General features: G+C 74.0%; 57 protein-coding genes and 1 pseudogene (1 of these 58 cut by a window edge). 27 read left to right on the top strand and 31 right to left on the bottom strand.

The window, feature by feature from the left end; genetic code table 11:
• On the bottom strand, window positions 1–458 hold the 5' portion of the coding sequence (locus ABTY15_RS29895) for a hypothetical protein (protein WP_350602133.1). The gene continues 1660 nt to the left of window position 1, outside the view; 458 of the gene's 2118 nt are visible here — the first part of the coding sequence; it begins with the start codon at window positions 456–458; the stop codon falls past the left edge of the window.
• 417 nt (window positions 459–875) lie between these two features.
• Window positions 876–1466, bottom strand: a complete 591-nt coding sequence (locus ABTY15_RS29890; RefSeq protein WP_350602132.1) for a DinB family protein — start codon at window positions 1464–1466, stop codon at window positions 876–878.
• Between the two features lie 141 nt (window positions 1467–1607).
• Here ABTY15_RS29890 and ABTY15_RS29885 point away from each other — a divergent pair, with 141 nt between their 5' ends.
• The 4 genes from ABTY15_RS29885 to ABTY15_RS29870 all read left to right on the top strand — a co-directional run bounded on the left by ABTY15_RS29885 (window position 1608) and on the right by ABTY15_RS29870 (window position 8540).
• Window positions 1608–2384, top strand: a complete 777-nt coding sequence (locus ABTY15_RS29885; RefSeq protein ID WP_350602130.1) for an alpha/beta fold hydrolase — start codon at window positions 1608–1610, stop codon at window positions 2382–2384.
• A 151-nt stretch (window positions 2385–2535) separates the two neighbouring features.
• Window positions 2536–3330 carry a DnaE2-dependent mutagenesis accessory factor ImuA' gene (gene imuA' / locus ABTY15_RS29880; RefSeq protein WP_350602128.1) on the top strand — a complete coding sequence of 265 codons (795 nt, stop codon included), beginning with the start codon at window positions 2536–2538 and terminating at the stop codon, window positions 3328–3330.
• A 28-nt stretch (window positions 3331–3358) separates the two neighbouring features.
• Window positions 3359–5077, top strand: a complete 1719-nt coding sequence (locus ABTY15_RS29875) for a Y-family DNA polymerase (RefSeq protein ID WP_350602127.1) — start codon at window positions 3359–3361, stop codon at window positions 5075–5077.
• A gap of 109 nt (window positions 5078–5186) precedes the next feature.
• Window positions 5187–8540 carry an error-prone DNA polymerase gene (locus ABTY15_RS29870; RefSeq protein ID WP_350602126.1) on the top strand — a complete coding sequence of 1118 codons (3354 nt, stop codon included), beginning with the start codon at window positions 5187–5189 and terminating at the stop codon, window positions 8538–8540.
• Between the two features lie 18 nt (window positions 8541–8558).
• Here the strand turns inward: ABTY15_RS29870 and ABTY15_RS29865 are convergent, their stop codons facing one another.
• Window positions 8559–9359: a TIGR03084 family metal-binding protein gene (locus ABTY15_RS29865; RefSeq protein ID WP_350602124.1), complete on the bottom strand. Its 801-nt coding sequence runs from the start codon at window positions 9357–9359 to the stop codon at window positions 8559–8561.
• Between the two features lie 146 nt (window positions 9360–9505).
• Here ABTY15_RS29865 and ABTY15_RS29860 point away from each other — a divergent pair, with 146 nt between their 5' ends.
• Window positions 9506–10450 carry a helix-turn-helix transcriptional regulator gene (locus ABTY15_RS29860; RefSeq protein ID WP_350602123.1) on the top strand — a complete coding sequence of 315 codons (945 nt, stop codon included), beginning with the start codon at window positions 9506–9508 and terminating at the stop codon, window positions 10448–10450.
• On the opposite strand, the gene ABTY15_RS29855 is transcribed toward ABTY15_RS29860, so the two are convergent.
• Entirely contained in the window at window positions 10443–11978 is a 1536-nt protein-coding gene (locus ABTY15_RS29855) for an AMP-binding protein (RefSeq protein WP_350602120.1), read from the bottom strand. The two genes, ABTY15_RS29860 and ABTY15_RS29855, sit on opposite strands and share 8 nt — an antisense overlap.
• Window positions 11979–12174: 196 nt before the next feature.
• On the opposite strand from ABTY15_RS29855, the gene ABTY15_RS29850 reads away from it, so the two are divergent.
• The 3 genes from ABTY15_RS29850 to ABTY15_RS29840 are packed head-to-tail and all read left to right on the top strand — an operon-like array spanning window position 12175 to window position 13672.
• The gene (locus ABTY15_RS29850; protein WP_350602118.1) at window positions 12175–12687 is read left to right on the top strand and encodes a group II truncated hemoglobin; all 513 of its coding nucleotides are present in this window, start codon (window positions 12175–12177) and stop codon (window positions 12685–12687) included.
• Window positions 12684–13259: a GNAT family N-acetyltransferase gene (locus ABTY15_RS29845; protein WP_350602116.1), complete on the top strand. Its 576-nt coding sequence runs from the start codon at window positions 12684–12686 to the stop codon at window positions 13257–13259. Before ABTY15_RS29850 ends, ABTY15_RS29845 begins: the two co-directional genes overlap by 4 nt.
• A gap of 20 nt (window positions 13260–13279) precedes the next feature.
• Complete coding sequence (locus ABTY15_RS29840) at window positions 13280–13672, top strand: VOC family protein (protein WP_350602115.1); 393 nt, start codon at window positions 13280–13282, stop codon at window positions 13670–13672.
• A 114-nt stretch (window positions 13673–13786) separates the two neighbouring features.
• Here the strand turns inward: ABTY15_RS29840 and ABTY15_RS29835 are convergent, their stop codons facing one another.
• Window positions 13787–14179, bottom strand: a complete 393-nt coding sequence (locus tag ABTY15_RS29835) for a peptidoglycan-binding domain-containing protein (RefSeq protein ID WP_350602113.1) — start codon at window positions 14177–14179, stop codon at window positions 13787–13789.
• 480 nt (window positions 14180–14659) lie between these two features.
• Between ABTY15_RS29835 and ABTY15_RS29830 the strand changes: the two genes are divergently transcribed.
• Complete coding sequence (locus tag ABTY15_RS29830) at window positions 14660–15307, top strand: NAD(P)-dependent oxidoreductase (protein ID WP_350602112.1); 648 nt, start codon at window positions 14660–14662, stop codon at window positions 15305–15307.
• Window positions 15308–15356: 49 nt separating this feature from the next.
• On the opposite strand, the gene ABTY15_RS29825 is transcribed toward ABTY15_RS29830, so the two are convergent.
• On the bottom strand, window positions 15357–16139 hold the full coding sequence (locus tag ABTY15_RS29825) for a dioxygenase family protein (RefSeq protein ID WP_350602111.1): 783 nt from the start codon (window positions 16137–16139) through the stop codon (window positions 15357–15359).
• A 142-nt stretch (window positions 16140–16281) separates the two neighbouring features.
• On the opposite strand from ABTY15_RS29825, the gene ABTY15_RS29820 reads away from it, so the two are divergent.
• Entirely contained in the window at window positions 16282–16749 is a 468-nt protein-coding gene (locus ABTY15_RS29820; protein ID WP_350602144.1) for a MarR family winged helix-turn-helix transcriptional regulator, read from the top strand.
• A 20-nt stretch (window positions 16750–16769) separates the two neighbouring features.
• Here ABTY15_RS29820 and ABTY15_RS29815 read toward each other — a convergent pair whose 3' ends face one another.
• The 3 genes from ABTY15_RS29815 to ABTY15_RS29805 form a co-directional block, all read right to left on the bottom strand.
• Window positions 16770–18011 (bottom strand): RNA polymerase sigma factor, encoded by a 1242-nt coding sequence (locus tag ABTY15_RS29815; RefSeq protein ID WP_350602110.1) that lies wholly within the window; start codon window positions 18009–18011, stop codon window positions 16770–16772.
• Between the two features lie 55 nt (window positions 18012–18066).
• Window positions 18067–18432, bottom strand: coding sequence for a YciI family protein (locus tag ABTY15_RS29810; RefSeq protein WP_350602107.1), 366 nt, complete (start codon window positions 18430–18432; stop codon window positions 18067–18069).
• A 109-nt stretch (window positions 18433–18541) separates the two neighbouring features.
• A complete protein-coding gene (locus ABTY15_RS29805; RefSeq protein ID WP_350602106.1) occupies window positions 18542–20050 on the bottom strand; it encodes a PucR family transcriptional regulator in 1509 nt (502 codons plus the stop codon).
• Window positions 20051–20373: 323 nt separating this feature from the next.
• Here ABTY15_RS29805 and ABTY15_RS29800 point away from each other — a divergent pair, with 323 nt between their 5' ends.
• Window positions 20374–20826 (top strand): molybdopterin-dependent oxidoreductase, encoded by a 453-nt coding sequence (locus tag ABTY15_RS29800; RefSeq protein ID WP_350602104.1) that lies wholly within the window; start codon window positions 20374–20376, stop codon window positions 20824–20826.
• A 25-nt stretch (window positions 20827–20851) separates the two neighbouring features.
• Here ABTY15_RS29800 and ABTY15_RS29795 read toward each other — a convergent pair whose 3' ends face one another.
• The gene (locus ABTY15_RS29795; protein WP_350602102.1) at window positions 20852–21271 is read right to left on the bottom strand and encodes a TOBE domain-containing protein; all 420 of its coding nucleotides are present in this window, start codon (window positions 21269–21271) and stop codon (window positions 20852–20854) included.
• A gap of 245 nt (window positions 21272–21516) precedes the next feature.
• Between ABTY15_RS29795 and ABTY15_RS29790 the strand changes: the two genes are divergently transcribed.
• The gene (locus tag ABTY15_RS29790; protein WP_350602101.1) at window positions 21517–21882 is read left to right on the top strand and encodes a nuclear transport factor 2 family protein; all 366 of its coding nucleotides are present in this window, start codon (window positions 21517–21519) and stop codon (window positions 21880–21882) included.
• A gap of 57 nt (window positions 21883–21939) precedes the next feature.
• Here ABTY15_RS29790 and ABTY15_RS29785 read toward each other — a convergent pair whose 3' ends face one another.
• The gene (locus tag ABTY15_RS29785; protein ID WP_350602099.1) at window positions 21940–23061 is read right to left on the bottom strand and encodes a hypothetical protein; all 1122 of its coding nucleotides are present in this window, start codon (window positions 23059–23061) and stop codon (window positions 21940–21942) included.
• 88 nt (window positions 23062–23149) lie between these two features.
• Here ABTY15_RS29785 and ABTY15_RS29780 point away from each other — a divergent pair, with 88 nt between their 5' ends.
• Entirely contained in the window at window positions 23150–23668 is a 519-nt protein-coding gene (locus ABTY15_RS29780; RefSeq protein WP_350602098.1) for a GNAT family N-acetyltransferase, read from the top strand.
• A gap of 237 nt (window positions 23669–23905) precedes the next feature.
• Window positions 23906–24946 (top strand): sphingomyelin phosphodiesterase, encoded by a 1041-nt coding sequence (locus tag ABTY15_RS29775; protein WP_350602097.1) that lies wholly within the window; start codon window positions 23906–23908, stop codon window positions 24944–24946.
• Between the two features lie 34 nt (window positions 24947–24980).
• Here the strand turns inward: ABTY15_RS29775 and ABTY15_RS29770 are convergent, their stop codons facing one another.
• Together ABTY15_RS29770 and ABTY15_RS29765 are read right to left on the bottom strand one after the other, a co-directional pair.
• Window positions 24981–26039, bottom strand: a complete 1059-nt coding sequence (locus tag ABTY15_RS29770) for a LacI family DNA-binding transcriptional regulator (protein ID WP_350602096.1) — start codon at window positions 26037–26039, stop codon at window positions 24981–24983.
• Between the two features lie 126 nt (window positions 26040–26165).
• Entirely contained in the window at window positions 26166–27029 is an 864-nt protein-coding gene (locus ABTY15_RS29765; RefSeq protein WP_350602094.1) for a MurR/RpiR family transcriptional regulator, read from the bottom strand.
• Window positions 27030–27126: 97 nt separating this feature from the next.
• Here ABTY15_RS29765 and ABTY15_RS29760 point away from each other — a divergent pair, with 97 nt between their 5' ends.
• Window positions 27127–27984 carry an EamA family transporter gene (locus ABTY15_RS29760; protein WP_350602092.1) on the top strand — a complete coding sequence of 286 codons (858 nt, stop codon included), beginning with the start codon at window positions 27127–27129 and terminating at the stop codon, window positions 27982–27984.
• A 31-nt stretch (window positions 27985–28015) separates the two neighbouring features.
• On the opposite strand, the gene ABTY15_RS29755 is transcribed toward ABTY15_RS29760, so the two are convergent.
• From ABTY15_RS29755 to ABTY15_RS29730, 6 genes are all read right to left on the bottom strand, one after another.
• The gene (locus ABTY15_RS29755) at window positions 28016–28801 is read right to left on the bottom strand and encodes a GNAT family N-acetyltransferase (RefSeq protein ID WP_350602090.1); all 786 of its coding nucleotides are present in this window, start codon (window positions 28799–28801) and stop codon (window positions 28016–28018) included.
• Between the two features lie 117 nt (window positions 28802–28918).
• Window positions 28919–30013: a WD40/YVTN/BNR-like repeat-containing protein gene (locus tag ABTY15_RS29750; RefSeq protein ID WP_350602088.1), complete on the bottom strand. Its 1095-nt coding sequence runs from the start codon at window positions 30011–30013 to the stop codon at window positions 28919–28921.
• Window positions 30014–30149: 136 nt separating this feature from the next.
• On the bottom strand, window positions 30150–31595 hold the full coding sequence (locus ABTY15_RS29745) for a dihydrolipoyl dehydrogenase family protein (RefSeq protein ID WP_350602086.1): 1446 nt from the start codon (window positions 31593–31595) through the stop codon (window positions 30150–30152).
• Entirely contained in the window at window positions 31592–31804 is a 213-nt protein-coding gene (locus ABTY15_RS29740) for a hypothetical protein (protein ID WP_350602085.1), read from the bottom strand. The genes ABTY15_RS29745 and ABTY15_RS29740 overlap by 4 nt, the downstream gene beginning before the upstream one ends.
• A gap of 185 nt (window positions 31805–31989) precedes the next feature.
• Window positions 31990–32721 (bottom strand): alpha/beta fold hydrolase, encoded by a 732-nt coding sequence (locus tag ABTY15_RS29735; protein WP_350602084.1) that lies wholly within the window; start codon window positions 32719–32721, stop codon window positions 31990–31992.
• Window positions 32722–32788: 67 nt separating this feature from the next.
• On the bottom strand, window positions 32789–33178 hold the full coding sequence (locus ABTY15_RS29730) for a thioredoxin family protein (RefSeq protein ID WP_350602081.1): 390 nt from the start codon (window positions 33176–33178) through the stop codon (window positions 32789–32791).
• Window positions 33179–33349: 171 nt separating this feature from the next.
• On the opposite strand from ABTY15_RS29730, the gene ABTY15_RS29725 reads away from it, so the two are divergent.
• The 3 genes from ABTY15_RS29725 to ABTY15_RS29715 all read left to right on the top strand — a co-directional run bounded on the left by ABTY15_RS29725 (window position 33350) and on the right by ABTY15_RS29715 (window position 35406).
• A complete protein-coding gene (locus ABTY15_RS29725; RefSeq protein ID WP_350602080.1) occupies window positions 33350–33964 on the top strand; it encodes a hypothetical protein in 615 nt (204 codons plus the stop codon).
• Window positions 33965–34042: 78 nt separating this feature from the next.
• Window positions 34043–34615, top strand: a complete 573-nt coding sequence (locus ABTY15_RS29720) for a sigma-70 family RNA polymerase sigma factor (RefSeq protein ID WP_502893626.1) — start codon at window positions 34043–34045, stop codon at window positions 34613–34615.
• Window positions 34616–34695: 80 nt separating this feature from the next.
• Window positions 34696–35406: a zf-HC2 domain-containing protein gene (locus ABTY15_RS29715; RefSeq protein WP_350602079.1), complete on the top strand. Its 711-nt coding sequence runs from the start codon at window positions 34696–34698 to the stop codon at window positions 35404–35406.
• A gap of 55 nt (window positions 35407–35461) precedes the next feature.
• Here ABTY15_RS29715 and ABTY15_RS29710 read toward each other — a convergent pair whose 3' ends face one another.
• From ABTY15_RS29710 to ABTY15_RS29695, 4 genes are all read right to left on the bottom strand, one after another.
• Window positions 35462–36175, bottom strand: coding sequence for a hypothetical protein (locus ABTY15_RS29710; RefSeq protein WP_350602078.1), 714 nt, complete (start codon window positions 36173–36175; stop codon window positions 35462–35464).
• Window positions 36172–36828: a hypothetical protein gene (locus ABTY15_RS29705; protein WP_350602142.1), complete on the bottom strand. Its 657-nt coding sequence runs from the start codon at window positions 36826–36828 to the stop codon at window positions 36172–36174. The genes ABTY15_RS29710 and ABTY15_RS29705 overlap by 4 nt, the downstream gene beginning before the upstream one ends.
• 123 nt (window positions 36829–36951) lie before the next feature.
• Window positions 36952–37464, bottom strand: a complete 513-nt coding sequence (locus tag ABTY15_RS29700) for a DUF1990 domain-containing protein (RefSeq protein ID WP_350602077.1) — start codon at window positions 37462–37464, stop codon at window positions 36952–36954.
• Window positions 37461–38336 (bottom strand): YndJ family protein, encoded by an 876-nt coding sequence (locus ABTY15_RS29695; protein WP_350602076.1) that lies wholly within the window; start codon window positions 38334–38336, stop codon window positions 37461–37463. Before ABTY15_RS29695 ends, ABTY15_RS29700 begins: the two co-directional genes overlap by 4 nt.
• A gap of 158 nt (window positions 38337–38494) precedes the next feature.
• Here ABTY15_RS29695 and ABTY15_RS29690 point away from each other — a divergent pair, with 158 nt between their 5' ends.
• Complete coding sequence (locus ABTY15_RS29690) at window positions 38495–38764, top strand: DUF1876 domain-containing protein (RefSeq protein WP_350602075.1); 270 nt, start codon at window positions 38495–38497, stop codon at window positions 38762–38764.
• 372 nt (window positions 38765–39136) lie between these two features.
• Here the strand turns inward: ABTY15_RS29690 and ABTY15_RS29685 are convergent, their stop codons facing one another.
• The 5 genes from ABTY15_RS29685 to ABTY15_RS29665 form a co-directional block, all read right to left on the bottom strand.
• Window positions 39137–39577, bottom strand: a complete 441-nt coding sequence (locus ABTY15_RS29685; protein ID WP_350602073.1) for a PPOX class F420-dependent oxidoreductase — start codon at window positions 39575–39577, stop codon at window positions 39137–39139.
• A gap of 55 nt (window positions 39578–39632) precedes the next feature.
• Window positions 39633–41243 carry a cytochrome bc1 complex cytochrome b subunit gene (qcrB, locus tag ABTY15_RS29680; protein WP_350602072.1) on the bottom strand — a complete coding sequence of 537 codons (1611 nt, stop codon included), beginning with the start codon at window positions 41241–41243 and terminating at the stop codon, window positions 39633–39635.
• A 214-nt stretch (window positions 41244–41457) separates the two neighbouring features.
• Window positions 41458–43023, bottom strand: coding sequence for an MFS transporter (locus ABTY15_RS29675; protein ID WP_350602071.1), 1566 nt, complete (start codon window positions 43021–43023; stop codon window positions 41458–41460).
• 188 nt (window positions 43024–43211) lie between these two features.
• Window positions 43212–43895: a TetR/AcrR family transcriptional regulator gene (locus tag ABTY15_RS29670; protein ID WP_350602070.1), complete on the bottom strand. Its 684-nt coding sequence runs from the start codon at window positions 43893–43895 to the stop codon at window positions 43212–43214.
• 106 nt (window positions 43896–44001) lie between these two features.
• On the bottom strand, window positions 44002–44466 hold the full coding sequence (locus ABTY15_RS29665) for a MarR family winged helix-turn-helix transcriptional regulator (protein ID WP_350602069.1): 465 nt from the start codon (window positions 44464–44466) through the stop codon (window positions 44002–44004).
• 145 nt (window positions 44467–44611) lie between these two features.
• On the opposite strand from ABTY15_RS29665, the gene ABTY15_RS29660 reads away from it, so the two are divergent.
• The 3 genes from ABTY15_RS29660 (at window position 44612) to ABTY15_RS29650 (ending at window position 46631) form a co-directional block, all read left to right on the top strand.
• Entirely contained in the window at window positions 44612–45061 is a 450-nt protein-coding gene (locus tag ABTY15_RS29660; RefSeq protein ID WP_350602068.1) for an SRPBCC family protein, read from the top strand.
• Between the two features lie 77 nt (window positions 45062–45138).
• A complete protein-coding gene (locus ABTY15_RS29655; RefSeq protein ID WP_350602066.1) occupies window positions 45139–45723 on the top strand; it encodes a Uma2 family endonuclease in 585 nt (194 codons plus the stop codon).
• A gap of 119 nt (window positions 45724–45842) precedes the next feature.
• Complete coding sequence (locus ABTY15_RS29650) at window positions 45843–46631, top strand: VOC family protein (protein ID WP_350602065.1); 789 nt, start codon at window positions 45843–45845, stop codon at window positions 46629–46631.
• Between the two features lie 36 nt (window positions 46632–46667).
• On the opposite strand, the gene ABTY15_RS29645 is transcribed toward ABTY15_RS29650, so the two are convergent.
• Entirely contained in the window at window positions 46668–47114 is a 447-nt protein-coding gene (locus tag ABTY15_RS29645; protein ID WP_350602064.1) for a hemerythrin domain-containing protein, read from the bottom strand.
• 122 nt (window positions 47115–47236) lie between these two features.
• Window positions 47237–47827: a TIGR03086 family metal-binding protein gene (locus ABTY15_RS29640; protein WP_350602063.1), complete on the bottom strand. Its 591-nt coding sequence runs from the start codon at window positions 47825–47827 to the stop codon at window positions 47237–47239.
• Window positions 47828–48000: 173 nt separating this feature from the next.
• Here ABTY15_RS29640 and ABTY15_RS29635 point away from each other — a divergent pair, with 173 nt between their 5' ends.
• The gene (locus ABTY15_RS29635; protein WP_350602062.1) at window positions 48001–48576 is read left to right on the top strand and encodes a DoxX family protein; all 576 of its coding nucleotides are present in this window, start codon (window positions 48001–48003) and stop codon (window positions 48574–48576) included.
• Window positions 48577–48820: 244 nt separating this feature from the next.
• Window positions 48821–51136, top strand: a complete 2316-nt coding sequence (locus tag ABTY15_RS29630) for a M9 family metallopeptidase (RefSeq protein ID WP_350602061.1) — start codon at window positions 48821–48823, stop codon at window positions 51134–51136.
• A 112-nt stretch (window positions 51137–51248) separates the two neighbouring features.
• On the opposite strand, the gene ABTY15_RS29625 is transcribed toward ABTY15_RS29630, so the two are convergent.
• Window positions 51249–52010 (bottom strand): PP2C family protein-serine/threonine phosphatase, encoded by a 762-nt coding sequence (locus ABTY15_RS29625; protein ID WP_350602059.1) that lies wholly within the window; start codon window positions 52008–52010, stop codon window positions 51249–51251.
• Between the two features lie 220 nt (window positions 52011–52230).
• Here ABTY15_RS29625 and ABTY15_RS29620 point away from each other — a divergent pair, with 220 nt between their 5' ends.
• The 3 genes and pseudogenes from ABTY15_RS29620 to ABTY15_RS29610 all read left to right on the top strand — a co-directional run.
• Window positions 52231–53253: a Dyp-type peroxidase gene (locus ABTY15_RS29620; protein WP_350602058.1), complete on the top strand. Its 1023-nt coding sequence runs from the start codon at window positions 52231–52233 to the stop codon at window positions 53251–53253.
• A gap of 65 nt (window positions 53254–53318) precedes the next feature.
• Window positions 53319–54125: a family 1 encapsulin nanocompartment shell protein gene (locus ABTY15_RS29615; protein ID WP_350602057.1), complete on the top strand. Its 807-nt coding sequence runs from the start codon at window positions 53319–53321 to the stop codon at window positions 54123–54125.
• A 237-nt stretch (window positions 54126–54362) separates the two neighbouring features.
• Window positions 54363–54493 (top strand): annotated as a pseudogene (locus tag ABTY15_RS29610) (electron transfer flavoprotein subunit beta); the annotation flags it as partial.

The raw sequence follows: 54493 nt of genomic DNA, 5'->3' as shown, positions 1-54493 counted from the left end.
TCCGCGAGGCGCACCACGAAGAGCGCCTGCGGCTGCCCGGTCTCCCGGTCGGTCAGCGTCTCGTAGGTGACCGGCGCGGTCGTCGACGGCGCGACGTCCATGGCGGTGTGCACCTTGTGCGCCCACCGCTGGTTGACGAAGTCGGGCAGCACGTCCAGGGAGAGGAAGCGGCGGTGCGGCGGGACCGCGTACAGGGTTCCGCCCACGACCGGCTTGGTCATCAGGAGGCCGGCTTCGGCGGTCTCGCCCTGCGCTTCCACCAGCTTCCGCAGCAGCGTCGGGTCGACCGCGCCGGCGGTGACGACGCTGGCCGCGTCCTCGTCCAGGGAGTTCGCGGGATTGTCCAGCAGTGCCTTGCGCGGGCCGCGCAGCTGCGGGACGGGCACCGGGTCGGCTATCGGGTCGGGCCGACGCAGCAGCGGGGGGAGGTTGTTGTCCTCGAAGTCGTCGAGATTCATCGGAGAACGCCCTTTCGTGAACCGACGCGCCGCAGGCTGAGCTGCCGTCCCGGCTCATACCGAGGACTCCACTGCGCGCCGTCACAAGGGCGGCGAGCGCCGTCACGGTCTCCCACCGGCTCATGTCCGGTGTTGTTCCGTGCCGACCGGCATTCCACGGAACCAGGCGGGCTGCTGGTCGGCCGGGCCGTCGGACCCGGGCTCCCGTCGACGACGGGCGCCAGCCACCCTTCACGCTGCAGGTCCAACCCTGCGACGTGCAGTTCCGTATAACCGGAGCGGTGCGCGACTGGTGCAGGACTTCCGCACCAGCGGCCTCGAGCATAACGCATAGTCAACGATGGCTCAGCAGACGCATTCTGAGACCGGACCAGGGCGGGTGGTCGAGGTCATTGCCGACCACCCGGCCCGCCCCGGCTACTCCAAGCCGGCGGCCTCACGGGCGGCCTGTTCGACGCGGGCGTGGTGGGTCTTCCACCAGTCGGCGTCGCCGGGGGCCGTGTTGATGCCGTCGGGGCGCTGGCCGGTGGTGCCGTCGACGAGTTCGCGGACGAGGTCGGCGTGGCCGGCGTGGCGGTGGGTCTCGGCGATCAGGTGGACGAGGACGCGGTGGAGGGTCTGTTCGGGGCGGTCGCCGAACGGCAGGCGGCCGGTGGCGTCGAGCGGGAGGGCGTCGATGGTGGCGTCCGAATGGGCCCAGACCCGGCGGTAGCGTCCGACGATGTCGTCCTGGCTCTCGTCCGCGCGGGCCCACAGGTCGGCGTTGGGTTCGGCCTGGCCGAGGATCCAGAGCGGCGTGGGCTCGGGGAAGGGCCGTTCGAAGGTCTCGCCGAGGTACAGCGCCTCGGCGCCGGTGACGTGTTTGACCAGGCCCAGCAGGTTGGTGCCGGTGGGGGTGAGGGGGCGGCGGAGGTCGTACTCCGAGAGGCCTTCGAGCTTCCACAGCAGGACGTCGCGGGCGTCCTGGAGGTAGATCCGGAGGTCGTGTTTGGGGTCGGTGACGGTCATGGCTGTCAGTCTGTTGATCTGCTCGGCCCCGTCCACCGGTTTTCGATCCCCATGGATCCCTGCGCTCACTCCGGCGCCGACATGGCCGAGATCTCGCTGGCGAGCCAGCTGATGCCGACTCAGACTGATCGCATGGAAACCATGGTGACTGTCAGTAAGGGTGAAGTCTGGGCGGCGGACTCGGGCGGGGACGGGCTGCCGCTGGTGCTGGTCCACCCGGGTGTCGGCGACTCCACGATCTGGGACCCGGTGCTTCCGCCGCTCACGACGCGGCATCGGGTGGTCCGCTACGACGCCCGCGGTTTCGGGCGCTCGCCCGCGCCGACGGCCGGGTTCTCCCCGGTCGAGGACCTCGTCGCGGTCCTCGACCACTTCGGGCTGGAGCGTGCGGTGCTGGTGGGTTCCAGCATGGGCGGCGCCACCTCGATCGGCCTGGCGCTGGACGCCCCGGAGCGGGTGGCGGGTCTCGCGCTGTTCGTCCCGGGGGTCACCGGGTACGAGGGGCTGGACCAGCCGGAGCTGTTCCAGGAGGTGGCGCGGCTGGCCGAGGCCGGTGACACGGAGGCGGTCGTCCGGCTCGGGCTGGGCAGTTGGGGGATGGCCGGGGGCGGCACCTCCGAGACGGACCCGGTCGCGGCCGCGCACCTGCGGGCGGTGCTGCCCGCCTGGTTCGGCAGCATCGGGTACCTGGAGGAGGGTGAGCCCTCCTTCGGCAGGCTCGGGGAGATCGCGGCGCCCACCCTGCTGGCGCTGGGCGAGCTGGACCGCCCGGAGGTGGTGCGCTGCAACGAGGAGATGGCCGACCGGATCCCCGGCTGCCGCCTGGTCCGGCTGGCGGCCTCCGACCACTACCCGACCCTGCGCGAGCCGTCCTCCGTCGTCCGCCTGATCGAGGAGCTGTACGCCACCGCCCGCTGAGCCCCGTCGTACCAACGTCCCGCCGCACCGGAGGCCGGGCGCCCGCCCTTGGGCGCCCGGCCTTTGTCCAGGTGGGGCGGCACGGAGAGTGACGGATGGGGGCGATGGAGCGGACTTGAATCTTTGCGAACGAATGTTCGATCCTGGGGCTGTGTCCGTTTTCGAATCTGTTTTCGAATCCATCGCCGAGCGTCCGCCGCTCCGGCCGGTGGTGTCGGCCGCTGCGCCCGGGGAGGGGGCGCAGGCGGTCGGGCGGGGGCTGGTGCCGGTGGTGCCGGCGCTGCGGGAGGTGCTGCCGGACGGCGGGCTGCGGCGGGGGACGGCGGTGTCGGTGGCGGGCGGGGACGCCGGGCTGCTGCTGGCGCTCGCGGCCGGGGTGCGGGAGACCGAGGGCGGCTGGGCGGCGGCCGTCGGACTGCCGGACCTGGGGCTGGCTGCGGCCGAGGGGTACGGGCTGGACCTGCGGCGGCTGCTGGTCGCGGACGACCCGGGGCCGCACTGGGCCGAGGTGGTGTCGGTGCTGGCCGGGGCGGTCGAACTGATCATGCTGCGCCCGGACGGGCCGGTGCCGCCCAAGCTGGCCGCCCGGCTGGCGGCGGTGCTGCGGCGCAGCGGCTGCGTGCTGCTGGTGGCCGGGCCGTGGCCGGGGGCGGTGCTGCGGCTGGGGGTGCGGTCCGGGCGCTGGTTCGGGCTCGGGGACGGGCACGGACAGCTCGCCGGGCGGCAGGTGGAGGTGGTGGCCGAGGGGCGCGGCTCGGCGGTGCGCGGTCGGACCGCCCGGCTCTGGCTGCCGGACGAGCACGGCGCGGTGCGGCCGGTGCAGGAGCGCCCGGCTCAGGAACGGCCGGTGCAGGAGCGCCCGGCTCTGGAGCGCCCGGTTCTGGTGGAAGCCCTGGAGGCGTTCGAGGTGGCGGAAGCCCCGCTCGACCGCATGGCGGTGGTCTGAGATGGCCGAGCCGACGACGACCGAACCGGTGACGACCGAAGCGACGACGACCGAACCGGGGACGACCGGTCCGACGGACGGCAGGACGCCGCGGGTGCTGGTGGTCTGGTGCCCGGACTGGCCGGTGGTGGCCGTCACCGGCGACGACCCGGTGGCGGTGACCGAGGGTGGGCGGATCCTGGCCTGTTCGGCGGGTGCCCGGGCGGCCGGGGTGCGGCAGGGGCAGCGGCTCAAGCTGGCCCAGCGGCTCTGCCCGGCGTTGGAGCTGCGCGACCGCGACCCGGAGGCGGAGACCCGCCGCTTCGAGCCGGTGGTCGCGGCGGTGGAGGCGTTCACGCCCCGGGTGGAGGTGATCCGCCCGGGCCTGTGCGCGATCCCGGTGAAGGGGCCGGGCCGCTACTTCGGCGGCGAGGAGGCGCTGGCCTCGAAGGTCCGGACGGCGGTGGCGAACGCCCTCGCACGGCAGCCGGTACCGGACGCCGTGCCCGGGGACGTCACGCCCGGCGAGGTCGCACCCGGGGACGTCACGCCCGGCGAGGCCGCATCTGGGGACGCCGTGTCCGGCCCGCAGACGACCCCCCGGATCACCCCGCACGCCCAGGTCGGCGTCGCCGACGGCCTGTTCGCCGCCGTGCTGGCCGCCCGCGCCGGGGTGCTGGTGCCGGCCGGGCGGACGGCGGAGTTCCTCGCGCCCTACCCGGTGGTGGCGCTCGGCGACGAGGCGCTGGCAGAGCTGTTGGGGCGGCTCGGCCTGCCGACCGTCGGGGCGTTCGCCGCGCTGCCGCCCGAGGCGGTCGCGGACCGCTTCGGCCCGGCCGGGACGGTCGCGCACCGGCTGGCCCGGGGGCTGCAACCGCGTCCGCTGGTGCCGCGCGGGGAGGGGCCGGACCTCGCCGTCGAGCAGCGCTTCGACCCGCCCGAGCCGCTGGCGGAGCCGTTGGTGTTCGTGGCCCGCACGCTGGCCGAGCGGCTGCACCAGCGGCTGGCGGAGGCCGGGCTGACCTGTCGGCGGGTGGCGGTGGAGGTGGCGTGCGCGGACGGCCGGACGGCCTCGCGGCTGTGGCGGCACGAGGGCCGGCTGTCGGCGACGGCGCTGGCCGAACGGGTCCGCTGGCAGCTCCAGGCCTGGCAGAGCGCGGGCACGTTCACGTCCAGCATCTCCGACGCCTCCCATACCCCCGACACCGGCTTCACCCTGCTCCGGCTGGCCCCCGACGGCCTCTCCCCGGACCAGGGCCGCCAGCTGGCGCTGTGGGGCCAGGCGGTCGCCGACGACCGGGTGGAGCGCGCGGTGGCCCGGGTGCAGGCGGTGCTCGGGCACGCCGGGCTGCGCCGGATCGAACCGGCCGGCGGGCGCGGCCCGGGCGAGCAGGCGGTCCGGGTGCCGTGGGGCGAGCCGTACGAGGCCACGGCGCCGGCCGACGCGCCGTGGCCGGGGCGGCTGCCGGACGTGTGGCCGGCCGTGGTGCTGCGGGAGCCGGCGCCGGTGGCGGTGCTGGACGCGGCCGGGCGGCCGGTCACGGTGGACGGCCGGGCGGGGGTGTCGGCCCGGCCGGCCCTGGTGGTGGTCCGCGGCCGGGAGGAGCGGGTGGACGGCTGGACCGGGCCCTGGCCGGCGGTCGAGTGCTGGTGGGACCAGTCGCTCGCCCGCCGCCGGGCGCGGTTCCAGGTCGTGGTGGGGGACGGCCGGGCGCTGCTGCTCACCGTGGAGGGAGGTGCGTGGTACCTGGAGGCCGGTTACGACTGACGGCCGCCGACCTGACGGCCGCCAACCCGGCGCCCGAGGCCCTGCGTCCGAGGCCCCGCGCCCGAGGGGGGAGAGGCAACGAACGGCACGAACGAAGGCAACACCCCCGATGGGCTTCACCAGTCACCCCACCCTCCCCTGGAGCGAGCTGCACCGCCGCCTGACCGGCGCGGGACCCGCGGCCGACCGTACGGTCGTCCCGCTGCGCCGCCCCGCCCGGGAGAACCCCGTCGCGCCGGACGGGCGCGGCGACGCCGTGCCCTGGGCCGAACTGCACGTCCACTCCGCCTTCAGCTTCCTGGACGGCGCCAGCGACCCGGAGGACCTGGTCGCCGAGGCGGCCCGGCTGGAGGTCGAGACGCTCGCGATCACCGACCACGACGGCCTGTACGGCGCCGTCCGGCTGGCCGAGGCGGCCCGGGGGACGGGCGTGGCCACCGCGTTCGGCGCCGAACTGACGCTCCGTCGCCCAGCCTCCGCGAAAGGGACGAAAGGCGCGAGAGGCGGAAGCGACGAGATCGAACACCTGCTGGTCCTGGCCCGCGACCCGGTCGGCTACCGCCGCCTGTCCGCCACGATCGCCGCCGCCCAGCTGGCCGGTGGCGCGAAGGGCCGCCCGGTGTACGACTTCGCGACGCTGGCCGAGGCGCACGGCGGCCACTGGGCGGTGCTCACCGGCTGCCGTCTCGGCCGCGTCCCGGCGAGCCTGGAAGGCGGCAGTGGCAGTGGCAGCGACCGGAGCGGCGGCCGGGCCGACAGGACGGGCGCAGCCGACAGGACAGCCGCGCCCGACGGCCCACCTGAGCAGAGTCGCGCCCGGCACCAACTCCACACCCTGGTCGAGGCGTTCGGCCGCGACAACGTCCACGTCGAGCTGATCGACCAGTGGCTGCCCGGTGACGACCGGCGCAACGACGCCCTGGCCGCCCTCGCCGCCGACCTGCGCCTGACCGCCGTCGCCTCGACCAACGCGCACCACGCCGGCCCGGCCCAGGGCCGGCTGGCGCAGAGCCTGGCCGCGCTGCACGACCGCCGCACCCTCCAGGAGGCGGCCGGCTGGACCCGTGCGGCCGGCACCGCGCACCTGCGCTCGGGCCGCGAGATGGCCGCCCGGCTGGCCCGCTTCCCGGGGGTGCGGCAGGCCACCGTCGAGCTCGGCCGGGCCTGCGCCTTCGACTTCACCACCCTGGACCCGGAGCTGCCGGGCTTCCCCGTTCCCGAGGGCGAGACCGAGATCAGCCATCTGCGCGCCCTGGTCGCCGCCGGCGGCCCGGCCCGCTTCGGCTCCGGCAACGCCGCCGCCCGCCGCCAGCTGGCCAAGGAGCTGGACGTGATCGAGGACCTCGACCTGGCCGGCTACTTCCTGATCGTCCACGACATCGTCGACTTCTGCCGGAGCCAGGACATCTGGTGCCAGGGCCGCGGCTCGGCGGCCAATTCGGCGGTCTGCTACGCACTGGGGATCACCGCCGTCGACCCGGTCCACTACCGGCTGCTCTTCGAGCGCTTCCTCTCCACCGCCCGGGACGGGCCGCCGGACATCGACCTGGACATCGAGAACCGCCGCCGCGAGGAGGTCATCCAGTACGTCTACCGCCGGTACGGCCGCGAGCACGCCGCGCAGGTCGCCAACGTGATCACCTACCGGCCCCGGCTGGCGATCCGCGACGCCGCCCGGGTGCTCGGCTACCCGCAGGGGCAGGTGGACGCGTTCAGCCGGCAGACCGACTTCCGCTCCGCGCCCGGCGCGGACGCCGTCATCCCCGCCGACGTGCTCTCGCTCGCCTCCCAACTCCACGGCCTGCCACGCCACCTGGGCATCCACTCGGGCGGCATGGTGCTCACCCGGGAGCCGATCGGCGAGATCTGCCCGACCGAGTGGGCCCGGATGCCGGGGCGTTCGGTCCTCCAGTGGGACAAGGAGTCCATCGCCGGCGCCGGACTGGTCAAGATCGACCTGCTCGGCCTCGGCATGCTCGCCGCGCTGCACGACACCTGCGCGCTGGTCGCGGAGCACCACGGCCTGCGCTACGACCTGGCGACCATCCCGGACGACGACCCGGGCGTGTACGCGATGCTGCGGCGGGCGGACACCGTCGGCGTGTTCCAGGTCGAGTCGCGGGCGCAGATGGCGACGCTGCCCCGGCTCAAGCCGGACCACTTCTACGACCTGGTGGTCGAGGTCGCGCTGATCCGGCCGGGGCCGATCCAGGGCGGTTCCGTCCACCCGTACCTGCGCCGCCGGGCCGGGGTGGAACCGCCCGGCTGCCCGCACCCGCTGATGGAGAACGCGCTCGGCAAGACCCTCGGGGTGCCGCTGTTCCAGGAACAGATGATGCAACTCGCCATCGACTGCGCCGGGTTCACGCCCGAAGAGGCGGACCGGCTGCGGCAGGCGATGGGCGCCAAGCGCTCGCACGAGCGGGTCGCCCGGCTGCGCGAGCGGCTGCTCACCGGCATGGCCGAGCGGGGCATCCCGGCGGAGGTCGCCGAGGACGTCTACGGCAAGATCGAGGCGTTCTCCAACTACGGCTTCCCGGAGAGCCACGCGATCAGCTTCGCCTACCTGGTGTACGCCAGCGCCTGGCTCAAGTACCACTTCCCGGCGGCCTTCACGTGCGCCCTGCTGGCCAACCAGCCGATGGGCTTCTACTCGCCGCTCAGCCTGGTCTCGGACGCCCGGCGGCACGGCGTGCGGGTGCGCGGGGTGGACGTCAACGCCAGCGGGCCGCGGCCCACCCTGGAGCCGTACCGGGGGCCGACGCCGAAACCGCCGCTGACCGCGGGCCGTCCGCAGCCGGCGATCCGGCTCGGCCTGGAGACCGTCCGCGGCATCGGCAGCCCGCAGGCCGAGGCGATCGCCGCCGGGCGGCCGTACACCGACCTGGAGGACTTCGCCCGCCGCACCGCCCTGCCCGCGCCGGTGCTGGAGGCGCTGGCGACGGCGGGCGCGTTCGACTGCTTCGGCCTGACGCGCCGTCAGGCACTGTGGGCGGCCGGGGCGTTCGCCGGGATCTCGGCCGAGCTGATCCCGGGCACCACCCCCGGCGCCGAGGCGCCGGAGCTGCCCGGGATGAGCCCGGTGGAGGAGACCATCGCCGACCTGTGGGCCACCGGCACCTCCGCCACCAGCCACCCGCTCCAGCACCTGCGCGCCCACCTGGACCGCGGCGGCGCCCTGTCCGCCGCCCAACTCCCGGACGTGCCACCGGGAACGGCGGTGGTGGTCGGCGGCCTGGTCACCCACCGGCAGCGGCCGCCGACGGCCGGCGGGGTGCTGTTCCTCAGCCTGGAGGACGAGACCGGCCTGATCAACGTGATCTGCAACCGCCCGGTCTGGGAGTCCCAGCGCCGCACCGCCCTGGACCGGGCCGGCCTGCTCGTCCACGGTCACGTCGAACGCGACCGCGGCGCCACCAACCTGATCGCCACCCGGCTCACCCCGCTGCGGATCGGCCTCTGAACGGGGTGTCCAGCCGGATCAGAGACCGGCCTCCCGCCCCTTGCCGGGGGCGCCGGCGAAGGCCTGGGCGATCGGGAGCCAGTCGGTGGCGACCGGGCCGGTCGCGGTGAGGGCGAGGTCGTCGCGGTGGCGGCGCTGGGTCACCAGGAGGCAGAAGTCCAGCGCCGGGCCGGTCACCACGTCGGTGGCGTCGGCCGGCCCGAAGGTCCACAACTCCCCGTCAGGGGCGGTCAGTTCGAGCCGGACCGGGGCCTCCGGCGCGGTCCGGCCGTGCACGGCGAAGGCGAAGCCGAGGGTCCGCAGCCCCAGGTGGGCGATGTGCCGCAGCCGGGCGGTCGGCTCCCGGGTGACGCCGAGCGCGTCCGCGACGTCCTGGCCGTGCGCCCAGGTCTCCATCAGCCGGGCGGTCGCCATCGACGCAGGCTTCATCGGCGGGCCGAACCAGGGCAGCCGGGTGTCGGCCGGAACGGCGGCCAGCGCGGTCCGCACCTGCGCCCGACCGGTCCGCCAGCGGGCGAGCAGGGCGGCGGGCTGCTCGGTCGCGCCGGCGGTCGCGCCCTCGTCCACGGGGTTGACGCCGGCGGACAGCAGCGCGCCGAAGCGGGTGTCGAGCGCCGCGCCGAAGCCCTCCGGGTCGCGTGCGGCGAGCAGGGTCCAGTCGTCGGTCCAGGCGAGGTGGGCGATCTGGTGGGCGACGGTCCAGCCCTCGGCGGGCGTCGGGCGGGCCCAGTCGGGTGCCGGCAGGGCGTCCACCAGGTCGTCGAGCACCGCGCTCTCGGCTGCCAGGTCCGCCAGCAGTCCGGCCAGTACGTTCGTCATGGGCGTCCCCTCACCTCGGTCGACTTCCTTACTCATCGGTACGCACGGCCGCACCCTACCCCGGCCCGGCGGCCGCGCCCGGCACTCCACGGAACGTGCACGTCAGGAGTCTCGCCACCGGCCGTACCGCGTGTGACAATCGCGCGATGACAAGGGCCGCGGACCCCGTTTCCCCTGCGCACACCAACGTTCCAGCCAACGTTCCAGCCAACGTTCCGGACAACGTTCCCGACGACCCCGACGGCGACACCGACCTCGCCGCACGTGCCGCCGCGCTGGTCCGGGACGCCGTGCTCGGCGACCTCGCCCGCCGGGTGGTGGCCGAGTGCGGCGCCGACGTCGGCCTGGTCGGCGTGCCGGAGCGGCTGCCCGGCCGCAGCGGCGGCGGCGAGGGCATGGTGCTGCGGCACTGGGCGGGCACCCGGGCCGATCTGCTGCACGACCTCGCCGTCCCGGCCGGCACCGGCCTCGGCGGCCGCGCGTTGGCCGAACGCGCACCCAGCTGGGTGCCCGACTACCGCGCCGCCACGACCATTTCGCACCACTACGACGCCGCCGTCACCGCCGAGGACCTGTACGCGATGCTCACGGTGCCGCTGCTGCACGGCGGCACCGTGTACGGCGTGGTGTACGCCTCGCTGCGCGCCGTCGTCCCGTTCGGGGACGTCCGGATCGCCGCCGTCGGGAAGCTGGCCGCGACCGCCACCCGGGCGCTCGCCGGGGCGGCCGCCTGGACCGCCCCGGCGCCCCGGAAGGTCGCGGCGTCCCCCCGGAGGGCCGCCCCCGCACCGCCGTTGACCCGGCGCGAGCACGAGGTGCTGCGCTGGGCGGCGACCGGCCGGACCAACCCGGAGATCGCCGCCCGGCTGGGCCTCACCTGCAACACCGTGACGGGCTACCTGAAGGCCGCGATGCACAAGCTCGGCGTCCGCAACCGGACCGAACTCGCCTTGGCGGCACGCGAGTCGGGCCTGCTGGACCCGGCCGTCCAGGAGCACGCCGTCCAGGAGCACGCCGTTCAGAGGCGCGCAGTCCAGGGGCGCGCCGTTCAGGAAGGGCGCGCCGGCCGCCCAGCCCCGGAGGTCAGTTGACCTGCCGCTCCCGCCCGGCCCAGTACGGCTCGCGCAGCCGGAACTTCTGCAACTTCCCGGTGGCGGTGCGCGGCAGGACGTCCCGGAACTCCACCGAGGTGGGCGACTTGTAGCCGGCCAGCCGCTGCTTGCAGTGCGCGATCAGCTCGGCCTCGGTGACGCCGCCGTTGCCCTCCCGGAGCACCACCAGCGCCTTGACCGTCTCGCCCCACTTCTCGTCCGGCACCCCGATCACCGCCGCCTCGGCGACCGCCGGGTGGCCGTACAGGCAGTCCTCCACCTCGATCGAGGAGACGTTCTCCCCGCCGCTGATGATGACGTCCTTCTTCCGGTCCGAGATGGTCAGGTAGCCGTCGGTGAGGGTGCCGCCGTCGCCGGTGTGGAACCAGTCGTTCCGAATCGCCTCGGCGGTCGCCTCGGGCTGGCGCCAGTAGCCGTCCAGCACGGTGTTGGAGCGCACCAGCACCTCGCCCTGCCCGTCGACCCGCAGCTGGGTGCCGATCGCCGGGGCGCCGGCCTGCACCAGCCGCTCGGCCCGTTCGGTGGCGGGCAGGGCGTCCCACTCGGCGCGCGAGCGGTTGACGGTGACCACCGGGGAGGTCTCGGTCAGGCCGTAGATCTGCATGAACTCCCAGCCCAGCTCCTCCTCGACCCGCTGCACCACGGAGGTCGGCGGCGGGGCGCCGGCCACGATCATCCGCACCCGGTCGCGGCCCGGCACCGGGCCGTCCCAGTCGGCGGCCGCGTCCAGCACCATCTGGACCACGGCGGGCGCCCCGCACAGGAAGGTCACGCCGTGCCGCTCGACCCGGCGCAGGATCTCCGCGCCGTCCACCTTCCGCAGCACCACGTGCTGTGCGCCCAGCCCGGTGAGCGAGAACGGCAGGCCCCAGCCGTTGGCGTGGAACATCGGCAGGGTGTGCAGGTAGACGTCCCGGTCGCTCGCGCCGAAGTGCAGGCCCATCAGCAGCGCGTTCAGCCAGACGTTGCGGTGGGTGAGCTGAACGCCCTTGGGGCGGGCGGTGGTTCCGCTGGTGTAGTTGATCGTGGCGGTGTCGTTCTCGGAGATCCCGTACCGCCGTGGGGAGTTGTCGAAGTCGTAGAGCAGTGCGTCGCTGTCGGCGCCGATGACGAACTTGTGCTTGGCCACCACCCCGGCCAGCGGGTCGGCGAGTTCGGGGTCGACCAGCAGGACGGAGGCGCCGCTCTGCTCGACGATGTACGACACCTCCTCGGCCTTCAGCCGGAAGTTCACCGGAACCAGCACGCGCCCGTAACCGCTCACCCCGAACAGCGAGGTCATCAGCCGGGCCGAGTTGTGCGACACGACCGCGACCCGCTCGCCCGGCCCCACGCCGAGCCGGTCCAGCCCGGCTGCCTGGGCCCGCGCCAGCTCGGCGATCCGGCGGTACGTCAGTTCGCCCCAGGACTCGGCCGGTTGTTCCGGCTCGTCGATGATGCCGACCCGGTCGCCATAGACCAGCTCGGCCCGGTCGAGGAAGTCCAGCACGGAGAGTGGAATCTGCATGCGCCCACTGTCCTCCCCCCGCCGCCCGCTGCACACCCCCGATCGGGGGTGTCACCCGTCCGAACGCACCGGCGGGAACCGGTTCCTCCGCTTGCTGAGCCGGGCGCGAACAGACGGCCGGCCGGCACGACGGACCGGCCGTCGACCTGCTAGGACTGTCGCAAGCACCAGGCCGCACCCACCCACGGGGGAGACCATGAGCACGGGGGAGACCATGAGCACGGGGGAGAGCATGAACACGGGGGAGACCATGAGCGAGGAACGGCCCGACACCCTCTACGAGGCCGTCGGCGGGATCGACACCCTGCGCCGCCTCAGCAACACCTTCTACGAGGGCGTCCTCGCCGACCCCCTCCTCGCGCCCGTCTTCGCGAACTTCACCACCACCCACATCGAGCACGTCGCCGTCTGGCTGGCCGAGGTCTTCGGCGGCCCGGCCCGCTTCACCGCCGACCTCGGCGGCCACCAGTCGCTGCTGCGCGCCCACCTCGGCCTGGCGATCACCGAGGAGCAGCGGCTGCGCTGGATGGAGCTGATGGCCGCCGCCGTGGCGAAGGAGCTGCCCGAGGACGAGCTGCTGCGCCGCCGGGTGCTGGAGTACTTCGACTGGGGCACGAGGATCGCCGAGGACGTCTCCGGGATGCAGCCCGACGCCGACCTCGGGGACCCGGGCCCGACCCCGCGCTGGGGCTGGGAGGGCCTCCGGTGACCGCGGGGTCCGTACTCGCCGGCGCCGCCCACCCGGTCGCCGAAGGCCTGCTGCTGCGCCCGTTCCGCGACGAGGACGCACCGGCGCTGATCGAGGCCTACCGGGACGAGACGCTGCGCCACTTCACCCTGAACCCGGTGGACGACGCCGAGCAGGCCGCGCACTGGCTGGGCCTCCAGTACCGGGGCTGGGAGCAGGGCAGCCGGTACAGCTTCGCGGTGCTGGAGCCGGACACCGGCGCGCTGGTCGCCAACGTGGCGCTCAAGCGCGCCACCCCGGGCGGGCCGGCGGCCGAGGTGGGGTACTGGACGGCGGCGCCGGCCCGGGGTCGGGGGGTGGCCCCGCGCGCGGTGGAGGCGCTGACCGCCTGGGCGTTCGACACCTTCGCCGCCGAGGGCCTGGTCCGGATCGACCTGCTGCACCAGGTGGACAACCTGGCCTCCTGCCGGGTGGCGGAGAAGAGCGGCTACGCCTTCCGGGAGCTGCTGACGGCCCTGCCGCCGGAGTTCCCGCTGGACGGCCACCGGCACTCCCGACACCGGCCGGCGAAACCGGCTGGACGGCACTGTTGAGGGCCGGTCAGAGTAGGCGCATGGCTTCTCTGGTACGACATGTGACGATCGACTGCGCCGACCCGTACGGCCTCGCCGGCTTCTGGGTCGAGGTGCTGGACGGCGCCCTGGGCAAGGACGACAACCCGGGCGACGATGAGGTGCTGGTGGAGTCCGCCGGTGTCTCGCTGCTGTTCATCCGGGTGCCCGAGGGCAAGGCGGTGAAGAACCGGATCCACCTGGACCTCCAGCCGCAGGACCGCTCCCGCGACGAGGAGGTCGAGCGGCTGGTCGCCGCGGGCGCCACGGTGCTCGCGGACCGCCGTACCCCGGACGGCAAGGGGTGGGTCACCATGGCCGACCCCGCGGGCAACGAGTTCTGCGTCGAGCGCAGCCAGGCCGAGCGGATCGCCACCGACAGCGCCGGCGCCTGACCGCTCGTTCGGCGGATCCCCGCCCGACAGGCGACGAGGGTGGTTTCGTGTCGTGCGCACGACGCGAAACCACCCTCGGAGTCAGTCACTCACGGCTGCGGACGGGGCAGCGGGTCAGCCCGGGATCTGCCAGTTGCAGTTGCTCATCCACTTGCTCATGAGGCCCGCGTCGTAGTTGTCGCCGGAGTGCAGGAAGGCGTAGTAGGAGTTGCGGACGTCGGTCTTCAGGGCGCCGCCGGTCTGCGGGCCGACCTGACCGTCCTTGTCCAGGCCGTGCCGGGCCTGGAAGTTGACCACGGCGGTGTAGGTGAGCTGGCCGAACTGGCTGTCCACGTTCAGGCCGGCGCTGTTCACGTAGTCCAGGCCCTGCTGGAGGCAGGCGACCTGCGAGCCGCTGTCACCCCACTGGATCAGCGAGGCGGCGTTGGCGGTGCCGACGGCGAGACCGAGAGCGGCGCCCGCACCCAGGGTGAGGGTGGCGGCGCGAAGTGCCCACTTCTTCTGCATGAGTTGATGCTCCTCAGTCGCATGGGTCACAGGAGGGACGATCCGTCCCACCCGTCGCCATGAATCCTGCGACGCACCGGCCCGGCCCGACAGCCCCTTAGGCCGGGTTGGCCCGAAAGCCCCTAAGGCCCTCGTGGCGGTGGGAGGGGAGTGGGAGTGCGCCCGGGTGGGCGTTGCAGACCGACCGACCGGTCGGCAAAGTTCGATGGTGATCGACGTTCCGACCTGCTGTGCTCCGAACCCTTTACCCGATGGCCGGAATCGCCGCCGCCCGGGCGGAATTCCGGCCTCCGCCGGGGCCGTCGTGCCCGGGATTCGCCGCCGGGTTGGCCGATAATCGACGGTGCCTGAGGCGGTGTCAGATGTGGCGCCTCTGACATGAGGCAGCGTCAGAACGGCGCATTGGGGCTGCTGTTGGCCACAACGCCTGCTCCGCACCAAAGGCCCGTTCCGTACCCAAAAGACAGGGCAGGTACCCGCATGGCTGGAATCGCCGTGATCGGCGCCAACGGCACCATCGGCAGCGCGGTCGTCGCGGAGGCGGCGGCCCGCGGGCACGAGGTCCTCGCCGTGGTCCGCGACCCGGACCGCTACCGGGGCGACGCCGCCGCGGTCGAGCGCGGCGACGTCCTGGACCCGGTGAACGTGGCCCGGGTCGCGGCCGGACGGGACGTGCTGGTGAGCGCCGTCGGCGGGGGCGACGGGCCCGGCCACCTCGCGCTGATCGAGCCGGCCGCCCGCGCGCTGGTCGAGGGCCTGCGCGCGCTCGGCGGCGAGGCGCCCCGGCTGATCGCGGTCGGCGGGGCGGGCGGCCTGGAGACCGCGCCGGGCCGCCGGGTCTGGGACACCCCGGGCCTGCCGGAGGCGGTCCTACAGATCATGCACGCGCACGGCGCGGCCCTGGACTACTACCGCACGGTCGCCGACATCCGCTGGACGGTCCTCAGCCCGGCCGCCGAGATCGGCCCCGGGCCGCGCACCGGCCACTACCGCACCGGCCTGGAGCAGCTGCTGGTGGACTCCGCCGGGCGCAGCCACATCTCGGTGCCGGACTACGCGGTCGCCCTGGTCGACGAGATCGAGCAGCCCGAGCACATCGGCGAGCGCTTCACCTGCTGTGCGCTCTGAACCTGCCGCGCGCTCCGAACCCGCCGCGCGCCGAGCTCCCGCGGCCGCGTCAGCCCAGCTGGATCGAGCGCTTGGCCAGGCCCATCCAGAAGCCGTCGATGACGCTGCGCTGGCTGCCCAGCTCGGTCTCGCCGGCGCCGAGGGTGACGAACAGCGGGGCGAAGTGCTCGGTGCGCGGGTGGGCGAGGCGGCCGGCCGGGGCCTTGTGCTCGAAGTCGAGCAGGGCGTCCAGGTCCTGCGCCGCCAGGGCGCGGCGGCCCCAGTCGTCGAACTCGGCCATCACGGAGCTGACCCGGCCGTCGCGGCTGAGCGCCCGCAGGTTGTGGGTGAAGAAGCCGCTGCCGACGATCAGCACGCCCTCGTCGCGCAGCGGGGCGAGCCGGCGGCCGAGCTCCAGCAGGCGTTGCGGGTCGAGCGTGGGCAGCGAGATCTGGAGCACCGGGACGTCGGCGTCCGGGTACATCTCCACCAGTGGGACGTACGCGCCGTGGTCGAGCCCCCGGTCGGGGATGTCCTGGACGGGGGTGCCGGGGGCGCGCAGCAGCTTGCGGACGCGGTCGGCGAGCTCCGGTGCGCCGGGGGCGGCGTACCGGACCTGGTAGTAGTGCTCGGGGAAGCCCCAGAAGTCGTAGACCAGCGGCACGGTGGTGACGGCGCCGACGGCCAGCGGGGCCTCCTCCCAGTGGGCGGAGACCATCAGGACGGCCGTGGGCCGGGGCAGGTCGGCGGACCAGGCGGCCAGCTGGCCGGGCCAGACCGGGTCGTCGGCGAGCGGCGGCGCGCCGTGCGAGAGGTACAGGGCGGGCATGCGCCCGGGGGCCGCGGCGCTCATGGGGTCCTCCTCCGGAGGGGCTGACAGGGGCTGGCAGGGGCGAGGCTGACAGGACTGATAGTTCAAATTTGAACCTCTATGAACCGACCGTACACCTTCGTTCGAATTTGAACAACAGGAGTAGGCTTCCCCCATGTCCTCACTGAACGAACCCCGCTGGCTGGACCAGGACGAGATGGCCGCCTGGCGGGGCTTCGTCGTCGCGAGCAACCTGCTCAACCGCCGCCTGGAGCGCCAGCTCAAGGAGGACTCCGGCCTCTCGCACCAGCAGTACGAGATCCTGGTGCACCTCTCCGCCGCCCCGGCCGGCTCGCTGCGGATGACCGAACTCGCGGACAAGCTGGTCACCTCGAAGAGCGGCCTCACCTACCAGGTGACCCAGCTGGAACGGATGGGCCTGGTCGGACGCCGCTCCTGCCCCAGCGACGTGCGCGGCGTCTTCGCCGAACTCACCGACCAGGGTCGGGAGACCCTGCGCCAGGCCGCGCCCGGGCACGTCGCCCTGGTCCGCGAACTGCTGATCGACGTGCTCACCCGGGAGCAGCTGGCGGTGCTCGCCGAGGGGCTCGGCGAGGTCAGCGCCCGGCTGCGCCTCGACGACACGCCCTGACCCGGCCCGCCGGACAGGCCCTAGACGCCGCCCTCCATCACCCAGGCCGCCCGCTCCCGCAGCAGCTCGCGCTCCCGCTCGTTGCGGGTCAGCTCCGCCGCCCGCTCGAACTCCGCCCGGGCCTCCGCCGCCCGCCCGAGCCGGGCCAGCAGGTCGCCTCGGACGCTCGGCAGCAGGTGGTACCCGCGCAGCGCGGGCTCCGTCGCCAGCGCGTCCACCAGCTCCAGCCCCGCCGCCGGGCCCTCGGCCATCGAGACCGCCACCGCCCGGTTCAGCGCCACCACCGGCGACGGGGTCAGCACCAGCAGCCGCCCGTACAGCGCGGCGATCGTCGCCCAGTCGGTGTCCTCGTAGCGCACCGCCTTGGCGTGGCAGGCGGCGATCGCGGCCTGCACCGAGTACGACCCGGTGCCGGCCCGTTGCAGCGCCGCGAAGCCGCGCCGGATGAGCAGCCGGTCCCACCGGGCGCGGTTCTGCTCGGCCAGCAGCACCGGACGGCCGTCCGGGCCGGTGCGGGCGGCCGTCCGGGAGGCCTGGAGCTCCAGCAGCGCGGTCAGCCCGTGCACCTCGGGCTCGGCGGGCATCAGCCCGGCCAGCACCCGGGCCAGCCGCAGCGCGTCCTCGCACAGCTGCGGGCGGAGCAGGTCGTCCCCGGCGGTGGCCGAGTAGCCCTCGTTGAAGATCAGGTAGACGACCTCCAGCACCGAGGAGAGCCGCTGCGCCCGGTCCGCGCCGGACGGCACCTCGAACGGCACCCCGGCCCGGGCCAGCGTGCGCTTGGCCCGGACGATCCGCTGCGCCACGGCCGGCTCGGTGGTCAGGAAGGCGCGGGCGATCTCCGGGGTGGTCAGCCCGCCGAGCAGCCGAAGGGTGAGCGCGATCCGGGACGGCGCCGACAGCACCGGGTGACAGGCGGTGAAGATCAGCCGCAGCAGGTCGTCGTCGATGTCGTCGGGTTCGGTCGGCTCCGGCGCCGGGACGTCCGCCAAGGACCGCCCCATCTCGGCGAGTTTGCGGGCGTAGGTCTCCCGGCGACGCACCAGGTCGACCGCCCGGTGCTTGGCGGTGGCGGTCAGCCAGGCGCCGGGCCGCTCCGGCACGCCCTCGCGCGGCCACTGCTCCAGGGCCGCCACCAGGGCGTCCTGCGCCAGCTCCTCGGCGATGCCCACGTCCCGGACGATCCGGGTGACCGCGGCGATGATCCGCGCGGACTCGATCCTGAAAACCGCCTCGACGGCGCCCGCCGCCTCCCGCTCCGTCACGGCCACCCATCAGAGCAGCCGGCGGAACGGGAGGCAAACCGGGCGCCGACCGGCACTACGGCTGCGGCATCTCGTCGATCTGGCGGAGCTCCGCCTCGACCGTCCAGTTCGCCGGGTGCGTGTGCAGGAAGCGGCGGGTCCACTCCAGGGCCTCGGCCTTGTCCTTGCACTGCAGGATGGCGTAGCCGCCGACGACCTCCTTGGTCTCGGTGAACGGCCCGTCGGTGTAGTCGATCTTCCCGTCGGTCCAGGTGAGCCGGGTGCCCTGGGCGGTCGGGGTGAGCCCGGCGGTGTCCAGCATCACCCCGGCCTTGGTGATCTCCTCGAACAGCTCACCCATCCGCTGCTCGAAGCCCGGGTCCGGCTCCCAGCCCTCGCGGTCCTGCTCGTCGATGCGGATCAGCGTCATGAAGCGCGGCATGGTGACTCCTCGGTAGGGCGGGCGGGGCCTCTCCCCGCCGCTCACCCCTGCGTCGAACGGGCCGGCGCCGGATCGACACCCGCCGCGAAGAATTTTTCCGGCCAGGAGGTCACCGGGTGGCCGGAGCCGGCGACGGTGCGCAGAGCAGGGCCGCCCGCAGGTCGAGCCGGTCCCGCAGTCGGGCCAGGTTGCGGCCGGTCAGCTCCTCGATCCGGCGGATCCGGTAGTGCACGGTGTTGACGTGGATGTGCAGCGACTCCGCCGTCCGTGCCCAGGAGCCGTCGTGGTCCAGGAAGACCGCCAGGGTGTCCAGCAGCGAGACGCTGTTCTCCCGGTCGTGGGCGGCGAGCGGGGCCAGCAGCCGGGTGTGGAAGGCGGCCGTGACCTCCGGCGGGATGCCGCGCAACAGCCCGTCCAGGGAGTCGAGTTCGGCCGCGCTGCCGACCGGCCCGGCCGAGCCCGCCAGGACGTACCTGGCCTGCACCAGCGCGGCCCGCAGCGCGGCGGGCTGCGGCGGGGCGGCCGGGCCGACCCCCACCCGCAGGGTGCGCCGGCCGGCCAGCCGGGCCTGGAGCGCGGGCCGGGTCCGGCGCAGCTGCTCGGCGACCCGTTCGGCGGGCGCGGCCACCAGTGCGGCGGAGCGCCCGGTCCGGTCGGTGCCGGCGGCGTACGGGACACCGAGCGGGTGCAGTGCCTCGGCGAGCGCGTACCCGGCCCAGACGGCGGGCACGGCGGTGCCGGAGCCGGGGCCGTGGTCGATCCGCGCGGTGACCGCCACCAGTGGCTCGGACCCGCTCAGCCCGCAGTCGGCCAGTGCCTCGGCGAGGCCGTCCGCCCCGGCGAGCACGTCCAGCAGCCGCCCGGCGGCCCGGCGCCGGGCGGCTGCCACGGCCCGGGCCCGGGCGGCGAGCGGGGCGAGGAGTTCGGCGAGCCCGTGCAGCATCGGCCCGGCCGCGGCGGAGCGGACGTGCGGGCGCAGCCGCCAGCCGTCGAACGGCGAGCCGTCCTGCGATCCGATCGGCAGCCCGGCCTCGCCGCGTCCGGCGGGTGGTACCGGGGTGGCGGTGGTGGCGACGGTCCGGCCGCCGGCGGTGGTGATCGAGCAGTCCGGCACCCCGAGCCGCCCGACCGCGTGCGCCAGCACCTCGCCGGGGTCGGCGTCGGCGTGCATCAGGTCGAGCAGCTCGCGCCGGACGGTCTCCGGGATGGCGGCGGTGTCCTCGGCGCCGGCCCGCAGGTCGCCCCAGAGCCGCAGGTAGACGCGGTCGGTGACGGCCCGGAAACTGACCCCGGCGGGCACCGCCAGCAGCGGGATGCCGTGCGTGCGGCAGGCCTCGGCCAGGCTCTCCGGGATGCTGCCGTGGGTGCCCTCGCCGGCGAGCAGGGCCGCCACGCCGGCGCTGCGCAGCGCGGTGGCGAAGCGCAGTGCGCCGGAGGCGTCGGCGGGCCGCCACCAGACCAGGCCGGTGAGGACGAGTTCGCCGGGCTGGAGGTAGCGGGCCGGGTCCTGGAGGTCGGTGGAGCTGACGCCGCTGACGGGGCGGTCGAGCAGGTCCGGGGTGCCCCAGGCCAGCCTGATGTCCAGGTCGTCGAGGTTCAGCAGGTCTCCGACGATCATGTTCCGCTCATCTCCCACTCGCTCTCGCCCTTGTGCGCTGCGCGGGACCATGTCTCGCAGGTGCAAGGTTCAGGTGCGCACAGGCATCGTAAATGCAAGTGGAGTGAGCGTTAGTCTTCTTGTCGGATCACCCAGTGCGGGGCCCGGGCGCGAGGCGGGCAACCAGTGGTCCGACCGATTGCAGATGCGAGCTGTAGCCGGTTCCATCCATGGTGGATGCGGCTGAAAGATTGCTTTCAGCGTGGTATCTGCGAATGTCCTGGCCTCCGCTCGGGTAACCCCCTCCCGGGTCGCACCGGCGCGGCCCGGGAGGAGGGAGCCCCGTGAACCCGTCCAGACCCGTCGTGCGGCTGCACGGCCACCTCGACCGGCCCACCGAGCTGACCGTCGCCGAGCTGCGCGCGCTGCCCGCGCACCGGGTCGAGGTCAGCTTCGACTGCCTGGCCGAGGGCGAGCAGCGGCACGGCTACGAGGGGCCCGCGCTCTGGGACGTGCTGCGCGCGGCGCGGCCCCGGATCGACTTCTCCGGCCGCAAGCAGCGGCTGCGCTTCCTGCTGTCGGTCACCGGCGCGGACGGCCACCGGGCGGTCGTCTCCTGGGCCGAGATCGACCCGGACTTCGGTGGCCAGCGGATCCTGCTGGCCACCAGCATGGACGGCGCCCCGCTGGACACCGCGGGGCCGCAGCTGGTCGTGCCCGACGACCACTGCGGCGCCCGTTACGTCAGCGGGGTGACCGAGGTCTGGCTGGGCCCGCTCGGCGCCCCGGCCGGCTGACGGCGCCGGGGCGGACCCGCGCGGCTCAGGCGGTCGCGAGCGAGATCTCGGTCGACTTGATGAGCGCCACGACCGGGGTGCCGGCCGCCAGGCCCAGGTCGGCGGCCGCGTCGGCGGTGATCGCGGCGGTCAGCGCGCCGCCCGCCACGTCGACCTTGACCCCGGCCATCGCGCCGCCGGTGGCGACCTCGGTGACCGTGCCGGGGATCTGGTTGCGGATGCTCAGCCCGGCGACCGGGCCGGTCGCCAGCGCGACCTCGGTGGACTTCACCAGGGCCTGGACGGCGCTGCCCGCGCTCAGCCCGAGGTCCTTGACCGCGTCCAGGGTGACCGCCGCGGTGAGGTCCTGGCCGGAGTCGAGGCGGACCTTGACGGTGGCCATCACCTCGCCGGTGCTGACGGAGCTGACGGTGCCGGGCAGCTGGTTGCGGATGCTGAGGCTCATCAGAGGTGCCTTCCGATCGTGTTCCACCACCGGCGGAACGAGGGGGTTACCGGCGTGCCGTCTCCCACCCTATCGGCAGTAAATTCCCAGGTCAGAGCCGGTCCGATGGCCTCCGGCAGGCCCTCTTGCAGCTGCCAGGGCAACCGCCGCGCCCGGCTCTCAGCCGCGTGGCGGCGCAGGGTCCGCGGCGCGCTGAAACCACCGATCGGGTGTACGTCTGATCGATCGTCGGGAACGATGGCGGCATGAGGATCGATCTCGCCTTCGCGGAGCGGTACGCCGAACAGTGGGCCGCCGACTGGAACTCCCACGACCTGGAGCGCATCCTCGCGCACTGCACCGAGGACGTGGTCTTCGCCTCGCCCCGGATCCGGGTGCTCACCGGCGAGGAGGTGAACGAGGTGCGCGGCAGGGAGGCCCTCCGGGCCTACTGGGCGCAGGGCCTGGAGCGGCTTCCCGACCTGCACTTCACCGTCGAGGACGTCCGGGTCTCGGTGGACACGCTGGTCATCAACTACCGCAACGAGCGCGGCCAGGCCGTCTCCGAGGTGCTGACCTTCCGGGACGGCCTGGTCTGCCGCGGCCTCGGAGCGTACGGGCCGGAGATCTGAGAACGGGAACGACCCCGGGCCCGGCCTCGCAGCGAGGCCGGGCCCGGGGCCCCGCGGTCACATCGTCTGCTGCACGCCCGACTTGGGCCGCAGCTCCGGCGGCAGCGGCTTGGCGCGGGAGAGCCGGACGGCGGTGCCGCGGGCGAGCTCGAACGCCGCCACCGGGTCCTCCGAGCCGGTCCACGGGTGGCCGCCGCACCAGGGCCCGATCGCCCGGAACTGCTCCAGCGCGAGGCCGTACAGTCCGGCCTTGGTCGTGTAGTGGGCGAGCAGGTGCCGCAGCCCGGTCAGCCGCGGGTCGTCCGGCCGGACCCGCGCCAGGGCGGCCGCGACCTTCCGCACCGGCTGCTTCCCCAGCTCGCCGGCCAGCGTCTGGCCGAGGGTCCCGCGCTGCTCCAGCTCGACGAGCGCGTGCAGGTAGATCCCGGGCAGCGGGCTGCCCGCCGGGGCCGTCTTCACGGCCCGCTTGGCGAAGGCCATCATCTTCTTGTCCGAGCCGAACCACTTGGCGCACCAGTACTGCAGGGCCTGGAGGTGGCCGTCGTAGTGGTGCGGCGCCCGCTGGACCAGCCCGCGCCACAGCTCCTCGAACTGCTTGGGCTCGTACCGCGCGCCGCGCGCGGCGGTCACCATGACCACCCAGGGCGCCGGGTTGGCCGGGTCCAGCAGCGAGGCCCGCTTCGCCGCCTCGATGGCCGCGGGCAGCATGTCGCGGAAGGCCTGCATCCGCTCCGCGGGCACCTCGTGGGCGTAGCCGCTGCCCCGCACCTCCCAGGCGGCGTGCACCATCCGCTCGGCCTCCAGGGCGGCGGCGTCGCAGTGGCCCGGGTCGGCCGCACGCCAGGCCTTCAGCCAGGCGTCGTCCTCGTCGGCGATGGAGTCGAGCAGTTGCAGCCGGGACCAGCGCTCGTCCCAGTCCTGCCCGGCGGCCTCGACGTACGCGGCGGCGGGCTTCCAGTTCCCGGCCCACGCCGCGTCGGCTATCGCCTGGGACTCCTTGCGGCGGTGCGGGGGCGGCGGCGGTCCGGCGCGGCGCGGGTCGAGCCGTTCGCGGGGGACCAGGCCGTAGGCGGCGGGATCGAACCCGGTCCGCGTCCAGCTGCGGGCCCGGTTCCGGCGGACCGCGGCCACGGAGGCGCAGACGAGGATCGTCAGCAGGCCGATGATGAGGTGTGTCACGTCCGAGCATCCTCCCTGCTCGGAGGGGGTGCGGGCAACGCGGTAAAACCACTCGCCGGACGCCGGTTTCCGTGCCAACATGCCCCATATGGGGACGATTCTGCACGGCACCCTGGTCACCCTCCGCTCGGCCACGACCGATGACATCCCGGCCCTGGTGGCCATCCGCAGCACGCCCGAGGTGTTCGCCCGCTGGCGCGGTGGTGACGACCTCGCGGACGCGGTCGCCACCGACCTGGAGGAGCCCGACACCGAGACCTTCGCCATCGACCTGGGCGGCCGGGTGGTCGGCGCCATCCAGTGGTACGCCAACAACGACGACGAGTACCGGCACGCCGGCATGGACCTCTACCTCGACCCGACCGTGCACGGCCTGGGCCTGGGCACCGACGCGGTGCGCACGATGGCCCGCCACCTGGTGCACCACCACCACTACCACCGGCTGATCATCGACCCGGCCGCGGACAACGCCGCCGCAATCCGCTGCTACAGCAAGGTCGGCTTCCGCCCGGTCGGCACGATGCGCCAGTACGAGCGCGGCCCGGACGGCACCTGGCACGACAACCTGCTGATGGATCTGCTCGCGGACGAACTGGTCGAAGGCTGACGGCCGCTCCGGGCGCCCCGGGGAGGGGTGTTGGAGCGTCCCCCGGGTGTACAGACATCTTGTCCCCCACCCCGTCAGAGCTGTACAGACATCTCACGGTCAGAGAAGCGATCTCAACTGATCTCCTGGCGTTCTCCTCGACGTACCGGGCAGTAGCTAGCGTTCCGCTGCCATCCCCGGCGCCGGCACCCCGGCCCCGGGTCCCGCAGGGTAGACACGTCCCCCAGGAGAACGCCCATGCTCTCGCGTCGTACGGCCACCACCCTCGCCTCGGCCGCCGCCGCCGCACTGCTGCTCGGTGCCACCGCGCCGACCGCCTCCGCCGGCAGCACCCCGGCGAGCCCGACCACGCTGTCGGTCTTCGCCTTCAACGTCGACCTCGGCACGCCCATCGTCGACAGCACCCAGAACGAGCAGGCCGCCCGCCGCACCCCGGTGATCGAGCAGATCGTCCGTCAGCACAACGCCGACGTCGTCATCCTGGACGAGAACTTCAACAACAGCTCGACCGCCGACATCAACAGCAAGCTCGCCGACCTCTACCCGTACCGCACCCCGGTGGTCGGCCAGACCTGTTCCGGCGGCGGCTGGACGGGCATCAGCGGCAACTGCTCCAGCTCGTGGTTCGTCATCAACGGCGGCACGATGATCCTCTCCAAGTACCCGATCACCGCGCAGTACGCCCACGTCTTCAGCAACTCGACCTACGGCACCTGGGACTACCACGCCAACAAGGGCGCCGCGCTGGTCAAGGTGGTCAAGAACGGCAGCGCCGCCTGGGTGGTCGGCACCCACTTGCAGGCCGACGAGTCCGACGTCTCGACCGACACCACCCAGGCCACCCGGCTCGGCCAGCTCGGCGAGATCCGCTCCTGGGTCAACGGCATCGTCGGCAGCAGCGCACCGGTGCTGATCGGCGGCGACCTCAACGTCGAGTACGTGCACGGCCAGAGCCGCGGCGACTACGCCAACGCCCAGTACGCGGTGGACGGCGTCCTCGGCACCCCGGCCACCGACCCCACCCAGAACCTGACCACCATGGACTGCTCGGTCTCCGCCTGGTGCCAGTACATGGCGGGCGTCGAGACCTTCCCCAAGGACTACCGGGACGACCTCGACTACCTCGGCTACCTCAACGCCCCGGGCCGCCCGGTGCCGGTCTCGATGTCCACCGTGAAGATCGACTTCGACCCGCAGGCGGGCTGGACCCCGGGCCGGCCGGACACCAACGCGCCCAGCGACCACTACCCGGTCGAGGCCACCTTCCAGCTGAACTGACGCCGGTGCCGGGGGATCTGACGTGAGGTCGGGTTTACCGCGTGGTGGTCGGACCGGGCGGCTGCGCCCGGTCCGGCCCCGCGCCGGGGCAGCCGCAGGAGCGCCGCAGCACCAGCCGCGCCGGGAAGGTCCGGGTTCCGGCGGCGCGCCCCTCGGCCCCGCCGAGGACCAGGTCCACCGCGGCGCGGGCCATCCCGTCCTGCTCGGTGGCGACGGTGGTCAGCGCCGGACCGGCGATCACCGCCTCCCCGATGTCGTCGAAGCCGGCCACCGCGAGCTGTTCCGGCACCCGGATGCCCAGGTCGTCGGCGGCCCGCAACAGGCCGATCGCCTGGTCGTCGGTCGCGCAGAACACGGCGGACGGCCGGTCGGGCCGGGCGAGCAGGGCCAGCGCCTCGGCGTGCGCCCGGACCCGGTCGAACGGCGCCGGGGTCAGCCGGCCCTCGGGCGACAGCCCGACCTCGGCCAGCGCGGCGACCCAGCCGGCCGTCCGCGCGGTGACCGGGTCGTGCGGGCTGAGTGTGAGGGTCCCGCCGAAGCAGTGCACCTCGGGGTGCCCGTGGCCGAGCAGGTGGCGGACCATCTCCCGGGCGCCGCCCTCGTCGTCCGCGACCACGGCGACGGTGGCCGCGCTCTCCGCCCGGTGGTGCAGCAGCACGACCGGGGTGCCGTCGCCGACCTCGAAGCCGGTCAGCCCGGGCGCGGACGGGTCCTGGGTGACCAGGATCAGGCCGTCCACCTGCATGCCGAGGAAGGCGCGGATGTAGTGCGCCTCGCGCTCGTCGGCGTAGTCGGAGTTGCCGATCAGCAGCAGCCGGCCGCGCTCGGCGGCGGCCTGCTCGACCACGTGGGCGAGACCGGCGAAGAACGGCTGGCGGGCGTCCGGCACGACCATCCCGAGCAGGTCGGTCCGCCGCCGCGCCATCGCCTGGGCCACCCGGTTGGGGCGGTACCCGAGCTCCTCGACCGCCGCGAGCACCCGCGCCCTGGTCGCCGGGGCCACCGGCCGCGGACCGTCGTTGATCACATAACTCACGACCGCTGTCGACGTCCCCGCCGCCCGCGCCACATCGTCCCGTGTCACCCTCGCCATGCCCGCGAGCCTACACACCGGTTCCGACCAGCATGTTTTCCGTCCGTCCCGGGCCGTTCCGCGGGCCTGCGCCCGGCCCGCCCGGTACCGGCCCGCCCAGTACCGGCCTGCTCAGTGCCGGCCCGGTCAGTAGGTGTGGTCGGTGGAGACGTCCGCCGACAGGCGCAGCGCCGCCTCGGCCCGTCCGCCGCGCAGCGCCAGCAGGGTCTGGGTGAGCGCGTCCACGACGGTCAGGTGGGCGATCCGGCTGGCGGTGGTCTCCAGGCCGAACACCACGTCCTGCCCGCCCGCGACCAGGGTGTGGGTGGCGGTCTCGGTGAGCGGCGAGCGGGCGTAGCTGGTGAGCGCGAGGACGGCCGCCCCGGCGGTCCGGGCGCGGCGGGCGGCGTCGACCACGTTCGGGGTGGCGCCGCCGTGGCTGACCGCCAGGCAGACACCGGTGGGCGGGAGCTGGGCGGCGGCCAGTTCGGCGGTCTGCGCGTCGGCGGGGGCGTCGACGGGCAGACCGAGCGCCCGCAGCCGGTAGGCCAGGTCGAGCACCACCGCGCCGGAGAGCCCGCAGCCGATCAGCACCACCCGGTCGGTGCCGTCCAACAGCTCGGCGGCCGCGCGCAGGTCGTCGGCGCCGAGGGTGGCGGTCACCCCGTCCAGGGCCTCCCGGGCGGCGCGCAGGGTGGTGGTGAGGGCCCGGGCGGCCGGATCCGTCTCGTCCTCGGGTGCGGCGGGTGCGGCGGGGGAGTGCCGGGCGGCGGCGATCTTCAGCTCCTGGTAGCCCCGGAAGCCGAGCCGCTGGCAGGCCCGGACCACCGAGGAGGGCGCCGTGCCGGCCAGCTCCGCGACGTCGCTGACGCTGAGCCGCACCAGGTCGGAGCCGCGGTCGAGGACCACCTGGGCGACCCGGGCCTCGGTGCCGCGCAGCTCGCCGAGCCGGGCGCGGATCTGCGCGGCCAGCTGGGACTCCAGGGGCGTAAATTCGGAACGTTCTTCCATGGATCTAGGGTAGCGTGGAATTCTGTTCCAGGCCCACCGGGTCGTCGGCGTGGAGCTTCGCCATGTCTGAAGGAGTCTGAAGGAGGGGAATGTCGTCATGCCTGAATCCGTCTCGTCCGTGCCGGTGGCCGTGCTCACCGCGGCCGTCCTGCACGCCGTCTGGAACGGGCTGGCGCACCGGATCCCGGACAAGCTGGTCGGCTTCGCGCTGATCAACCTGACCTACACCGCGTGCGCCGTCGTGCTGGTCGTGCTCAACCCGCTGCCGGCGGTCGGGTCCTGGCCGTACCTGCTGGCCTCGACGGTCGTCCAGGTGACGTCCACGGTCCTGCTGCTGCGGGCCTACGAACTGGGGGACTTCGGGCAGATGTACCCGATCGCCCGGGGCACCGCGCCGCTGCTGGTGGCCCTGCTGTCCGCGACGGTGCTCGGCCAGCACCTGGGCGGTGTGGAGCTGATGGGCGTGGTGGTGATCTCCTGCGGTCTGATCGGGCTGGCCTTCGCCAAGGGCATACCCGGGCGGGCGCAGCTGCCCGCACTCGGGGCCGCCGCCGGCACGGGCGTGATGATCGCCCTGTACACCGTGCTGGACGGCAGCGGCGTCCGGCACGCCGGCACCGTCGGCGGCTACATCGCCTGGCTCTTCCTGCTCCAGGGGTCGACGCTCGCGCTGATCGTCTGGATCCGGCGCGGCCGGTCGCTGCTGACCGGGGTCGGTGCGGTGCTGCCGCGCGGGATCGCGGGCGGGGTGCTGTCGCTGACCGCCTACGGCCTGGTGGTCTGGGCGCAGTCCCGGGGCAGCCTGGCGACGATCGCGGCGCTGCGCGAGACCAGCATCGTGATCGCCGCGCTGATCGCCACGGTCGTCTTCCGGGAGCGGCTGGGGCGGCTGCGGCTGACCGCGAGCGTCACCGTGCTGGCCGGCATCGCGGTGCTGGAACTGGCCCGGCCCTAGCGGGAGGTAGGGAGGCAGGAAAGTGGGGAGCTCAGCGGGGGCCGCCGGGCATGATCACGGTCAGCCCGGTGGTCAGCAGGCGGAAGCCCAGCGACTCGTACAGCCGGCAGGCCGGGTTGCCCTCGGTCACCGTCAACTGCACCTGGCCGAGGCCGCGTTCGGCGGCGTCCGCGAGCGCCAGGCGCAGCAGGTCCGCGCCCAGGCCCCGGTAGCCGCGCACCGGGTGGCGGAACACGTCGGCGACCCACGGCACGCCGTCGCGGTCGGTCAGCACCACACCAGCCACCACCCGGTCCTCCGCGTCCACGGCCAGCACGCTGGACGGCAGGACGGGGCCGATCGCCTCCCCGGCGAGCAGCGGGACGAGCCGCTCGGCCAGCGCGCGCTCGTCGTCGCCCGTGAAGCGGTCCACGTGCCCGGGGCCGAAGGCGGCCCGCCAGGCCTCGAACAGCTCCCCGGGCGCCCGGTCGCAGGGGGCGGCCCGCAGGCCCTCGCGCAGCGCGGCCCCAACCCAGTCGGCGGGCGGCTGATCGGCGATCAGGCTGCGCCGCAGGGTGTGGGCGTGCCGCAGCACGGTCGCGCCGTGGTCCAGCAGCCGCCGGCCGAACTCGGGGGTGCCGGAGACCACCCAGCCCGCCAGCTCGGTCCGGACGTACTCCACCGGGTCCACGGCGCTGCCCGCGTCCAGCACCTCCAGCAGGTCGGCCCAGGGCCGGCCCTCCCGTTCGTCCCGCAGGTAGCGCACCACCGGCACGCCGTCGCCGTCGTGCCCGATCACCCAGGTCTCCGGGTCCGTCCCCGGGTCCGTCTTCGCCACGCCCTCGCCCTGCCCCTCGCCGCGCTGGTCGGTCCGCCGACCATGCTCGGTGACGGCCGCGCCGGGCGGCAACCGGATGCCCGTGCCGGGCCGCCGAAGGCCCGGGCCGGCGCCGGCTCAGACCACCACCGCGGCCCGGACGCAGAGCACGTCCGGCAGGTGGGAGAGCAGCAGCGACCAGGTCTCGCCCTCGTCGCGGCTGCCGTACACGTCGCCGGTCCGGTTGCCGAAGTAGATCCCGGCCGGTTCGGCGTCGTCGGTGCGCAGGGCGTCGCGCAGCACGATCCCGTAGTGGTCCTCGTCGGGCAGCCCGTTGGCGAGCGGCCGCCAGCTGTCGCCGCCGTCCTCGGTGCGGTAGACCCGGCAGCGCCGGCCCGGCGGGATGCGGTCGTCCGCGCCGCCGAGCGGGAAGAGGTACGCGGTGTCGCCCCGGCGCGGGTGGGCGGCGATCGCGAAGCCGAACTCGGCGGGCAGGTCGTCGACCACGGATCGCCAGCTCGCGCCCCAGTCGTCGCTGCGGTAGACGCCGCCGTGGTTCTGCAGGTAGAGGCGGTCGGGGTGGACCGGGTCCGGGGCGATCTTGTGCACGCACTGGCCGAACTCGGGGTACTGGCCGCCCTCGGGCAGGAACTCGGCCCGCAGCCCGGTGTTGGACGGCTCCCAGCTGTCGCCGCCGTCCTTGCTGCGGTAGACGCCGCCGCTGGAGACGGCGACCAGCAGCCGCTGCGGGTCGCGCGGGTCGGTGAGGATGGTGTGCAGGCCCTGGCCGCCGTAGCCGGCGCCCCACTCGGGGCGCTGCGGGTGGTCCCAGAGCGGTTCGACCAGGGCGAAGGTCTCGCCGCCGTCCGTCGAGCGGAACAGCGCGGCCGGTTCGGTGCCCGCGTACACCACGCCGGGCGCCTCCGCTCCGGCCGGCTGGAGCTGCCAGACCCGGGTGAGCGAGGCGCCGGTGGCCTCGGGGAAGCGGATCGCGGGTCGCGGCGGCTCGTACCAGGAGGCGCCGAGGTCGTCGGAGCGCCAGACCGACGGCCCCCAGTGGCTGCTGTCGGCGCCGACCAGCAGCCGGGTGCGGCCGTCGCGCCGGTCGATGGAGACGGAGTAGATCGCGTTCATCCGGAAGTGCGGCCCGGTGAACTCCCAGTCCAGCCGGTCGCCGCTGCGGCCGAGAAAGAGGCCCTTCTCGGTTCCGACGGCCAAGAGCACCTCGGTCATGCCACACACCACCTGGTCACGAGAACTGCCCCCCCGGGACGCCCCCGAAGCCAGTGTCCCGCCGACGGCCCGGGGGCACATCTCGCCGCGCCGGTCACCCGGAAGGCGGTCGCCCGCCGGGTGCCCGGCGCCCCGCTCAGCCCCGGCACCCCTCCAGCAGCCGCAGCCACACCTCGCTCATCGTGGGGTAGGCGGGCACGGCGTGCCAGAGCCGGTCGATCGGCACCTCGCCGACCACCGCGACGGTGGCCGAGTGCAGCAGCTCGGCGACCCCGGGGCCGACCAGACAGGCCCCGACCAGCAGCTTCCGGTCCAGGTCGAACACCACCCGGGCCCGGCCCCGGTACTCGTCGCCGTACAGCGAGGCCCCGGCGACGGCGCCGAGGTCGTGGTCGACGTGCTTGACCCGCAGCCCGGCCCGTTCGGCCTCGGCCAGGGTCAGGCCGACGGCGGCGACCTCCGGGTGCGTGAAGACGACCTGCGGCGCGCCGGCGCTGTCGGCCGACGCGGCGTGCGCGCCCCAGCGCGAGGTGTCCAGCGCGTGCCCCTGGGCCCGGGCGGCGATCGCCGCGCCCGCGATCCGCGCCTGGTACTTGCCCTGGTGGGTGAGCAGCGCCCGGTGGTTGACGTCCCCGGCGGCGTACAGCCAGCCGCCGTCCACGCCGAGCACCGTGCAGCTGTCGTCCACGTCCAGCCAGTCGCCGGGCTTCAGACCGACCTGCTCCAGCCCGACGTCGGCGGTGCGCGGGGCCCGGCCGGTCGCGTACAGCACCTCGTCGGCGCTCAGCCGCTCCCCGTCGCCGAGGGTGAGCAGCACCGGCCCGGCGCCGTCCGCCCGCTCCAGCGCGCTGACCTCCGCCGCGAACCGGACGTCCACCCCGGCCTCCCGCAGGCCCTCGGTGACCAGCTCGCCCGCGAACGGCTCCATCCGCGGCAGCAGCCGCTCGCCGCGCACCAGCAGCACCACCGCGGAGCCCAGCGCCCGCCAGGCCGTCGCCATCTCCACCCCGACCACCCCGCCGCCCACCACCACGAGCCGCCCGGGGGCGGCCGACGCACTGGTGGCCTCCCGGCTGGTCCACGGTCGGGCCTCCGCCAGCCCCGGCACGTCAGGCGGCAGCACCGGACGGCTGCCGGTGCACACGGCGACGGCGTGCCGTGCGGTGAGCACCCGCTCGCCGCCGTCCTCGCCCTCCACCGTGACGGTCCGCACGCCGGCCAGCCGGCCGTGGCCGCGCACCAGCTCGATCCCGGTGTCCCGCAGCCACTTCACCTGGCCGTCGTCGCTCCAGTGCGAGGTGAAGGAGTCCCGGCGGGCCAGCACCGCCGCGACGTCCAGCCGGCCGTTGCCGACCGCCTCCCGGGCGCCGGCCACGGCCCGGGCCTCGGCCAGCGCGGCCACCGGGCGCAGCAGCGCCTTGCTCGGCATGCAGGCCCAGTACGAGCACTCGCCGCCGACGAGTTCGGCCTCCACGATCACCGTGCGCAGCCCGGCGGCGGCCGTCCGGTCGGCCACGTTCTCACCGGTCGGCCCGGCCCCCAGGACGATGACGTCGTACTCCTCGGGCGTGGCGGTGGTCATGCGCGCTCCTCCGTGGTGTCGATGGCCGCCCCGGCCCGCGGGGTCGGGACGGCGGGCGTGCGCCGGTGGCCGTCCGGCGGCCCCTCGCTGCCCGCCCCGGTGGCGGCGTGCCCGGCGACCGCGCCGAACCGCCGGAACTCCGGCCCGGCACAGGCCGGTTCGCCCGCCGGGCGGTTCGGGGTCCGGTGCCGGTCCGGGGTCCGGTGCATGGGCGCGGCTCGCTCTCCGTTCGGGCCGGCCTGCCCGCCGGACCGGCGCCGGGCCGCGTGCCCGGCGCCGTGCCCATCCTGCGCCGTCGGCACGCGTTCGCGCAGGCGAACACGCGGACGGGAGTGCGGACGGCAGCGCGTGCGGACCGCGCCCGTGCCCGCACCTGACGGCCCGCTCGGTGCGCTCAGAGCTCCGCGAGCTCTGCCAGCAGAGCCGCCGTGTCGGCCGGGCGGGAGAACATCGGCCAGTGCCCGGTGGGCAGTTCGCGCAGCTCCCAGCGCGGCCCGATGGCGGTGAAGAACGGGTGGCCGGCCGCGATCATCTCCCGCACCTGGGAGAGCGGGAACGAGCAGGACACCAGCGCGTGCGGCAGGTCGGCCGCGCCGCCCGTCAACTTCAGCTTGTCCCGGAACGCCCCGGCCGGGTGGGCGGTGGCCCGCTCGGCGACGCGCGCGAGCGTGGCCTCGTCCAGGCCCTCGATGCTGGCCCCGTGCGCGGCGAGGTACTCCCAGGACGGCATCGGGAGGCGGCCGTCGACCACCGAGGCCTCGGCCGTCTCCCGGAAGTCGGGCTGCCACACGTCGGAGACCGAACTCCCGTCGATCAGCGGGCCGGTGTCCAGGTAGACCACCCGGCGGATGCGCTCCGGCAGCCGGTCCGCCGCGCCGCCGACCGGGGCGGTGGCGCCGCTGTGCGCGACCAGCACGACCTCCCACAGGTCCTCGCGGACCAGCAGACCGGTCAGTTCGGAGATGTGGTCCTCCAGCCCGATCTCCCCGCCCCCGCCCGCGCGCTCGGCGAGCCCGGGCAGGGTCACCGCGTGGACGGTGTGCCCGGCCGCCCGCAGCGGCTCGGCGACCTCGTCCCAGGCCCAGCCGCCGAGCCAGAAACCGGGGACCAGTACGAACGTGCTCATGGTGGATCGCTCCTTCGCCGTGGTGACGGGTCGGTTCGGAGGACGCCGGGGGCCGCGGGTGGAACGCTCAGGCCCGGCCCTCGGCGGCCTGCTCCTCCGCAACCTTGCGCTTCACCTCGGCCATGTCCAGCTGCCGCGCCTGACCGATCAGATCCTCGAACACCGGCTCCGGCAGCGCACCGGCCTGGGAGAACACCAGCACGCCCTCGCGGATGATCGCCAGCGTCGGAATCGACTGGATGCCGAACGCCGCGGCCAGCTCCTGCTGCGCCTCGGTGTCCACCTTCGCGAAGACCAGGTCCGGGTGGCGCTCGGCCGCCTTCTCGTACACCGGGGCGAACTGGCGGCACGGACCGCACCACCCGGCCCAGAAGTCGATGAAGACGAAGTCCTTGCCCTCCGGGCCGGGGACGAAGTCGTCGAAGTTCTCCCTGGTCAGTTCGACCGTGTTGCTCATGTCGGGGTTCCTTCCCTTCCGGGGGCGGCGGCTCTGGCCATGCGCCCGCGACAACCGCCCGGAGCGGTGGGGTATTCCGACGGGGAGTGCGGGCGCCCGCGCCGTTGAGCAGCGGACCGCCGCCGCCCGTACAGAAGGGTGTCCATCCGTCCCCCAGCGCGGGAGCACCCCATGCGCAGCAACCCTCGTACCCGCCGGGCCGCCGTGCTCGCCGCCACCGGCATCGCCGCGGCCGCCCTGGTCGCCGGCTGCGGCTCGTCCGGTGGCGGTTCCTCGTACGGCTCCGGCTCGTCGAGCGCCCCCAGCGCTCCCGCGACGCCCAGCGCGCCCGCCACGCCGAGCACGCCCGGCGCCCCGGCCGCCGCCACCCTGCAGACCGCCACCGACCCCAAGCTCGGCACGATCGTCACCGACAGCAGCGGCTTCACGCTCTACCGCTTCGACCAGGACCACAACAATCCGTCCCAGTCCTCCTGCAACGGCAGCTGCGCCGTCACCTGGCCGCCGCTGCTGGACAAGGGCAACGTCACCGTCAAGGGCATCGACAGCAAGCTGGTCGGCAGCGTGACCCGCGCCGACGGCACCAAGCAGGTCACCCTCAACGGCTGGCCGGCCTACCGCTACGCGCCGGACAGCAAACCGGGTGACACCAAGGGCCAGGGTGTGGGCGGCGTCTGGTTCGCGCTGACCCCGGACGGCGGCAAGGCGGGCGCGGCCACGACGTCCACCCCGATGCCGAGCACCCCCGCCACGCCCCCGCCCGCCGCCCCCGGTTACGGCTACTGACCCCCGGCTACGGCTACTGACCGTTACCGCCCGGGTGCCCGGCCGGTGCGGTCGGCTCACCTCGACCAGGAGACGCCGGTGCGCAACGATGAAGTGGTGACCGAGGAGCACCCCGGCGGCGGCAGGTCCGCGCACGGCACGGGGGCGCCGGACGAGGAGCTGATGCGCGCCCTGTACCACGAGCACGCCGGTCCGCTCTTCGGCTTCGTGCTCCACCTGGTCGCGGGGGACCGGCAGCGGGCCGAGGACGTGGTGCAGGAGACCCTGGTCCGGGCCTGGCGCAACATCCACCGGCTCGACCCGGACGTCGGCTCGCTGCGGCCCTGGCTGGTCACGGTCGCCCGGCGGATCGTCATCGACGACCACCGCAGCGCCCGCGCCAGGCCCCGCGAGGTGGACGCGGCGCCGCTGGAGCTGCTCCCTGCCGAGGACGAACTGGACCGGGCCCTGCGCATGATGACCATCGCGGACGCGCTCGGCGACCTCTCGCCGGCCCACCGCGAGATCATCGTCGAGACCTATCTGAAGGGCCGCACGGCCAACGAGGCGGCCGCCGAACTCGGCATCCCGGCCGGGACCGTCCGGTCGCGGGTGTTCTACGCACTGCGCTCGCTCAGGCTCGCGCTGGAGGAACGGGGAGTGACATCGTGACCATGCGCCCCGACCCCCCTGCCCCCGGCGGCCCGAGCGGGATGCCGCCCGGACTCGGCGGACCCGGCGGACCCGGTGGGATGCCGCCCGGACTCGGCGGACCCGAGCACGTGGACGTCGGCGCCTACCTCCTCGGCCTGCTGGAACCCGCCGAGCGCGCCGCCTTCGAGCGCCACCTGGCCGACTGCCCGCCGTGCATGGAGCAGGTCGCCGGACTCGGCTTCGTCGAACCGCTGCTGGCCGAGTACAAGGCCTCGGCGACGGCCGCCGGCCTGGACCCGGCTGGCCCCGCCCCCCGCCCGGACCCGCGGCTCCTGGACCGGCTGGTCGCCGACGTCACGGCCGGCCGGAAGCGGGGCCGGGTGCGGCGGCTGGTGCTGGTCGTGGCGGCGGCCGTGATGGTGGTGGCGGGTCCCGCCGTCACGGCCGCGGTGATCTCCGCCGAGTCCACGCCCGCCGTGGTGGCCGTCGCCGAGCAGTTCTCCGCGACCGACCCGGGCACCGGCGCCCGGGCCGTCGTCGGCGTCGACGGCAAACCCTGGGGCAGCCAGATCAGTCTGCAACTCGCCGACGTCCGGGGCCCGTTGACCTGCCGCCTGGTCGCCGTCTCGCACTCCGGCGACCGCCAGACGGTCACCACCTGGAACGTCCCGCCGAGTGGCTACGGCAAGGACGACGTGCTGCGCACCACGGGCGGCGCGGCCCTCCAGCCCGGGCAGATCGACCACTTCGAGGTCCGCGTCCAGAACACCGGCAGCCTGCTGGTCTCCGTCCCGGCCCACCACACCTGAGTCAGACCTGGTGGACCCGTCAGGCCTGTCAGACCTGTCGGACCTGTCGGACCTGTCAGGCCAGGAAGCAAGCCGGCCGGTACGCCACCAGCCGCTCGATCCTGGCCCGACCCCGTCGGCCCGGCCAGTGCGGGTCGGGCTCGCCCGCGCCGGTCATGTGCTCGCGCTGCCAGATCCGGCTCCAGCCCACCCGCAACTCCGGTTCGTAGCTGTGCGGCCGCCCGCAGGGGCAGGGCCGCAGCACCCGTGCGCAGCCCGGGCACAGCTCGGCGGTGCCGTCCCCGGTCGACAGCGCGACGGGCGCGCCGGTCTCCCCGCAGGCCGGGCAGCCGGGCAGCTCGACGCCGTCCAGCAGGGCGTTCTGCCGCCGGACGTAGCCGGGCAGGTCGAGCGCCGGGTGGAGGAAGGGGTCGTGCCGCCAGGCGTCGTTCGGCCAGGGTTCCCGCCAGTCCGGCTGCCACCATGGCGAAGGCCCGGTCGGGCTGCGCTGCCCGGCCCGCTTCTCCGCCCGGCGCCGCGCCCCGTACTGCTCGGCGCGCGCCGTCCGGAGCACCCGGGCCTCGTGCAGCTCCTCCACCGCCCGCACCAGCGACTCCGGGTCCGCCTCCAGCCGCCGGGGCATCCGGGCGCTCAGCGTCAGGTGGTGGTAGGTCGCCCGCAGCCCGTACGGCGCGAACTCGGTCAGGCAGGTGCGCAGCGCACTGTGCCGCCGGTGGAGCGGGAGCGCGTCGTCGTGCACCCGCTGCCGGTGGGTGAGGAAGCTGGTCACGGCTGGTCGGCGAGGTCCAGGGCGCGGGCGAGCGCGGCGGTGACCGCCTCGGCGTGCTCGGGCAGCTGCTGCTGCGCCCAGCTCCCGGCCAGCCGGAGGAAGTCCCGCAGGTCCTGCTCGGCGGTCGCGATCAGGGTGCGCAGCTCGTCCAGCGGCAGCTCGATCACCGGGCTGCCGCCCTTGGCGTGGGCGTCGACGGTGAGCCGGACGGTGTGCCCGGTGCGTTCGGCCAGCGGGAACGGATCGTGGCCGAACGAGGCGCTCCCCGCGCCGTCGGTGACCTCCAGCCAGGCGCGCCACTCCTCCAGGCCGTTGCAGCAGCCCGGCTGGAGGACGACGCCGGTGGCGGTGTCGGTGACCCGGAAGCCTCCGCTCGCGAGGAGGCACTCCCGGTTGAGCAGCCCGTGCAGGAAGGCGCCCGGCTGGTTCGCCGGGCGCGGCCCGAGCTCCTCGTCCAGTTCCGCGTTCGCGTCCTGGTCCGCGTCCTCCTCGTCGTCGTAGGGGTTGTTGGCCTCGGCGATCTGCATCACCGCCGTGCCGACCTCGGCCGGCGTCAACTCCCCGTCCAACAGCAGGAATCCGTGCGGCTCGTGCTCGCCGACGGGCCAGAGCGCGAAGTCGCCGGGGGCGAAGATCTCCAGGACGGGCTGCATCAGAATCACCCGGGGATCATGCCGGACATCCGTCCCGCCCGGCCACGCCATTTCCCGCGCGCCCGCCTTCACCGCACGTCCGCCTCACCGCGCGCCCGCCGCGCCCCGCCGAAGCGCCCGCCCTCACCGCACGTCCGCCGCGATCTGCTGGAGCACCCGACCGCAGCGCCGGGCGAAGGCCCGTTGCAGGAACGGCAGCAGCGGCCCGGCCAGCCGGGCGTACCAGGCGACCGGGCGGCTGAACGCGGTGACGGTGAACCACACCTCCTCGCCCGGCCCCATCGCGACCGCGAACGTCTCCTCGCCGCAGGCCAGATGGCCCGCCCGGGTGCCGTAGGTGAAGCCGTAGCGGTCCGGGCCGTGCGCACTGGCGACCACCCGGTTCGGGGCGCCGGCCCGCAGCGCGCCGATGCCGATCGCGCAGTGCACGGCCACGCCGGGGGCGGCCTCCTCGGCCTCCGCCGCGATCCGCACGCCGGCCAGGCGGTGCATCCGCCAGCCGAGCAGGGCGGCGCCGGTCACCTCCAGGACGGCGCGCCCGTGGCCGACGAGCGCCCGGTGGCGCAGCCGGCGGTATCCGTCCGGCAGCGGGCCGTTGGCGCTGGCGCCGACTTCGGGATAGCTGAGGTCGTTCATCGGGAGGCCTCCGGGGTGGTGCGGGCCTGGACGGTCCCCAGCCGGCGCCAGGCGAGCAGGGCGCAGAGGGCGAAGCCGAGCGCGTTGCCGACGCCGTGGGTGGCGGCCATCCAGGTCAGGCTGGGGTGGGGGAGTCCGGACGCCTGGCCGAGCGCCCACCAGAGCGCGAGCACCATGGTGAGGGCGAGCACCGCCGAGGAGACGGCCAGCAGCCGGGCGGTGACCGGGTCGGCGGCGCGGCCGCGCAGTTCGCGCCAGGTGAGCAGACCGACCAACCACATGCCGGTGGTGAGGACGACGGCTCCGGCGAACTGCAGCCAGGCGCCGAGGAAGTACCCGGCCAGGACGAGCAGGGTGCCGGCCGGGACGCTGAGCGCGGCGCAGCGGGCGGCGGCCGCGCGGGCTCCGGTGGGGCCCGGTCGGGTGGCGCGGCAGACGAGTCCGGCGACCAGGGCGGCGGTGAATCCGGCGTAGTGGAAGTGCGGGACGGTCAGCGCCAGGATGTGCGGCTCGAAGCCGAAGAGCGGGTAGCCGGAGCGCTCGGCGACCAGCGCGACGCCGGCCACCGAGGGCGTGGCGAGCGCGGTGAGGACGGCGACCTCGGCCGGGGCGAGCGAGCGGGTCCGGGCCAGTCGGCGCGGCGCGTGCAGGGCGACGGCGAGGGTGCCGAGCGCGTACAGGGTGGCGCAGCCGGTGGCGAGGCCGCCGCGCGGCAGCCAGAGCGAGAGCGCGCCGGGGACGGCGGCGAGCGGCCAGAGCCGGCGCACGCGGGCGAGCCCGGGTTCGTCGATCAGGGCGAGGCCGAGCGGGACGACCGCCCCCATGCCGAGCAGGACCAGCAGGTCCACCAGTTCCGTGGTGCCCTTGCCCATCGGGGCACACCCCCTCTTGAACGCGTTCAAACTGTTCCGCCGGCGACTCTACGCCGCCGGCTTGAACGCGTTCAACTCGCCCTCGGTCCTGCTGGCCGCCTGGTGTTCACGGTGGGTGCGGCGCACTCTGGAGAGGTAACCGATGGAGGTGATCCGCCATGCAGACTCTGGTCGGTTGGCACATCGAGATGGAGTTCCGCGAGGACGGCCCGCGGACGTCCGCCGCCGCCCTGCTCCGGCTCAGTGACGGGACGGAACTGCGCGCCCACGGCTACAGCAGCCGCCACCCGTCGGACCCGGAACAACTGCGGGTCGGCGAGGAGGTCGCGGGGGCGCGCGCGCTCAACGACCTCGCCTCGCAGCTGCTCACCAAGGCCCACGCCGAGATCCAGGACGTCAGTCCGGTCCCGACCCACCCGCTGACGTGATCGGCCGGCACCCGGACGGCGGCGGCTCCGCCGAACCGCACGCCGGGGAACCGTACCGGACGCGCATCCCGCTGATCTGCCCGCGCTGCGGACACGAACAGCGGGTCGTGCCCGGCGGTCCCGGACGCGCGGTCAAGGTCGTGCACGTGGGCACCGGTCAGGAGGCGTGCGAACCCGGTGACCTGGCGCGGGCCCCGGACGACGGGACCTGAGCGGACGACGGGACCTGGGCGGACAACGGGCCCTGAGCGCAACGGCCCCTGCTCGCAACGAGCTTCGGCGTGCCCGGCCCTGACGCCGGCCGCCGGACGCCGGACGCCGGGGACCGGCCGCATCCGATCCCCGGCACTCGACGGGCCCGGTCGACGCAGCTCAGTTGACGCAGTACGTCGTCGGCAGCTGCCACTCCGGCCCGACCAGCCGCTGCTCCAGCTCGTTGAGCGTGATCCGGATGCCGACCGTGCCGGCCAGCCCGACCCGGAACCGGCTGCGGGCGAGCGCGAGCAGTGCCGTCAGGCCGTACTTGTTGATCAGCGAGGTGCGGTACCGCGCGGTCGCGTCCTCGTCGCAGAGCCGTGCGCGGGCCGGGAGTTGGCGGCCGGTCGGGCGCCCGTGGGCGTCGCAGGGGCCGACCAGCACCTTGGGGTGGCGGCGGATCCGTTCGGCCTCGCCGGAGTGCGCGGCGGTCCATACGCCCAGGGCGGTGCCGTCGGGGACCACCCAGATCTGCGAGTCCAGCCGGCTGCCGTCGTCGCCGAAGGTGGTGAGCAGGAGGTATCTGCTGTCGGCGAGCTGGTCGGTGCGGTCGTGCACGATGTCCTCCCTCGTCCGTGGCGGAGCCGTGGCCGGGCCGGTGCCGGTGGCCGGGTCAGTGCCCGTGGCCCTCGGTGATCTCGCGGTACTCCTCGGCGGTCGGCTTGGCGATCCGCGCGTGCTCGCCGTGGAACCCCCGGGACAGTCGGGCGCGGGCGCGGGTGAGCACTCCCGCCGGGTGGGCGACTCCATTCTCGTCGACCGGGGCCGGCAGTTCGAGGGGGCGGGGCTGCTCGTGTGCGGTGAGCCGGTGCAGTTCGGCCGGCGCGAGCCCGGCGTGCACCTCGACGAACTCGCCGTGCGGCAGGCGCTTGATGACGCCGGTCTCGCGGCCGTGCAGCACCTTCTCCCGGTCCCGGCGCTGGAGGCCGAGGCACCAGCGCTTGGTGATCACGAACACGGCCACCGGTGCGACGAAGAAGCCGATCCGCACCGCGTAGGTGATGGCGTTGAGTGACAGGTGCAGGTGGGTGGCGATGAGGTCGTTGCCGCCGCCCGCCAGCATCACCAGGTAGAGGCTGATCCAGGCCGCGCCGAGCGCGGTGCGCACGGGCGCGTTGCGCGGCCGGTCCAGCAGGTGGTGCTCGCGCCTGTCGTCGGTCACCCAGCTCTCTATGAACGGGTAGACCGCGATCGCGCCCAGGATCACCGGGAACAGCGTGAACGGGATCAGTACCCCGAGGTTGAGGGTGTGCCCCCACAGCCCGATCTCCCAGCCGGGCATCACTCGGATCAGCCCCTCGGCGAAGCCCATGTACCAGTCCGGCTGGGCGTCGGTGGAGACCTGGTCGGGCCGGTACGGTCCGTACGCCCAGATCGGGTTGATGGTGGCGACGGCCGCCGTCAGTGCGACGAGCCCGAAGACCAGGAAGAAGAAGCCGCCGGCCTTGGCCAGGTAGACCGGCATCAGCGGCATGCCGACGACGTTCTTCTCGGTCCTGCCCGGGCCCGCCCACTGGGTGTGCTTGTGGTAGAAGACCAGGATCAGGTGCGCGACCAGCAGGCCGAGCATGATGCCCGGGATCAGCAGCACGTGGATGGTGAAGAACCGGGGCACGATGTCGTGGCCGGGGAACTCGCCGCCGAACAGGAACATCTGGAGGTACGTGCCGACCAGCGGGACGGCCAGCAGCACTCCCTCGATGAACCGGATGCCGGTGCCCGACAGCAGGTCGTCCGGGAGCGAGTAGCCGAAGAAGCCGTCCAGCATGCCGAGGAAGAGCAGCAGGAAGCCGAAGACCCAGTTGACCTCGCGCGGCTTGCGGAAGGCCCCGGTGAAGAACACCCGCATCATGTGCACGAACATCGCCGCGACGAAGACCACGGCCGCCCAGTGGTGGATCTGCCGGATCAGCAGCCCGCCGCGCACCTCGAAGCTGATGTCGACGGTCGAGGCGTAGGCCTCGGAGACGGTGATGCCCTTGAGCGGCACGTACGAGCCGTTGTAGACGACCTCGCCCATGGAGGGCTTGAAGAACAGGGTCAGCCAGACACCGGTCAGGATGATGATCACGAAGGTGTACAGGCAGATCTCGCCCAGCATGAAGGACCAGTGGTCCGGGAAGATCTTGCGCAGGTTGGCCTTGGCGAGGGTGTAGATCCCCAGCCGGCCGTCCGCCCAGTCGGCGGCCCGCTGCCCGCGTCCCGGGCTCTGATTCCTGGTCATGTGTACGCACCTCGGTCCCAAGGAAACGGGGATAGTTCCCCGATTCTCGCTGGGGCCACCATAATCGGGGAGTGATCCCCACTTCTACCCCGGGGGTCCGGTCGGCCCGAACGGTGCGGGAAACGGCGAACGGTGCGGGAAACGGCGAACGGCCCGCCCGGTGTCGCTGAGGACACCGGACGGGCCGCTACGCACCCGAGTCACCCCGTGCGGGTCAGTGCACGAGCACCGGGATCTCGTCGGCCTTCGCCGAACCCGAACCCGAACCCGAGGCCGAGTCCGCGCCGGAACCCGCGCCCGGGCCCGCCGTCGCGCCGGGCCGGCCGGCGTTGATGAAGGTGAAGGCGATCGCGGCGGCCGCCACCAGGATCCCGAAGGACACCCAGATCGCGGTCGAGAAGCCGTGCACCATGCCCTGGAACTGCAGGGCCTTCGCGGCCTCCGGCGAGGCGGCGGCCGCGGCGGTGGCGTGCGAGGTGAGCCAGCTGGTGGTGGCGCTGGCCGCGATGGTGTTCAGCAGCGCGGTGCCGATGGCGCCGCCGACCTGCTGCGAGGTGTTGACCATGGCGGACGCGACCCCGGCGTCGCGCGGCTGGACGCCGTGCGTGGCCAGGCTCATGGCCGGCATGAACGCGGTGCCCATGCCGAGGCCCATCAGGATCAGGCCGGGCAGGATCAGCGCCGGGTAGGAGGTGTCCAGGCCGATGCCGGTCAGCAGCAGCATGCCCAGGGAGGCCACCAGGAAGCCGGGCGCCATCAGGAAGCGCGCCGGGATCCGGGTCATCAGCCGGGCGCCGATCTGGGTCGAGCCGGTGATCATGCCCGCCACCATCGGCAGGAAGGCCACCCCGGTCAGCACCGGGCTGTAGCCGAGCACGATCTGCAGGTAGTAGGTCAGGAACAGGAAGAGACCGAACATGCCGATCACGGCCAGGCCGAGCGACAGGTACACCCCGCCGCGGTTGCGGTCCAGCACCACGCGCAGCGGCAGCAGCGGGGCCTTGACCTTCCGCTCCACCACCGCGAAGGCGGACAGCAGCACGGCGGCCGTGGCGAACAGGGCCAGGGTGCTGCCGGCCGTCCAGCCGTTGGACTCGGCCCGGGTGAAGCCGTAGACCAGCGAGACCAGGCCGGTGGTCACCAGCAGCACGCCGGGGACGTCCAGCCGGTTGCGGTTGCGGCCCTCGGCGGGCTCGCGGATCACCAGGACGGCGCCGGCGGCGGCCACCACGGCGAACGGGATGTTGACGAAGAAGGTCCAGCGCCAGTTCAGGTACTCGGTCAGCAGGCCGCCGAGGATCAGGCCGATCGCGCCACCGCCACCGGCGATCGCGCCGTAGATGCCGAAGGCCTTGGCGCGCTCCTTCGCCTCGGTGAAGGTCACCGCGAGCAGCGACAGCGCGGCCGGCGCGAGCAGCGCGCCGAACGCACCCTGAAGGGCGCGGGCGCCGAGCAGCATCGCGGTGTTGGCCGCGGCGCCGCCGAGCGCGGAGGCGAGGGCGAAGCCGGTCAGACCGACCACGAAGGTCCGCTTGCGGCCCCACAGGTCCGCGATCCGGCCGCCGAACAGCAGCAGGCCGCCGAAGGCCAGCGCGTAGGCGGTGATCACCCACTGGCGGTTGCCGTCGGTGATGCCGAGGTCCCGCTGGGCGGACGGCAGGGCGATGTTCACGATGGTGGCGTCGAGGACGACCATCAGCTGGGCGAGGCCGATGAAGATCAGCGCCTTCCAGCGCCGGGGATCGGGCAGTGTCGACGGTCGGGCGTCGGTTTCGGGCATGGGGGTACTCACTTCACGGTGCGTGGGTGTGCGGAACGGGCGTGCGGGCGTGCCGGGATGGCCTCCCGGCGGCCGGCCGGGTCGGCGGGCGCGGGAGGGCGCGGTCGGGTCAGTGGTGCTGCGGTCGGTGGTCGGCCACCGGTGACGGGCGGGCCCGTGAGGGTCCGTCAAAGGTCGGTGCTGGTCGGTCAGTCGCGGGGTTGGAAGTCCTCGAAGGTCGCGGCCCGGCCGGGCAGGACGGACCGGGCGGGCGCCCGCAGTCCGTCCAGGAACAGTTGCAGGTGCCGGTGGACGAAGCCGTCGAGCAGTTGGCAGGAGGTGCCCGGCAGCGGTCGGGTCAGCTGGCTGATCGCGATGAACAGGTCACCGTGGTCGACGTCCGCCCGCAGCTCGCCCGCCGCCCGGGCGCGCTCCATCAGACCGCTCACGGCGGACATCAGGCGCTCGCGGGCCTCGGTGAGGTCCGGGTCGAACGGGTCGACGTGGTGGGTGAAGACCGGGCAGAGTGCGCCGACCTTCTCCGCGACGGCCGCGTGCGCGAACCGCTCCAGCGCCTCGAACGGGCCGCCGCCGTCGGGCGCGTCCGCCTCGGCCGCCGCGGTCTCGGCCAGGGCCAGGATGCGGTTCTTGACGAGCAGTGCCACCTCGCGGATGAGCGAGGCGCGGTCCGGGAAGTTCCGGTACAGCGTGGCGTTGCCGACCCCGGCCCGCTTGGCGATCTCGTCCAGCGGCACGTCCGCGCCGTGCTCGACGAAGGCGTCGCGGGCCGCCAGGACGATCCGCTCCCGGTTGCGGGTCGCGTCGGCGCGCAGCTTGGGCGCGCGGGCGACGGTCTCCACGGGACGGACCGGCTCGGTGGCGGCGGTGGTCACGGCGACTGCTCCTTCAGGATACCGGGGAAGTTCTCCCCGCTTCTGCCTACGGTAGAGCAAACGGGGATTGAGTCCCCGGAAATTTCGCCCTCGCGTGTGACCTGCGTCACATCTCCTGGATGGCCCCCGGCGTGAGGTTGAGCTCCAGTCGCCCCAGCAGTCTGGCCAGCGTCGCGCGGTCGGCCTCGTCCAGCCCGGCCAGCGTGACCGCCTCCAGCTCCCGCCAGGACTGCGCGACCTGGTCGCGCAGCGCACAGGCCGCCGCCGTCGCCTCGACCACCACGGCCCGCCGGTCCGACTCGCTGCGCCGGCGCCGCAGGAAGCCTGCCTGTTCCAGGCGCTGCACCATCCGGGTGACGGTGGAGGCGTCGACGCCCAGCTCCTCGATCAGCACGGCCTGCGGCTGCGGCCCGCGCTCCCAGAGCAGCATCATCAGCAGCTCCTGCCCGGCGTGCAGCCCGTGCGGGCGCAGCAGTCGCTCGGCGGCGGCCCGGTGGAGCCGGGAGACCCGGGCGATGGCCTGACTGGTGCCGCCCGCCTCGGCGAGGGGCTGGTTCAGTTGCTCGCGCACCCGGTCATTGTACGCGCAACCAATCTCCGGTCATCCGGCAGATCCCCCTTGCCTTCCCCGCCCTCCAGGCGTTTACTTGGCCGCGCAAGCAAAACGATTGGCCGCGCAACCAATGCGCGGCCGAAGGCGAACAGGGGAGCCAGCCATGCGAGTCATCAGCCAGACCGTGCGCGTCAACGACCCGGCCGACCCGGACGAGGTGAAGCTCACCCGCGACGACGTCTGGGCGGGCCTGCTGCGCAAGGCCGAGAACGCCGTGCCGTTCGTCGCCGCCATGGACGAGTGCACCGTCCTGGAGCGCACCGCGAACGGCCTGGTCCGCGAGGTCGTCTTCCACGGCGAACGCGTGCGCGAGGAGATCGTCTTCCACCCGAAGACCCGGGTCAGCTTCTTCCGCGACGACGAGGCCGCCCGCTGGGTGATCCACAACGACATCGACGAGGACGAGCAGGGCCTCACCCTCACCTTCCGCGGCGAACTCGACCTCGGCGGCGGCGAAGCCGAAACCGCCGCCGCCGACCGCATGCACGCCGGCTACCTCCTCGCCCTCCGGACCACCCTCAAGCTCTCCCGCGAGGCCGTCCGGAACAGCTGACCCCCACCCGCCGGCCGCAGCCCACCCCCCCGCCCGGGCGGGGCGCAGTGTCAGGCCGCTGCCCTAGCGTGATCGGCATGAACACCGGTGACGACCGCCGTGGGCAGATGCTGCCCGACGAGTTCGACGAGCTCGCGCGGCTGGCCCCGCGCGCGGTCGAGGGCATCCGGTTGGAGTTCATCAATGGAAGGCTGTGCGTTGCGTCGGGGCGCGACGGGAGCCACGCCCGGACGGTCCAGTGGCTCGTGCGGAGCTGCCTCGACGCGCGCCCGGAGCTGTGGCTGTACGACCAGGGGCTGGCGATCCAAGCCGACGGGGCCGGGCGGGCCCGGCCGGACGGCGTGCTCGCCGTCAGCGGGACCTTCGCCGGACAGGGGGAGTGGGCCCGCCTCGACGGCGTCCTGATGGTCGCCGAGGTCACCGGCTGTGACGCCGAAACCGACCGTCGCGACCGCGTCGAGAAGCCCCGCGCCTACGCCGAGAGCGGCATCCCCCTCTACCTGCTGATCGACCGGGACTCCGCCGAGGTCACCGTCTACAGCGAGCCCGGCGGCGTCCGCTACGAGAACGCGCACACCCTCCCCTTCGGCAAGACCGTCCACCTCCCCGAGCCGGCCGGCTTCTCCCTCGACACCGAGCCGCTGAAGAACTGGGTGCGCTGATCCCGGCCATGTCTTCCGGGCGGGTTACCTCCCCGAGCCTAGGCTGGGGGCGCCCGGGCGGCCGGTGGGGTCGTGGGAGTCGGGACGGGCCCGGCGGCCGGGTGGCGAGGAGGTCCGCGATGGGCAGCGGTGAGACCGCCAAGGTGCGCTGCGTGGCGGCCGTTCCGTGTTGGGTGAGCCTGACGGCCCGGGATCTGGAAGGGGCGAAGGCGTTCTACGGGCCGCTGCTCGGGTGGGAGTTCGAGCCGGGGCCGGAGCGGTTCGGCCCGTACGTGCACGCGGTGGCCGGCGGGGAGGCGGTGGCCGGGCTGGGGGTCGCGGGGGGCGGCTGGGACATGCCGGTCGCCTGGACCAGCTACTTCGGCACGGAGAGCGCGGACGCCGCCGCCGACGCGGTGCGCGAGCGCGGGGCGACGCTCGCGGTCGGCCCGCTGTCCTTCGACGCCGGGCGGGTGGCCTTCGCGGCGGACCCGGCCGGGGCGGTGTTCGGCATCTGGGAGGGGCCGCTGGGCCGGGCCCGGCGGCTGGACCTGCCGGGTGCGCCGGTCTGGATCGAGCTGCGCACGCCGGACCCGTTCGCGGCGGCGATGTTCTACGGCGAGGTGTTCCGCTGGGACGGCCGGGATCCGGAGCGCTTCGACGTCCGCTGGGAGCACGACCGGGTGGTGCTGCGGGCGGAGGGGCACAGCGTGGCGGCGCTGGCGAAGGAGCAGGCGGGCGGTCCGGCGGGGATGCCGCCGCACTGGGAGGTGTCGTTCGCCGTGTCGGACACCGACCGGGCGCTGGCCTGGGCGGTGGAGCTGGGCGGTTCGGCGCTGGGTCCGGCCTTCGACTCCCCGTACGGCCGGGTGGCCCGGCTCCAGGACGCGGAGGGCGGCCGGTTCGCGGTGATCAGCCCGAAGGGGTAGCCGACTGATCGGCGAGCCGCTCAGCCCGCCGACCGCTCAGCCCGCCGACCGTTCGGCCCGCAGGCGGTCGCCGAGGGCCGCGCGGGAGGCGGCGGGCAGGGCCTTGCGGGCGGCCGGGAAGAGACGTTTCTCCTCCTGGGCCAGGTGCCGGCGGACGGTTTCGGCGAGCCCACGCAGCAGGGCGTCCAGCGCCGGGTCGTCCGGGCCGAGGCCCTGGAGGTCGGACAGGTACTGCCCGATCGCCAGGTGGTCGTGGATGCTGCTGAACACCAGTGCCCCGCCGTCCGGTACGTCGTGCTGGACGACCGGGAACAGGTGCTCCTCCTCGGCGGCGCAGTGGGTGAACAGCAGGTCGGTCAGCCGGACCAGCCGTTCGGCGCGCTCGGCGCTGCCGTCGGGAGCCTCCTCGACCAGGGTGAGCAGCTCGGTGACGGCCCGGTGGTCGGCGGTGAACTCGCCGAGGATGTCCGGCCTGCGGCTCATGGCGCCCGCCTCTCCTGCGAACCCCCCGACCGAAGGCCCCCGCTACCTCCAGTATCCGGCCTCCGCCCGATCGGTGGTCGGAGCCCGGTCGGGGGCCGGCAGGCGAGCGGGCCCGTCGCAGGTCAGGGCCGGTCGCGCCGCCCGGTGAGGGCGAGCAGCCGGGTCTGTGGGCTGGCGTCCGCCGGGACGGGCAGTGGCGGGTCGAAGAGCCCGCTGGCGGAGAGGTCCCCGTAGCCGCCGACCTCGCCGAGCGCGTAGTCGACCAGCTCGTCCGGGAGTCGGGTGTGCTGCCGGATGCCCTCGGCGAGGTCCCAGGCGTGCACGACCAGGTCGGCGGTGAGCTGGTCGAGGTAGGACTGGCCGGAGACGTCGCCGAAGGAGAGGTGGACGGTGAGCTCGGTGGCGCCGGGGACGGCGAAGGCGGTGCGGGCGGCCTCGGCGGCGGAGGTCCAGGCGGCGATCGGGTCGTCGCCGAGGACGTCGCCGTCGAAGCGGCCGCCGACCTCGGAGATGGTGGCGCCCATGAGCAGTTCGGGCACCCAGAGCTGTTCCCCGGTGATGTGGTTGACGAGGTCGCGCACGGACCAGTCGGCGCACGGGGTGGTGTCGCCCCACTGGCCGGGGGCGATCAGCCGGACGCGTTCGTCGAACGCGGCCAGGGCTTCGGCGTAGGGCGTGTGTGTCGCCTGCCGGGATTGCCTGCGGTGAGCCATGTCTCCACCTTGCTCCGGGGTTGGGGTGGCCCGCGACAGCTGGGGCGGCGGTCCTGAGTGCAAGTTGTTCAAAATCAAACATCACGGTACGGTCGAGCAGCGGCCAGTTCGAATTTGAACAACCGCATCACCTCATCACGCCGAGTGACCGACCCCGATCGATGGAGACGCGCATGCCGAGCAGCAGCCCGAGCACGACCGCCGCCACCACGCCCACCGCCACCGCCACCGCCGCCGTCTTCCGGGACCAGGCGGTGACCTCTCCGCACGCCTACGACGCCGGACTCCTGCTCCTGCGCCTGACCCTCGGCCTGACCATGGCCGCGCACGGCAGCCAGAAGCTGTTCGGCTGGTTCGGCGGTGGCGGGATCGACGGGACCGGTCAGTTCTTCACCATGAGCGGCTATCCGGCGGGCAACACCATGGCCGTGGTCGCCGGCTTGACCGAGACGCTGGGCGGACTCGCCCTCGCTGTCGGCCTGTTGACCCCGCTCGCGGGCGCCGCGATCGTCGGCACGATGGTCAACGCGATCGCCGTCACCTGGGGTGGCGGCTTCTTCGCCCCGAAGGGCAGCGAGTACGAACTGCTGCTCACGGCGGGCGCCGCCGCCCTCGCCCTGACCGGCCCGGGCCGCTACGCCGTGGACCGCTTCCTGCCCGTGCTGCGCGCCCACCGCCTGGCGTACGGCGCGGCCGCCCTCCTGGTCGGTCTGGTGACGGCCGGCGCCATCCTGCTGCTGCGGAAGTAGCTCCTGCCGTCAACTGGACAACACTCAGGCCGTAGTGACGATCAGTCACCACGGCCTGAGTGCGTTTCAGGGCCGAACGGGGCCCTGCGCAGGGGCTTCCCATGGCATGTGATGTGTGCCATGGTACATGTCACACTCCCCACCGTGTGAACGACGGGCCGCCCCACGCGGCGCCGTCGCCATCGGTCCTCGCCCCCCACAGGCCGCACCCCAAGGCGGCCGACGACGGCCCGGAGGCCCCCACGTGAGTACCGCACGCCTGCTGCGACTTCCGCAGCTGGCACGACTCTTAACGCTCGCCCTGACCCTGCTCCTGACGATCGGCCTGTTCGCCCCGCGCGGTCAGGCCGCCCCCGCCGCCGCGTCGAACACCGGCGCCGGCACCACCCCCGCCCGGACCGCCCCCACCGGTCCGCCGCCCCCGCCCGCGATCGGCGCGACCCCGCAGGAGAAGGAGGACGGCCGTACCGCCCTGACGCCGGACCGGTTGACGCCGCTGCCGCTGAAGTCCGGTGCGCCGGACCAGCCGGCGGCCCGGCAGCCGGCCGCCAAGGCGCTCGGCCTCGGCGCGGCCGCCGACGCCGCCCCGGCCTGCAACGTCGGCGACTTCACCAGCCGCACCGGTGACGCGCTGGTCCAGCAGATCAAGTCCGTCGACCTGGACTGCGTCAACCAGCTGTTCCAGGTCGGCCGTTCGGACATGGCGCCGGCCTTCCGCGAGTCCCAGATGACGGCCGTGGCGTACGCGGTGCGCGACGCCGCCACCACCTACCAGGGCAACGACACCGGCTCCATCGCCCAGTTGATGCTCTACCTCCAGGCCGGCTACTTCGTGCAGTTCTACAACCCGGACGTGGTGGGCCCGTACGGTGCCGGCCTGAAGGCCGCGACCCGCGCCGGCCTGGACGCGTTCTTCGCCAACCCGCACTCGCGGGACGTCAGTTACGAGAACTCCATCTCGCTGGCCCGGGCCACCACGCTGATCGACAGCGCCCAGGACAGCGCCCGCTACCTGTACGTCGTCAAGCAGCTGCTCACCGACTACAACAGCGCCACCTGGAACCAGTCCAACATGTCCTGGGCGCTCAACCCGGTGTTCACCGTGCTCTTCCGCGGCCACCAGGAGGCGGACTTCCTGCCCGCCGTGCAGGCCGACCCGAGCGTGCTCGACACCCTGTACACCTTCGCCGTCCGCAACAACGACCAACTCGGCGGCGACTACGCGAGCCTGGTCTTCAACGCGGTCACCGAGCTGGGCCGCTTCATGCAGTACCAGGCGTTCCTGCCCAAGCTGCGCCCGTACGAGCAGACGCTGGCCGCGCAGTCCTCGCCGAGCGACCGCACCCGGTACCAGCGGGCCGCCGTCGCCCTGTCGGTCAAGTTCTTCGACGCCGCCAACTGCTCGTACTACGGCACCTGTGACGACCCGGCCCGCTTCAAGGCCGCCAACCTGACGGTCTCGTACACCTGTAGCCCGAGCATCAGGATCATCGCCCAGGCCCTGGACACCACCCAGCTGGGCACCGCCTGCACCAGCCTCACCGGCCAGGACGCCTTCTTCCACTCGGTGGTGCGCGACCAGGGGCCGGTCAAGGACGACGGCAACACCACGATCGAGGTCGTGGTCTTCCACTCCTCCTTCGACTACCGGGTGCTGGCCGCGCTCATCTACGACATGGACACCAACAACGGCGGCATGTACCTGGAGGGCAACCCGGCCACGGCCGGCAACCAGCCGCGCTTCGTCGCCTACGAGGCCGAGTGGGCCCGCCCGTCGTTCGAGATCTGGAACCTCAACCACGAGTACACCCACTACCTCGACGGCCGGTTCGACATGTACGGCGACTTCAACGCCGGCATGTCCACCCCGACCGTCTGGTGGGTCGAGGGCTTCGCCGAGTACGTCTCCTACTCGTACCGCAAGGTGGTCAACGACGGCGCCATCGCGGCGGCCGCCCGGCACACCTACAAGCTGAGCGACCTCTTCGACACCGTCTACGGCGACCAGGAGCGGGTGTACCGCTGGGGCTACCTCGCCGTCCGCTACATGCTGGAGCAGCACCGCGCGGACATGGACGCCGTGCTCGCCAAGTACCGGGTCGGGGACTGGGCCGGGGCCCGCACCCTGCTCAAGACCACCATCGGCACCCGCTACGACGCCGACTTCGACAGCTGGCTGACGACCTGTGCGAACGGCGCCTGCGCCGTCACGCCCACCCTGCCGCGGCTGCCGGAGTGCACCGGCGCGGACGTCCGGCAGCTGGGCGCCAACTGCGGCCGCAGCAACGTCGCGGCGACCACCGGCAACTACGCGCACTTCTACCTCTGGGTGCCGGCCGGCACCAAGCAGGTGAAGGTCACCAGCAGCGGCGGCACCGGCAACGGTGACCTCTACTACAACAGCCGCGGCTGGGCGTACACCAACGCGTACACCTCGCGCTCGGCCGGCCCGGACAACTCCGAGACGCTGACCGTGACCAACCCGCCCGCCGGGTACGTCTACTTCAGCCTCTACGCCCAGCAGGGCTTCAGCGGGGTGAGCGTCACGAGCGAGTTCTGACCCGGCCCGCCCCGGGCGATCCACGACAGGTGACCGCCCCGGCGGAGCGCTCCGGCGCCCCGCCGGGGCGGGTCCGGTTCCTCATGGGCCCCGCCCTCCCCGGCCGGGCGCGTCACTCGCCGATCCGGACCAGCGCCAGCGTGATGTTGTCCGGCCCGCCGGCCTCGATCGCGGCCTTCCACAGCTCGAACGCGGCCTTCCCGTCTGCCCGTTCGACCTCCTCGTAGGAGCGGGCCAGCAGCTCCGCCAGCTGCTCCTCCGGCACCGGGTCGGTTAGCCCGTCGCTACAGATCAGGTAGCGGTCCCCGGCGGCCAGCGGCGCGGTGCGCACGTGCGGTTCGACGAAGGTCAGCCCGAGCGAGCCGCCGAGGGTCTGGGTGACCACCGAGGTGGTGCGGCGGCCGGGCGGCAGCGGCGGACTGTCGTCCACGCTGACCCGGTCCAGCCCGTCCCCGGCGACCCGGTAGACCCGGCTGTCGCCGACGTTGAAGGCCACCGCCTGCCCGGGCAGCAGCACCAGGCCGGCCACCGTGGTGCCCATCGAGGCCAGCTCCGGGTCCCCGGCGGCGGCCGCGAAGACGGCCCGGTTGCACTCCTGGAGCTCCTCCCGGACGGCCTCCTCGTCCTCCAGCGCGAGGCCGTCGGCGGCCAGTCGGCGGGCCACCAGGGCGCTGGCGACCTCTCCGCCGGGGTGGCCGCCGAGGCCGTCCGCCACCGCGACGACGCAGGGCGGGCCGAGCGGGAACAGCAGGGTCTGCGGATTGGTGGTCACGGTCGCGCAGAGCGTCCACGGCCCGACCGTCAGGCTGTCCTCGTTGTGCTCGCGCACCAGCCCCTCGTGGCTCAGCGCGCTCACCGCGATGTACGCCGCCATCGTCCGTCGCCCTTTCGGAGCCCCCCGCTGTTGTCGGCCGCCCCGCCTTCCATTGTGGGCGGGAACAGCGATCCCCACCCGGCGCACGGTCGTCGCCCGTGCCGATCCGTCCGCTCTGCGGTGTAATCGTCCACATGATCGGATTTCCACTGGTCCGTCACGCCCGCCGGTATCCCCGCGGCCGGCACCCGCGGCTCCGGATCGACCCCGGGAACGGGGGGTGACCGTGCGGCCCGAACCGCAGGCCGTGCTGTCCCCGCTGACCGGCGCGGCGGTCTTCCTCGTCCTCACGGTCGAACCCGGCGGCGAGGACGCCGTCCGGGCGCTGCTGCCCGACCTCGCCGGGCTGCGCCGCTCGGTCGGCTTCCGCGCCCCCGAGGGCGGCCTGACCTGCGTCACCGGGATCGGCTCGGACGCCTGGGACCGGCTCTTCGACGGCCCCAGACCGGCCGGCCTGCACCCCTTCCGGGAGCTGGCCGGCCCGCGCCACCGGGCCCCGGCCACCCCCGGCGACCTGCTGCTGCACCTGCGGGCCACCCGGCCGGACCTCTGCTTCGAACTCGCCACCCGGCTCACCGACCGGCTCGCCGGGGCCGCCACCGTGGTCGACTCCGTCCAGGGCTTCCGGTACTTCGACGAGCGGGACCTGCTCGGCTTCGTCGACGGCACCGAGAACCCCGAGGGCCGGGCCGCCGAGACCGCCGCCGTGGTCGGCGCGGAGGACCCGGACTTCGCCGGCGGCAGCTACGTCGTGGTCCAGAAGTACCTGCACGACCTCGCCAAGTGGAACGCCCTGAGCACCGAGGAGCAGGAGCGGGCGGTCGGCCGCAGCAAGCTCGCCGACATCGAGTTCGCCGACGCGGACCAGCCCGCCGACTCGCACGTCGCGCTCACCGGCGTCACCGGGCCGGACGGCGAGGAGCGGCAGATCGTCCGCTTCAACATGCCGTTCGGCTCCTTCGAGCGCGGCGGCGAGTACGGCACCTACTTCATCGGCTACGCGCGCACGCCCGAGGTGACCGAGGAGATGCTACGCAACATGTTCCTCGGGCGGCCGCGCGGGACCACCGACCGGCTGCTCGACTTCTCCACGGCCGTCACCGGCTCGCTGTTCTTCGTCCCCGCGGCCGACCTCCTCGACTCCCCGCCTCCCGCGCCCGGCCGGCCGCCCGCCGGGGACGGCTCGCCCGCCGCCGGGGACGGTTCGCTCGGCATCGGCGGCCTGCGCGGCACCACCCCCTGAGCGCCCGCCGCCCCGAAAGAACCGACACCGGAGCCCGACGCCCCGAACGCCCGGGAAAGGACCTCATGAACAACCTGCACCGGGACCTCGCCCCGGTCTCCGCCGCCGCCTGGGCGGAGATCGAGGAGGAGGCCCGCCAGACCTTCACCCTGCACATCGCCGGCCGCCGGGTGGTCGACCTGCACGGCCCCGAGGGTGCCGCCCTCGCCGCCGTCGGCACCGGGCACCTGACCGGCATCGACCCGCCCGCCCACGGCGTCCAGGCCCACGCCCGCGCCGCCCAGCCGGTGGTGGAGCTGCGGGTGTCGTTCACCGTCCGGCGCGCGGCGGTCGACGACGTGGAGCGCGGCTCCCGCGACTCCGACTGGCAGCCGGTCAAGGACGCGGCCCGCACCATCGCCCTGGCCGAGGACCGCGCGGTCTTCGACGGCTACCGGGCCGCCGGGATCGAGGGCATCCGGGCCGCCGCGGCCAACCCGCCGGTGCCGCTGCCCGGGGACGTCCGCGAGTACCCCGAGGCCGTCAGCCGGGCGCTCACCGCGCTGCGGCTGGCCGGCGTCGGCGGCCCGTACTCGCTGCTGCTGGGCGCGGACGCCTTCACCGCCGTCAACGAGACCAGCGACCACGGCTACCCGGTCCACAACCACCTGGCCCGGCTCCTCGACGGCGACATCATCTGGGCCCCGGCCATCGAGGGCGCCTTCCTGCTCTCCACCCGGGGCGGGGACTTCGAGCTCTTCCTCGGCCAGGACGTCTCGGTGGGCTACCTCTCCCACGACGCCGAGACGGTCCGGCTCTACCTCCAGGAGTCCCTCACCTTCCGCGTCTACACGGGTGAGGCCGCCGTGGTCCTGGGCGGCGCCGACCAGTGATCGGCGAGGGGTGAGGCTCAGCCCACAGCCGGAAGGGTACTGAGTTCCTTTACCAGGGGTACTGAGTGCCGTATTCTCTCGAACGAGCCTCTGACACCAGTCGAAGAGAGCCGACACGGTAGGCCGGTCCAGGTGGCGCTTGCGGCGCGCGCGGCGCGGCCGGGCCCGCTTGGCACTCAGTACCCTCGGTGCGACCTGAGGCCGTGAACCAGCGCACCCGCGACAGGAGAACCGCTCATGAGCTTGAGGATCGTCGTCTGTGTGAAGCACGTTCCGGACGCGACGGGTGACCGTCGTTTCGCGGACGACCACACCACCGACCGGGAGGGCGTGGACGGCCTTCTGTCGGAGCTGGACGAGTACGGCGT

Origin of the sequence: Kitasatospora sp. NPDC097643 (assembly GCF_040302625.1) — a bacterium.
In the GTDB taxonomy this organism is placed as follows: domain Bacteria; phylum Actinomycetota; class Actinomycetes; order Streptomycetales; family Streptomycetaceae; genus Kitasatospora.
The sequence above is the reverse complement of the archived record's forward strand: the minus strand, read 5'-3'. Positions and strand labels throughout refer to the sequence as shown.

Bases quoted from the DNA above. Each gene is read 5' to 3' on its own strand.
- ABTY15_RS29890 (WP_350602132.1), bottom strand. From the start codon at position 1,466: ATGACCGTCACCGACCCCAAACACGACCTCCGGATCTACCTCCAGGAC.
- ABTY15_RS29885 (WP_350602130.1), top strand. From the start codon at position 1,608: ATGGTGACTGTCAGTAAGGGTGAAGTCTGGGCGGCGGACTCGGGCGGG.
- ABTY15_RS29870 (WP_350602126.1), top strand. From the start codon at position 5,187: ATGGGCTTCACCAGTCACCCCACCCTCCCCTGGAGCGAGCTGCACCGC.
- ABTY15_RS29865 (WP_350602124.1), bottom strand. From the start codon at position 9,359: ATGACGAACGTACTGGCCGGACTGCTGGCGGACCTGGCAGCCGAGAGC.
- ABTY15_RS29860 (WP_350602123.1), top strand. From the start codon at position 9,506: ATGACAAGGGCCGCGGACCCCGTTTCCCCTGCGCACACCAACGTTCCA.
- ABTY15_RS29855 (WP_350602120.1), bottom strand. From the start codon at position 11,978: ATGCAGATTCCACTCTCCGTGCTGGACTTCCTCGACCGGGCCGAGCTG.
- ABTY15_RS29850 (WP_350602118.1), top strand. From the start codon at position 12,175: ATGAGCACGGGGGAGACCATGAGCACGGGGGAGAGCATGAACACGGGG.
- ABTY15_RS29840 (WP_350602115.1), top strand. From the start codon at position 13,280: ATGGCTTCTCTGGTACGACATGTGACGATCGACTGCGCCGACCCGTAC.
- ABTY15_RS29835 (WP_350602113.1), bottom strand. From the start codon at position 14,179: ATGCAGAAGAAGTGGGCACTTCGCGCCGCCACCCTCACCCTGGGTGCG.
- ABTY15_RS29830 (WP_350602112.1), top strand. From the start codon at position 14,660: ATGGCTGGAATCGCCGTGATCGGCGCCAACGGCACCATCGGCAGCGCG.
- ABTY15_RS29825 (WP_350602111.1), bottom strand. From the start codon at position 16,139: ATGAGCGCCGCGGCCCCCGGGCGCATGCCCGCCCTGTACCTCTCGCAC.
- ABTY15_RS29810 (WP_350602107.1), bottom strand. From the start codon at position 18,432: ATGCCGCGCTTCATGACGCTGATCCGCATCGACGAGCAGGACCGCGAG.
- ABTY15_RS29805 (WP_350602106.1), bottom strand. From the start codon at position 20,050: ATGATCGTCGGAGACCTGCTGAACCTCGACGACCTGGACATCAGGCTG.
- ABTY15_RS29795 (WP_350602102.1), bottom strand. From the start codon at position 21,271: ATGAGCCTCAGCATCCGCAACCAGCTGCCCGGCACCGTCAGCTCCGTC.
- ABTY15_RS29790 (WP_350602101.1), top strand. From the start codon at position 21,517: ATGAGGATCGATCTCGCCTTCGCGGAGCGGTACGCCGAACAGTGGGCC.
- ABTY15_RS29780 (WP_350602098.1), top strand. From the start codon at position 23,150: ATGGGGACGATTCTGCACGGCACCCTGGTCACCCTCCGCTCGGCCACG.
- ABTY15_RS29775 (WP_350602097.1), top strand. From the start codon at position 23,906: ATGCTCTCGCGTCGTACGGCCACCACCCTCGCCTCGGCCGCCGCCGCC.
- ABTY15_RS29770 (WP_350602096.1), bottom strand. From the start codon at position 26,039: ATGGCGAGGGTGACACGGGACGATGTGGCGCGGGCGGCGGGGACGTCG.
- ABTY15_RS29765 (WP_350602094.1), bottom strand. From the start codon at position 27,029: ATGGAAGAACGTTCCGAATTTACGCCCCTGGAGTCCCAGCTGGCCGCG.
- ABTY15_RS29760 (WP_350602092.1), top strand. From the start codon at position 27,127: ATGCCTGAATCCGTCTCGTCCGTGCCGGTGGCCGTGCTCACCGCGGCC.
- ABTY15_RS29750 (WP_350602088.1), bottom strand. From the start codon at position 30,013: ATGACCGAGGTGCTCTTGGCCGTCGGAACCGAGAAGGGCCTCTTTCTC.
- ABTY15_RS29745 (WP_350602086.1), bottom strand. From the start codon at position 31,595: ATGACCACCGCCACGCCCGAGGAGTACGACGTCATCGTCCTGGGGGCC.
- ABTY15_RS29740 (WP_350602085.1), bottom strand. From the start codon at position 31,804: ATGCACCGGACCCCGGACCGGCACCGGACCCCGAACCGCCCGGCGGGC.
- ABTY15_RS29735 (WP_350602084.1), bottom strand. From the start codon at position 32,721: ATGAGCACGTTCGTACTGGTCCCCGGTTTCTGGCTCGGCGGCTGGGCC.
- ABTY15_RS29730 (WP_350602081.1), bottom strand. From the start codon at position 33,178: ATGAGCAACACGGTCGAACTGACCAGGGAGAACTTCGACGACTTCGTC.
- ABTY15_RS29725 (WP_350602080.1), top strand. From the start codon at position 33,350: ATGCGCAGCAACCCTCGTACCCGCCGGGCCGCCGTGCTCGCCGCCACC.
- ABTY15_RS29715 (WP_350602079.1), top strand. From the start codon at position 34,696: ATGCCGCCCGGACTCGGCGGACCCGAGCACGTGGACGTCGGCGCCTAC.
- ABTY15_RS29705 (WP_350602142.1), bottom strand. From the start codon at position 36,828: ATGCAGCCCGTCCTGGAGATCTTCGCCCCCGGCGACTTCGCGCTCTGG.
- ABTY15_RS29700 (WP_350602077.1), bottom strand. From the start codon at position 37,464: ATGAACGACCTCAGCTATCCCGAAGTCGGCGCCAGCGCCAACGGCCCG.
- ABTY15_RS29695 (WP_350602076.1), bottom strand. From the start codon at position 38,336: ATGGGCAAGGGCACCACGGAACTGGTGGACCTGCTGGTCCTGCTCGGC.
- ABTY15_RS29690 (WP_350602075.1), top strand. From the start codon at position 38,495: ATGCAGACTCTGGTCGGTTGGCACATCGAGATGGAGTTCCGCGAGGAC.
- qcrB (WP_350602072.1), bottom strand. From the start codon at position 41,243: ATGACCAGGAATCAGAGCCCGGGACGCGGGCAGCGGGCCGCCGACTGG.
- ABTY15_RS29675 (WP_350602071.1), bottom strand. From the start codon at position 43,023: ATGCCCGAAACCGACGCCCGACCGTCGACACTGCCCGATCCCCGGCGC.
- ABTY15_RS29660 (WP_350602068.1), top strand. From the start codon at position 44,612: ATGCGAGTCATCAGCCAGACCGTGCGCGTCAACGACCCGGCCGACCCG.
- ABTY15_RS29655 (WP_350602066.1), top strand. From the start codon at position 45,139: ATGAACACCGGTGACGACCGCCGTGGGCAGATGCTGCCCGACGAGTTC.
- ABTY15_RS29650 (WP_350602065.1), top strand. From the start codon at position 45,843: ATGGGCAGCGGTGAGACCGCCAAGGTGCGCTGCGTGGCGGCCGTTCCG.
- ABTY15_RS29645 (WP_350602064.1), bottom strand. From the start codon at position 47,114: ATGAGCCGCAGGCCGGACATCCTCGGCGAGTTCACCGCCGACCACCGG.
- ABTY15_RS29640 (WP_350602063.1), bottom strand. From the start codon at position 47,827: ATGGCTCACCGCAGGCAATCCCGGCAGGCGACACACACGCCCTACGCC.
- ABTY15_RS29635 (WP_350602062.1), top strand. From the start codon at position 48,001: ATGCCGAGCAGCAGCCCGAGCACGACCGCCGCCACCACGCCCACCGCC.
- ABTY15_RS29625 (WP_350602059.1), bottom strand. From the start codon at position 52,010: ATGGCGGCGTACATCGCGGTGAGCGCGCTGAGCCACGAGGGGCTGGTG.
- ABTY15_RS29615 (WP_350602057.1), top strand. From the start codon at position 53,319: ATGAACAACCTGCACCGGGACCTCGCCCCGGTCTCCGCCGCCGCCTGG.